Below are 57671 nucleotides of genomic sequence, written 5' to 3'. Positions count from 1 at the left end.
GCGGTCGCTGAGCGGTTGATGAGCTTCGGGGCGATGATGTCGAGGAGACGCGCGAACTGGCTCTTCGGGATGTCGTAACGCAGCAGGGCAGAGACATCTGGCCCAGTCGCCACGAGAAGCGCACCTGCCGCTTCGTTCGGCGTCATTCGGCGGAGGAGACGCTCGTATATTGGGTCGGCCGCGTACGCAAGGCCCGACGACCTCCCAAGGAAAGCGTCGACGATGACCTGTGCAAACTTGTCACTGACGCCAGCTGGCAGCGCCAACGTGCCGACGTAGGTCTCAAGCTCGTGCGCGACGGGCGGTTCGTTGTAGAAGTTGTCGAAGCCGTGGTGGGCGCCGCGCAGTCGGTCGAGGAGTGCGTCTATCTGTCCCGATCGGATGTCCTCAGGGAGATAAGACGTACCGCCGACCGCGACGAGGAACTCGTGTGCAAGTTCAGCCTGAGCCAGGTCAAGATTGGCCTGGAACCTCGCGTATCGGACGCCGAAGTTCGCTTTCACCGACTCCGTCACGTGCGGCCACAGGAGCGGAAGCAGCAATCGGATGTTGTCGCGGATGACCGAGGTCGATTCCGGTGATACGTAGAGGCCGAACAGTCCGTTCGCCAACGTCTCGGTCTGGTCGCGGCGTAGGCCTTCGAAGAGCGGCGCGAAGCTCTCGGCGTGAGCAGCGGTGACTGTTTCCCGCTTGATGTTCGCCAACAGTCGCGACGTGGCAACCATCGTGGGTGAGTCCGGAAGCGTGATCACTTCCTTGATGCACGTTTCCATGTACCCGAGCAGCGCGAACGGCTGCAGCTCGTGCTGGTTCGGATGAGCAGCGCTCGCGTGGTTTCGCATGAAACGTACGAGATCGAGCTGCTGCTGTCCGACAGAGGAGACGAAACCGATCTTCGCCGCGGCACGGATCAACTCGTCGTCCGTGACCTTGAGGAGGTCGTCGGGGCCCGACAGGTCCTTGCGCTTCTCCGGCGAGGAGACGGCATTGTCGAAGAAGTAGTCGAGGTCGTACGCGATGATCCGCTTCCGGAGTTCGCCGATCGTTTCGTCCCACAGGTAGTTCAGCGCGGCGTCGAAGAGCCCGGCGGACACCGCCATGATGAACTTGGACAGGTACATGGCCGTCGCGCGCTTCTCCTGCGGAAGGTTCGCCATGGCGCCGTCGAGGTTCGAGAGAACCTGCACGCGCTGCTGCACCCCAACGAGAACCCCCTCGGACGGAAGGTGCAGGGCGTCGACCCGGGCGAGAAGCGCCTGCTCGAACTCTTGGATCGTGGACGATATTCCGCCCTGTGATCCTGTGCTGGCGACTTCGAGATCCATATCAGCCATCGTTCGGCTTCCCCCTTTTGTTAGACTAGAAAGCGTAGCCGTCGGTGCCGTCACGCCGCTGACCCCCGTCCACGGCACAGGCTGTTGCAATAGTTGCCTCAACCGTCCTCAAACAGGCAGGAGCGACTCCCGGGTACTCACTCGTCCCCAACGTCCCCGTCGCGGTCGCGGTCGCGAAGGATGGCGACGATATTGTCGCGATAGCGCGGCTTAACACGGTGCCTGATCCCCGTCGCCATCTCCTGAACGATTTTCTGCAACGCGGGCGCGTGCTTGAAGCCCCCACCTACGGCAAAGTACGCGCGCAGCCAAGATGTAGGGTCAACGGGATATCCCTCGACTGCGAAAGCTCTGACGAGTTGCACAACGGCGTCTTTGCCCTTACCAAAGCTAAGCCCGTTGTAGTCCTCGCTCTTGATCATCCCGGCCGCGGCGAGCAAAAGGGAGTCCTCGACGCCCGCGGTCTTCCGCGTGTGCAGGTTCAACGCTCCCATGCCATCGAGCCACGTACGCACGATGTCGTCGCCTGACCACACGAGGATGAACAGCTTGCGCAAGCTGTTCGCATCAGCCACCTTGCGGATCGCTTCGAGGTCGCTCTCCTCGAATGGATGTAGGACGACCACCGTCTGAAGCGTGACGTCAGCACTTGTGGAAAATCGCGGAAGCCGCCGGGTACTCAGGACGCTTCGATTGACCGCATCCGCATCGAGGTACCCTGCCGCTTCGGCATCCGCATCCTGATCATCCACACCGAAAGCGTCCGCGTCCGACACTGCGAAGACGTAGGGTCCCGGACCGAGCCAGTCCCGGATGACCACACTCTGGGCAGTCATCCCCGTCCCCTGTTGACCCCAGTCGGCCCGAACCATGTACGCGAGTTCTGTCATGCACACAGTGTCCTAGTACCAGCCGACACGGGCAACGCAGCCGCTGATGCGACGTCCTCCTTCGAAAGACACGTGTTGCACGACAAAGGTAACCAACGACATTCTCGCCGAGGCAGGACGGCCGCGCAGCTCGTGAGTGAGAACCGCCCACCGACGAACGCTCCGACCATTCGACTCCACGGAGGTTATGCCACAATGATGAGCAACCTCCCCTCCCATGAAAGGCATTCCAGTGGCACAGCGAGTGACTACACACCTCATCGATGACCTCACCGGCGACACGATCACCGAAGGCAAGGGCCGCACCCTGCGCTTCGCTTTTGACGGCAGCGAATACGAGATCGATCTCAGTGACCAGAACGTGGAGGCGCTCCGCGGGGCCCTCTCCGACTACGTTGCGGCCGCCCGAAAGATGGGCGATAGAGCCGCTCGCCGGCGAAGCGGCTCCGCCTCGAAACGAGGCAACGCAGGCGAACTGGCCAAGATCCGAGAGTGGGCGAACGCGAACGGTCACGACGTGTCGGCGCGCGGGCGCATCAGCCAGGTTGTCCGCGACGCGTACAACGCTGCGCACTGACACCGCGTCCCGTGCCGACGCTGCACCGCTTCGTCGGCGCGGGAACCGGAGTGTTGCAGGTGTCCGCCTCGTTGGACGGCGATCCCGCGGCGCGGCAAGATGAACCCGTGCCAGCCGCTCTGGAACATCACGAGATATCGACGTCGTACCGACCACCGCGCGTGGCGGTTCTGACGTATGCCGGGTCCTCCTGGCAGGCGTGGGCACGCGAAGCTCTCTCCGCGGTGTCAGCTATCTGGGGTGGCGAAGGCTTCGTCTTGATTCCGTACGGACGGGAGGGCGAGGTAGAGCCCGGCCTGCTCGCGCAGCTACACCATTACGATCCCGATTACCTTGCCGTGTATGCCCCCGGAGAGCTGACTTGGTCCGCGTTGTCTCCGGAAGCTTTGAGCGACCGATTGAGCAATGACGGAGACGTCGCTGACTGCGACTCGATGGCTCCGGCCGCGGCGGCGATCGCTGCTGCGACCGTGGGCGCGGAATGCGAGCTGCTTCGTGGATTCACCGACGGATTGCCGATCCCGCAGTACCTTCGACTCCGAGCTGTCGGCGAGAGGCTCCCCCCGCAACTGCTGGCTGCTACAGCGCTCACATCCCCGGTGGCAGCGCAAGTAGCGAGGACCCACTGGGAGTCCAGCGCCGCACTGTTCGCGGCCTTTATCACCGGGAAGCCGCCAATGGGGCCCGCCGAGGGCTCGGAGCCGGCTGCTCCGCCAAGCGACCTCATCCGGTGGATCGCCTCACGGGACAATTCGCACGCTCCAGACGCCTTGACCTGGTTTGCGAACATGGTCCTCTCGTCACGCAGCAGCGACCTGCAACCATGGTTCGATGCAATCGATGACGGCCTGACCTGGTGGGGCAACGAGACACAGCCGGCAACCGTCACCGCGTCAGTCGGGGACACCGCGGACGATTTCGCGCTTGCCGTACTGCTCGACCGGCTGCATGGACAGGCGGTGTGGGTCACCACCCCGATGCTCGAGCAGCCGGCTGAGAGCACCGCTCTTGCCGCGGGGCTCGCCGGCCGGATGGCTACCGATCCATTCGAGCGTCCCGCTTATCTCGCGTCAGCTTCCATGTCCGCCGACGAACTAAAAGCGGCGGTACGTGTACTCGGGTCACTCGTCCGAGACGCGGGACTGGAAGACGCCGAGGAGCGTCTGCACGGAAGCGGCCTCCCCATCCCGGCGCCACCGCGGCGTTTGCTCGTCGCCGCTCACGCCGATCGTCGGACCACGTTCCCGTTCCTCATCGAGCGCGATGGGACGGCGGTACTGGCCCACGAACCGACCCTCCCGCTGCCGTCTACTGCGTGGCCCCTCCTGGCCGGCGCCAAACGGCCGGGGTGGTTGGTCGATGCTGAGATCGACCATCCGCAGTCTCCGCGCGGGCGAGGAACAGTCCCAGGGAGCCTGCAGGCGGATGGCCGCGCGGCTTGGGTAAACCTTCGCGACGCGAAGGACGGCATCACCTTCGATGCTGCCTTCACCGGGTACCTTCCGCCCGAGACTCCGCTGGAGCAACGGATGGCCCGGCCCCGATTGCAGTTCCTGGGACTAATGCCTTGGGTGCAGCAGACGGCTATCCGCGGAAACATGAGGGCCACCCTGTCCCGCCCGGGGCAACTCGCCGACCTCGTCGCGGATCGGCTCGGCGGGCGTAGCGCCCTTCGCCAGCTTGTCGTCTCCTCACGCGGTCAGATGCTCCGCGCCTTCCAGGCCGAGGAATCGTCCGAAAGAGGTCGCGTCCGACTTCGGCGAGACGCCGCCTACGAGTCATTTCTCACTTTCGATGCACTCCTCGCCCAAAGGTCGACCCCCGATGCGGCGGAGCTGCGGGACGACCTCGACGAGCTTCTGCGATCGGAGCTACTCACGCGCGGCTTCATGCTCAACTGCGGAGAGTGCAGAACCGTGCAGTTCACGCCCATTGAACGGGTCGGAAGGACCTACCCGTGCACTCGTTGCGGCGCGCTCAATGCCCTCACGGGTGACCGATGGCATCGGGCAGGAAGCGAGCCCGAGTTCTACTACGACTTGCACCCCGCGATGCGGACCATTCTGAAGGACAGCGGCGATCTCACACTCCTACTTGGCAATCGTCTCGCTCGCCTCGCCGAAGAGTACAGCGACCTAGCGGAGATTGAGTTCGCCGAAGAAGGCGCCGGTAAACCATCCTTCGAGATCGACCTCATCGCGCACCGAGACGGGGACCTCATCATCGGCGAATGTAAGGAAGGCGACCTTGGCGGCGGCCAGACACGTCAGCAGCTGATAGCGAAGCGCCTCGACGCCGCGGAGCTGTTGCGAGCGGATCAAATCGTCTTCGGCACCGGCCTTCAGAAGTGGCCGAAGGGCGATCAAGACGCAGTCCACGCCCTCGCATCATCGCGAGGGATCAAAGCGCAGATCGAATTCATCGCAGACCTCCGACGACACTGATCGCCAGGTCGGCGCTCTAACCACCGGCGTTGCCTATCGCGCCCTGTGTAGATCGATCGCGGTACAGCGGTCACCTTCAAAATCAGTCGACAACATCCCCACCGTGCCGCGGGCCGCCGCGCAGGCAGTTGCGGGGCGAGTCGAGCAACGATCGGACTTGCTACCGACTTCGACGACCGCTGCGAGCTTCTCCACTTCGGCGTGCAGGAGCGTCAGGCACGAACAAGTTGCCTTCGTCGCGGAATGGGTTCGGGAACCGGTGTTTGCAGCATTCGAGCGAGCCCAAGCCACGTCGAGAGAGATCGAGTCGCGAACGGGGTACATGCTGGAGCAACACGTCCGGGAAGGCGCGGAGTACCCGGCCGCTCTGTGGATGCTGCCGCCGCATTTGGTTCTGCGGAGCACTGGGACTCAGCTACTCGGTCAGCGGCACACGGCGTGGCGTTTCTAACGCACCAAAGCGCTCTCGATGTCCCCTAGGATTTCCGCCGTCATCACCGTGAGGGCCAGCTTGAAACTACCGATACAGTCCGGTACAGGGCTCGGGCAATACATGATGCCCCTCGCCGATGGTTCCGTTTGCTCCGATCAGTTCGTGCAACACGGACGACGCCCCCGCCATGGAACTGGCGAGGGCGTCATCTGTGCCTGTGCTTTGCAGCTAGAACAGAGCCAGAAGCAAAATGGCAAGAACGATCGAAACGCCGATTGCGGCAAAAGCAACGTTGACCGGTGTTCTCAGGCGGCCTGTCGTTGTCCTCACCTTGCCCGTGAATATACCACCCACAAACGCTGCGACAAGAAACGTCAGGGAGCTACAGATAAGAAGAATGAGAAGGAGAGTAGACATCAGCACCTATCTGCAAGGGTTGCGATCGCCAGGATGATGCCGGTGGGTGTGAGTGCGTAACCCAACGTGGCAATAGCTGCCCCGACTAGAGCTAGCGTGCCTCCGCCGGTAGCAACGGCACTGATAATGAGCGATGCGGCTACTAGTGCGCCCCCTCCGATGGTCAGGATCGCGGCGAAAGCAGCGCAGGCGGTGAGCTGGCCAGTGGGGTCTGCGCGGTTGATCGGATCACTTGCTGCGAAAGCGTATCGGTTCCCGTTACTGGGACTGAGGGGGCTGTCGAGGGTGTCTTGCTGGGTCCAGGCGCCGATGTACGGGTTGTACCAGCGCTGCCCGAACTTCACGAGCCCAGTGTGGATGTCGTCGATACCGGCCTTGAAGGTAAAGGGGTTGGTGGGAATGCCGTCGCCGCCGCCGTCGTAGGAGACGGTGGTGGTGCCGTACGGGTCGACGGTCTTGACGAACGCTGCGGAATTGCCCGCAAGAAGGGCGAAGGGGTTGCCGGAGCCGTCGTAGGCGTACTGACCGAGTGCGTCGGATGGGGTAGATAGGGCGATGGGCTGCCCGGTCTTGGCGTCATTGACGACGTTTGCCCGGTTGCCGTTGCGGGTGGCGCTCGTGAGGGTGGGGTTGCCGTTCTGATCTGCACGGCCGTACTGATAGGTCCGCGTATCGCCACCCGGTGTCGAGAGCGACAGAAGCGACTTCTGGTCGGCGCCAGCGTATGCGTAATTGGTGGTCTCTGAGCCGTTGTGGACGGCCTGGGTCATCTGCTCCGCGGCGTTGTAGGTGAACGTGTACTCGGGTGCTGCGGTGAGGTTCCCGGCCCCGTCGTACGTGTACCCGGTGTTGGTGATCTGGTTCGCCGCGTTGTACGTCAGCGCCTGGTTGGTGGTGACTGTGCCGCCAGCGGTGGTGAACTTCGCCGAGGTGCGGTTGCCGCGGATGTCGTAGCCGAACTCCCAAGTCCCGGCTGTCGCGGATCCGCTACCGGTGGTGACGGTCTTCGTGACGCGGCCGCGGGTGTCGTAGGTGTAAGCGGTGCTCTGCCCAGAAACGTTGTCGGTGACCCACTGAATCTTGGAGCGGTCGTTCGCAGCCGTGGTGCCGCAGCTGGGGGAGGTGCTGCCGGCGTTGTAGCAGTAGTACAGGTCGTAGATCCGCTGGTTGTTGCTTGAGGACGGGCCAACCCACCCCTGGACCTCCTGGATACGGCCGCTGCTGTCATAATCGGCGTGCGTGCGGCTGGCCCAGGCGCTGTTGTCCGCGTTCGAATCGACGTAGGTGTCGGTGCGGCGTCCGGTGTCGGGGTCGGTGACGAACCGGATGGTCTCAGTGGTGTTGTTCGGCGCTGGCGTCGTGGTGGAGGTCAGTACACCGGAGTCGTCATAGGTCGAGGTGAGCGTGCCGTCCTGGTCCGCGTACGAGGTCTGGTTGCCCGCCTTGTCGTACGTGTAGGTGATGGCACTCAAACCGACAGTGTTCGCCGTGTTCGTCGTGGTAAGCAAGTTGCCGAGCTGGTCGTACGTGTTCGTGATCGTGCCGCCAGAGGACGCCTGGGTGAGCAGGTGTCCGGCGTTGTCGTACGTGTTCGTCACCGCTGCGGTGCCGTCGGAGAAACTGGTGGTGAGGACCCGGTCATTGCCGTCGTAGGCGTAGTTCGTCGTTCGGCCTGCACCGTCGGAGGCCGAGGCGATCCGGCCGAGTGCGTCGTACGAGTAGGTCCGGGCGGCAAGGCTGGTGCCGGTCACGGGGGTGACGGTCTTGAGCTGCTTGTTCTCGTACGCGTAGGTCGTCTTGTTCGTGCCGTTACCCGGGGCGGTGGCGGTGGCGACCTGTCCGGCCGTGTACGTCAGCGTCGACGTCGCGGCAGTGGCGCCGGCGCCGGCGCTACTCGTCAGCTGGTTACCGACAGGGTCGTAGGTCAGCGCCGAGGTGTTGCCGGCGTCGTCGGTCGTTGACGCCGGCGAGTACGCCGTAGCTGCCGGCGATGCGTTGTAGCTGGTGGACTGCGACGCCCCACCGGAGGAGGCAATCTTCGTTAGGGACTGGCTGCTGTTCGCCCCATATGTCGCGGTCGTCGTTGAAGCAGCGGACCCGGACCCGATGGTCGAGGTCGAGGGCTGCAGGTTCGCGCCGTTGTATGTCTTAGACCGCACGCGGCCGACCGGGTCGGTGACGGTGTTTACGAGCTTCTGCGTCGAGTTGATCGCGTACGTCGTGTGCGGCACCGACGCCACCGCGGTCGCGGTGTCCGTGTTCGGGGACGCGACCAGGGTCGACGTCGCCGACGCATAGCTCAGCCGCGTCGTTGACGCCCCTGCGCTACCGGCGGTGGTGTTGGACTGCAGCACCTGGGACACCTTGTGCGTGGTCCCGGAGTAGCTGATCGTCGTCGTCGCACCCGTCGGGCTCGTGATCCCCGTCAGGTCGTTACCGGAGTACGCGAACGTCGTCGTCTTCCCGGCACCATCGACGTAGGAGGTCAAGTTGCCGTTGGTGTCCTTCACCCACTTCACTGACCGTGCAGTCGAGCCGCTCCCCTGCGTCACCGTGTACGCGCGCGTGGTCGCGTCGTACGCGCCGTTCGCGGTCTTTGCAGCCGCCGTCCCGGCGGTGCTGGTGATGGTCGTGGGCACGCTGGCGATGTTGGACATCGTCACCGTGTTGCCGTTCTTGTCCGCGACCGACACGGGAACACCGTTGGTGTTCGAAGTGATGACCTGCCCCGTGGTGGGGTCCGTCAGTGTGTAGGTCGGGTTCGTCGTGGCGGAGGCGACGAGCTTGCGGAGGAACCCGGCCGGTGCGGTGAAAGTCGTAGCCGTTGCCGAGGGGAAGTTCCACGTCGCGCCATCGGCGTCCGTGTAGACCACCGAACCGGACGCCCCGGACGAGAACGAGCCCGCGCCAGCGATCCCTGTCGTCCATCGGACTGCCTGCGCGGTGTTCGCGTTCGCCGTCTGCCACCCCAACGAGTTGTACGTCTGGGTGATCGCGTTCGTCCCGCTCGCACCCGGCAGCGACAACCCAGCGGTCGTGACCTCGAGGTTCCCCGTTGCAACGTCGACGGTGACGCCGACCTGGTCCGACACTGCGAACGGCAACGTCGTCGCCGACGGCCGCGCACCGGTCAAGCCGGTTGTCGTTGGACCCGTCGGGATCGCAGCGTGAGCGACTTCGGTGACACCGCCCACGAGGGCGACACTGACCGCGCCGACGAGCGCAACCTTCCAACCGAACGATGAATGGACAGCCTTACGGCGTGGAGCAAGAAGCACGGGTTCCCCTAGCGGAAGAGCACGATGACGCGGGTGATGAAACGTGGCCAAGACACCCCAGGGCCACTCGAATGGCGTGAAACGCCCGCACCACCCGTCGACCGCACTGTCAGCTCAGATGAGGGTTGTTCGAAACCTAGCCGCATTGACGATCCTTCCGCACCCCCCAAACGGGGTCATGCGGGAAACCGCAACCTCTCTACGCACGCGTCACCCGTGAGTTGTGGCGGGCCCCAATCCTGCAACGTCAGGCTCCCCATCGACGACGACTCACGAGATGAGCAGTGACGGTTCTAGATCTCGAGGTACCGGTAGCCACCTCTGTTCACGCGCACGTCGAAGTACAGGCCGACGTTCGCTCCGGCATCCTGCGCCGCGACGAAGCCCTCGAAGACGGATTGCGGAACCTCGAAGTAGAGCCGGACCGCACCCCCGACGAACTCCACCTCGAGCGCGCTCTCCTGCTCGTCGTAACCAACCGACACGAGGTTGCCGCCTTGAACAGGGACGCGCCTCACTGATCTACCGCAGACGTATGCGCGCTTGCGTCGCAGAGCAGGGCTTTCGGCTTAGCCTGCATCGGCCCACCCCGATGGGTGTTCGTCGTGTCCACGTCGTGAGCCTATTGGCTGTTCTCTCGCCAACGCAGCGATCGCTGACTGGAGACGCGTCCTGGACTGGCTACCGCCGGCTCCCCAGAACACTGGAGGCGACCGACGCAGCGAGCAAGCGCACGACCACCTTGGCGAAAGGTCGACAGGAAGAACCACCCTGAGGATGTGCCGAAAGCTTCAAGCGAGGGTTCCTTCAGCAGCGGTTCGCGGAAGGATGATGCTCCTGTCCCCGAACGAACCGCTGACGCTGACGCTGACGCTGACGCTGAAAGGTACGGCACCATGGTGCCCTCAGGGCTAGAAGCGGGCATCTCTGTCGAGCTGGCGCCCTATGGGGCTACGTTCACCCCGACTGCAGCGCAGGTGCGTATCCCCGCGGTGCTCGCGTCCCTCTTTGGGCTGATTGATGGGCACCCACTGAGGTTCGACTTTCACGGACCGGAGAGGGGCACAGGCGACGCCTACGTTGTCTTGATGTTCGACCTGCGCACGAAGAGCGAAATTGGAAGCGCGTCTAGCTCGGTGGGCTTCAGGCAGGCTCTTGAGCACGTCGACTGGCCCAACGCGCTCGGCGCGCTCACGCACTGACCGCTGCCATTGCCGCTGCCGCTGCCGCTGCCGTCCGACGGAGCCCTCACTCGACTCGACGAGGCCGCGCGCTGTCGAGCCACCTCACTCGCATCGAGTCGAGGTCGATTGAGGCGAGATTGCCTGGTTGCTGGTTCTGGTTGAGCGCGTACACCGAGCGACCGTCGTCGTGGTGTCCTTCTGCCTGCAGGTGGTGATGGCCGTGGATCAGAAGCTGAGGTGCGACGCCGTGCCAAATCCGGGTGACTCGGTCCCTGCCGAGCGCGGTGTACGAACGGTCAGCGATGTTCTTCAGCGGGAACCTAGCGAGTTTCCTGTCGACGCGAGCTGTGCCTCCACGTGGCGCCTCATGGGTTATAACGACGTGCGGGTGCCCACGGCTGATACTCGTCTCCACCTCGGTGTCGGACGGCATCTCCTGTCGCCACCAGGTTGTTCCCTCCTTGCTGGTCGGCCGGGACATCGATCCAGCGCCGCCGAAGGAAAGGAACGATTTCCCGCCGATACGGAACCGATAGCCGCGTGGCAGCGCCCAGACGTCGCCATGGAGCCGGGTCGGCTCGCCTCGCGTGAAGTCGGCGCGCAACGCGAGGCGCGCCCAGCTGTCGTGGCTGCCGGGTGTGATGAGGATCCGCATCTGTCGTTTGGCCGCGAGTTCCGCCGCGCGAAGCAGGAACTGCTTGTTGGCGCGGGAGCCGTTCGTGAGGTTGAAGTCGCCAACGTGCAGCAGGGTTGTGGGCTGGGATGATCCTGCCGGGAAGCCTCCGTCGATCAGCCGCGGGATGTTGTCGGTGAGGTGTACGAGGTCGGAGTGCCAGTCCCCGGCGACCACGATCACGTGCTCGTCGGAGTTAGCGTCGAAACCTCGGTGCCGCCGAAGATCCCGCCCTTCCGGTTCGCTCGTCATGGCCGCTCCTCTCGACTGAAGGAGAGCCATGATAGGCACGTCCTAGGTATGAACGAAAGACCGAGCATTCAATTTTGCAGAGATCGCGAACAAAGTACGCATATGTCGCAATGAAAATACGCCGAGGCTAACTCGCAGCGTCATCGCGACAAGAGTACGCAATTGCATCGAGTTTTGTATCAAATACACCAGCCGGCATTCCCTACCGGTCGATTCGGACTTATGGTCGTCGCATGCACGATCCCCAAGACAGCGTGCCGCCCCCGCGGCGAGTAACACCAAGGCTGCGCCTTCGCTCGCCGTCGCTCTCGCTCGGAGGGCGCAGTCCGGGCGAGGAGCGCCGCCAAGCAGCCGCAAGGGTTCGGCCGCGTGTGGTATCCCTTGCTGCCACCCAGGGCGGGCTAGTCACGCTTGAACAGGTTGCTCGTATCTATGGGCGGGGAGCCGCCAAGCTTGGGCTCCGACGGCTGACGGACCTCGGGGAACTTCTCAGGGTGCGTTCGAACGTATGGGTGCATACAGCGGTTGACCGGCTACCGATCGGTGATCAGACGCTCGAGGCCGAGGCATGCTGGCTCGCACTTGAGCCGAATCTGACGCTGAGTCAGCGGACGGTTCGCGACAGAGGATCCGAGGACGTAATTGCTGTCATTGGCGGCGGCGCGGCGCTCGCTCGGTGGGAACTCGATGAACTCAGTTGGAGGGCTGAGCTGCTCGTCCCGGTCGCAGTCGATGGCGTGTTTTCAGACGGCGACGTCAAGGTGATCCCGTGCGAAGTCGACCGTGCCGACGTCCGCTGGGTTGGCGGTTACCCGTACCTCTGCCCGGAGGCCACCCTCGCCTGGGCGTACGACGCGACGGGCGATCTCGACAACGTTGCCGTGGCGCTGCGTGACGCAATGTGGCGGCTCTACCCTCTCCGCTCAGAACTGCTGACGTACCACCTGAGGGTAGTGGCGGAGAAGAACGGCTGGATGGACGACCGCTGGAACGCGGATCTCATCTACGAACGCCTGCTTCTGATTGCGGGAGATTGGCCCACGCCTTCGCGCGGACGGTATGGCGACGGATGGTGGAGTAACGCTGACCACGTGAGACGCGTACGGGAGCGCCATCCTGACTGGGTGGACATCAATGTGCTTCGCGAGTGGGACGACGAGTACAGGAGCGAGAAGGATGACTGACCCGCCGTGCATTCCCGCCAGCGGGGCGTGCGTACCGTCGGATGGTCGGCCAGCGGTGGCCTGTAGGCACCATCTGAACCCAGCGGAACGATCGTCCTGGGCAAACGCCTACGCATCTGCGAGCGTGTCGAACGCAGTCAAATGGTCAGTGGTGCAGCTGATCGCGGCTTCGCAGGAGACATCTGAGGTGTGCGAGGTGTTGGCGATAAACCGAGGTGAACTTGAGCGACTGGTTCGCGAGAACGACGTCCACTCATTCACCGTCGATGGTTTCCGGCTCTTTCCAGCATGGCAGTTCACGGAAGACGAAATGATCTCGTTCGTCCCCGAGATATGCAAGCGGACTGCCGGCATGTCCGCAGCGGTGCTGAGCGGCTTCATGAGCACAGTGCAGGGAGCCCTGTTGCACAGCGGGCAAGCGCTCAGCCCCCGTGACTGGCTCCGAACAGGGCAGGACCCCAATCGGGTCCTGCGCCAGCTGGACAGCCGACGGGATCGCTGAATAGCGCCTCGTACGTCCGTGCGCCTCGAAACTTCGGCCGTACTGGCCTACTGCGCGGACGTCTCATGCTGCGGAAGCTCGTGCTTCACGGAGTGCCGGGCGAGATGGCCAATCGAGGCGTCTGGTGTGGAGGGCTCACTGCACGTGCCGCCGTCGCGTGAATCGACGCCCGACTTCGCGCTTGCGCGTGACTTACGCCACCTACCTCTCGCGCGCCATCGGGCGAAGGGCTACCCGCCCTTCGGCGCAATACCTCCACACGTCCCACGCTTCTACCCAGGTAGCTCGCATGGCAGTAACGGGCCACTTTCCAACTCCGTATCGGAGCATCACTCTCAAGTGAAGTTGTAACTCCCACGCGGTGGCGGAAGGGTCACCCCTCACCGTGTGGCCAAGCGTGCTCACCCTCGCCGGTTCAGAACAGCACGGTGCTGCGTGAGCGCGACCGTGACGCTCGCGAGCGATGGCAGACCGGCTTTGCGGCCGCCAGCTACAAGCATCAAGCGCGGGCTGGGACCGGCCGCTGGGGCCGCCGACATCCGCTCCTGCGACGTCGCAGAAAAACGCACCCTCTCCGCAGAGCAACGCCGATCATAGGTCGCCCCTCCGCCGTTCGGCACCAGGCGGCGTATTCGTGCGGGTTCGCCTCTATCTCGCGCGTGAGCCCCTGTCTTCACGGGCAGCTCCCACCGGAGCAACAGGCCGCTTTCCACCGCATACGCGAGTATCTACTCCGGTAGCGAGATGGAGATCCGGCGCGGGAACAGATCGGTCACATAGGCTGCCGTCGTCAGGGCCTCCGGGCCCGCGTCCGCTCGCCGCGAATCCTCAGCCTTCCGCGACCGAGCGCACCTAGGCTGAGAGGACTCATATCTCCTAGGAAGAGGACACCATGGCCTTCAAGCCCGGTTTCGACCAGTCCCCCGCCTTCAACGCCCAGGGAGCCAACACCTGGGGTGGGCGTGGCGCTGGTCAGCAGCAGGCCGGCTGGGGACAGACCCCGCAGCAGGCACAGGGCGGGATGACCCCCGAGCAGCTGCAGTACATGTACGACCGCCCGGCGGCATCGACGGTCGACACCGACCGCATGTCGTACGAAGACACCATCGTCAAGACGCTGCTCGCCTTCGGCGTGCTCGTCGTCGGTGCAGTGGCCGGTTGGAACCTGCCCCCGATCGTCTGGATCATCGGCGCCGTCGTCGGGTTCGTCCTGGCGCTCGTGAACATGTTCAAGAAGAAGCCCTCTCCGGGCCTCGTCCTGGCGTACTCGTTCGCCCAGGGTCTGTTCGTGGGTGGCATCTCCGGCGCGTACAACTCGATGTGGGGCGGCATCGTCACCCAGGCGGTGTTCGGGACGCTCGGTGTCTTCGCCGTGACGCTCGCGCTGTTCGCATCGGGCAAGGTCCGCGCCACGCCGAAGGCCACGCGCTTCTTCCTCGTCGCGATGGTCGGGTACATGGTGTTCTCGCTCATCAACCTGGTCCTGATGTGGACCGGGGTGACGAACACCGCGTTCGGTGCCCTCGGGATCACCGTCTTCGGCATCCCGCTCGGCGTGATCATCGGCATCCTCGTCGTGGTCATGGCGGCGTACTCGCTGATCCTCGACTTCGACCAGATCCAGACCGGTGTCCGTCGTGGAGCTCCCCGCATCTACGCCTGGACCGCGGCATTCGGCCTGATCATGACGATCGTGTGGCTGTACCTCGAGATCCTGCGCATCCTCGCCATCGTCGCGAGCAGCGCGCGCAACTAGTACCACCGCGTACACGAAGGGCCCCGGCGCTGCCGGGGCCCTTCGTCGTTCCCCGGGGTGCTGTGGGGCTGTGGGTGCGTGGGGCTTGTGGGTGCGTGGGGCTTTTGGGTGCGTGGGGCTGTGAGTGCGTGGGGCTGTGGGTGCGTGGGGCTGTAGGGCTGTAGGGACTCGCCGTGCCCGCGGCGCCGAGGTTCCACGACATGCCGCGGGTGTGACGCCGAGGTTCCACAGGTGCCCCGGCGGACGCTCGAGATGCCGAGATCTCGGAACCTCGGGGACGCCCGACGCCCGACGCCCGACCCGACGCACGCCCGCCCCCCCCCCCCCCGGCCCCGGACGCGCGGAGGCCCGGCACGCAGGGCGTGCCGGGCCTCCGGTCGTTCAGGGGAGCGTCACTCCCACTCGATCGTCCCCGGCGGCTTCGACGTGACGTCGAGCACGACCCGGTTGACGTCGGGCACCTCGTTCGTGATGCGGTTCGAGATCTTCGCGAGCACGTCGTACGGCAGGCGCGTCCAGTCCGCGGTCATGGCGTCCTCGGACGAGACCGGACGGAGCACGATCGGGTGCCCGTACGTGCGGCCGTCACCCTGGACACCCACGGAGCGGACGTCGGCGAGCAGGACGACCGGGCACTGCCAGATCTCCCCGTCGAGGCCCGCTGCGGAGAGTTCCTCGCGCGCGATCTTGTCGGCGGCGCGGAGCAGCTCGAGCCGCTGCTTGTCGACCGAACCCACGATGCGGATGCCGAGCCCCGGTCCGGGGAACGGCTGGCGGCCGACGATGACCTCGGGCAGACCGAGCTCGCGACCGACGGCACGGACCTCGTCCTTGAAGAGCGCACGGAGCGGCTCGACGAGCTCGAAGGTCATGTCCTCGGGCAGGCCGCCCACGTTGTGGTGCGACTTGATGTTCGCGGTACCCGCTCCGCCGCCGGACTCGACGACGTCGGGGTAGAGGGTGCCCTGCACGAGGAACTTGACCTCGCCGTCGTCACCGTCCCCACGCGCCTCGAGCACGAGTGCCTCGGCCGCGGCCTCGAACGTCCGGATGAACTCGCGCCCGATGATCTTGCGCTTCTGCTCGGGGTCGCTCACGCCGGCGAGGGCGTCGAGGAACTGCTGCTCGGCGTCGATCGTGATGAGCCGGACGCCGGTGGAGGCGACGTAGTCCTCTTCCACCTGCTTGCGCTCGTCGGCGCGGAGGAGCCCGTGGTCGACGAAGACGCAGGTGAGCTGGTCACCGACGGCCTTGTGCACGATGGCTGCGGCGACGGCGGAGTCGACACCGCCGGAAAGGCCGGCGATCACGCGGTTCGACCCGACCTGGGCCTGGATCCGGGCGACCTGCTCGTCGATGACGTTGCTCGAGTTCCAGTCGCCGGGCAGACCGGCGGCGCGGTGCAGGAAGTTCTCGAGGACGGCCTGGCCGTGCTCGGAGTGCTTCACCTCGGGGTGCCACTGCACGCCGTAGAGCTTGCGCTCGTCGGACGCGAAGGCCGCGACGGGGGTCGACGCGCTCGACGCGAGGACCTCGAAGCCTTCGGGGGCCTTCGCCACGGAGTCGCCGTGCGACATCCACGTGACCTGGGACCCGGGCTGCCCGCCGAGCAGGACACTGTCGGTGCCGCTGACGTCGACGGACGTCGCGCCGTACTCACGCAGGCCGGTGTTCGCGACCTCGCCACCGAGGGCGGTCGCCATGGCCTGGAAGCCGTAGCAGATGCCGAGCACGGGGACGCCGAGGTCGAGGATGTCGCCGTCGAGGGACGGCGCGCCTTCTTCGTACACGGACGACGGACCACCGGACAGCACGATGGCCGCGGGGTCCTTCGCGCGGATCTCCTCCGCCGTGATGGAGTGCGGGACGATCTCGCTGTAGACGTTCGCTTCACGGACCCGACGCGCGATGAGCTGCGCGTACTGGGCCCCGAAGTCGACGACGAGGACGGGACGCTGTTCGGTCTCGCTCACCGAGCGGCCTCCTTCTCACGCTGCTGGGCAGCGATCAGCTCGTGGTAGGTGTCCATGGCCTTCTGCTGCATGCGGTGTTCGACCACGAAGGACATGAACGGGATGATGCCACCGAGGGCGATGAGCAGGAAGCGGGAGGGCTTCCAGCGCATGATGCTCCACAGACGGAAGTCCGTGAAGAGGTAGAGGACGTACAGCCAGCCGTGCGCGATGAGGATCGCGATCGACAGGTTGAACGTGCCGGGTGCTTCACCGGCCGTGCCGTTCGGCACGAAGAACGGGCCGTTGCCGAGCTGCATCTCGAGCTGGAGCGGCGTGTACTTGATGATGACCTCGATCACGAGGGCCAGCAGCAGCACACCGGTGATGTACGCGGAGACGCGGTACCACTTCACCGCACCCGGGATCTTCGGGATGTCGCGGGTTCGGACGGTCAAGGCCATGACGACCAGCCTACCGTCGGTCCGCGAGGGCCCCGTCGACGCTGAGGGCAGCCTCACGCCGCTCCTCTTCCTCGCGCTCCCAGGCGTCCTTCACGAACCGGTACCAGAGGAACACCGCGAAGCCGGCGAAGACGACCCACTCGATCGCGTAGAACAGGTTCAGCCAGTCGAACTGGACCTCGCGCGACGGCGCCCGGTCGGCGATGGTGCCGAGGTCGGCGGCCTGCGCGGTGGCACCGTCGGCGACGACGTACCCGAGGTACATCCGGTCGTCGAACGCCTTCCACGTGTTCACGAAGCGCGCGGGTGCCACGGCGGAGTACTCCGCCTGCTTGTAGGTGTCCTGGTCGGGCGACTCGGCGGGGTAGTACCGGCCCTGCACCGTGAGCGTCTGCCCGTCCGTCAGGCGGTCACCACCGGCGACGGCGGCCGACCGTTGGTCGGACCACCCGATGACGACCGGGAGGCTCGCCCCACCATCCGAGTCCACCAAGTGCCCCACGGTCTGGTACGTCCCACCCCCGGTGCGGCCGGTCAGGATCGTGGTGTCGCCGGCGACGAACGTGCCGGTGACGGTGACCTTCTGGCCGGCGATGGTCTCGCTCGCGGGTTCTTCCGGGGCGGTGACCGCGTCGAGCGTCTTGCGGGTCTCGGTGGTCGCCGGCAGCGGCTTGCCGTTGGCGATGCTCCGCTCGAGCTGCCACTTGCCCAGCCCGGCGAACACCGCCGCGAGCACGAGCGCCAGCAACAGCAGCGCGATCCACCTCGGTCGTCGGGCAACGGCCCACATCTGTATCAGTACTCCGGATCGCGCTGTCGGACCGGACGCTCAGGGCGCTCGGTGGGGATCTCGACGGGCGACGTGACGGGTTCGTCGGTCGCCTCCGGTGACCCATTCTCCTGCTCGTCCCTGCCAGCGGCCTCCACGAGCGCGAACTCCTCTGCGAACTGGCGGTCCCGCTCGGCACGGCGGACCGCGGCGGCGGACGCTGCTTCGGCTTCCTCGGCCTCTGCTGCCTCGGCGGCGGCAGCCGCTGCGACCGCGCGGCGGCCACCGAGTCGTCCGCGCAGGCGGGCGAGGCGGGCGGGGCGCACCACGAGGCGGCCGATCCGCTCCGAGTTCACCGCGAGCAGCGGCCCGAGGATCGCCATGACGAGGACGTAGAGTCCCGCGAACGCGGTGATCCGGGATTCCAGTCCGGCGGCAGCCGAGAGCGTCGCGAGGATCAGCGCGAACTCGCCACGGTTCACCAGGATGACGGCGGTGTTGATCCCCTGCTGGACGTTGAAGCCGTTCATGCGCGCGACGATCTGCCCGGCGACCGCGTTGAGCACGACCGTCATGCCGATCGCACCGAGGACCGGCCAGAGCACCTCGCCGAAGGTCGACAGGTCGAGGCCGAGGCCGAAGTTCACGAAGAAGAACGCGGCGAAGACGTCGCGCATCGGCAGGGCGAGCTGTTCGATGCGGTCGCGGTACCGGGTGGCACCGCAGAGCAGACCGATGACGAACGCGCCGATGGCGTCGGTCACGCCGAGCAGGTCGCCGATGCCGCCGAACATCACGGCGAGCCCGAAGAACAGCACCGTGAACAGTTCGTCGTCCCGCGTCGCGAAGATCTTCGACACCCACTTGCCGGCGAACCGGGCGAGCGTGAACATCACGATGAGGAAGCCGAACGCGAGCGCGAGCTTGCCGACGACGGCCCAGGCATTGGTGTCGCCGGACAGCACGACCGAGACGATCGCCAGGTAGACGGCGATGAAGACGTCCTCGATGACCGTGACGCCCAGGATCATCGGGGTCTCGTCGTTCGCGAGTCGCCGCAGCTCGATGAGGAGCTTCGTGACGATCGCGCTCGACGAGGTGGCCGTCATGCCGGCGATGATCAGGGCTTCCCGGGTGCCCCAGCCGAGCGAGAACCCGAACGCGAACCCGACGCCCATGTTGATGACGACGTAGGTGCCGCCGGACACCAGGAGCTTGCCGGCGTTGCCGTAGAACTCCTCTTGGTCGAACTCCAACCCGAGGTTGAACAGCAGCAGGATGAGCCCGAACGTCGCGATGAGCTCGATCGTGTGCGACTCGACGTTCAGGCCGATCCACGGCGTGTGCGGGCTCGCGATGAGCCCGACGATCATGTAGATCGGGATCGCCGGCAGACCGATGGTCTTGCCGAGCCGCCCGAGCACGTAGGCGATGACGAACAGCACACCGATGGTGAGCAGTTCACCGCCCAGGTGCATGCGCTAGCTCTTCCGCGGGGCCTCGGCCGATGCGGCCGCAAGCTCTCCGCTGCGGTAGAAGGAGAAGGCCTTGGCGACCTTCTCGGGGGAACCGGCGACGACGATGGTGTCACCGGGGAAGACGACGAAGTCGGGCGAGGGTGCCGGGTTGGCGCTGTCGCCACGGACGACGGCCACGACGGTCAGGCCGATGAAGCCGGAGTCGTGCAGGTCGCCGAGCGGCTTGCCGGCGATCGCGTCGTCGTAGTCGACCGAGAACCAGTCGATGGACAGCCCGGGGATCTCGTCGAGCTTGTCGAGGCCCTCGGTGATCCGGGTGCCGCCCAGCAGTTCGGCGAGGGTGTGCGCCTCGTCCTCGCTGAGGCGCAGCGAGACCTTCTCGGACTTGTCCGCGCCGTCGGAGACGTCGGCGAACGAGATGAGGTCGGAGTGACCCGACCGGTGCGTGATGACACCGCACTTGCCACCGTCGTCGGTGTAGAAGCTGTGCAGCACGCCGACTCCGGGGAGTTTGACGCGATGGACGTCGACCATGATGGCTCCCTTTTCGAGTACGCCCATGCTAACCACCGCACGGCCCCGCGCATTCCGGTCGCTACTGTTCTGTGGATGGGGAGAACTCGGATCGTCGTCGGGGTCGTCGGGACGCTGGTCGTCACGCTGTACGCGGGGTTGCTGGCGCTCAACGCGCTCGTGCTCGATCCGCTCAGTGCGGTGCCGGGGCAGTCGCTCGGTGCGATCTACGGCCACCTCGACGCGCAGGGGTTCCAGGTGCGGACCGACGTCGTGGCCGTGCTCGTCATCGCGGCGGTCGGCACCGCGTTGGCGGTCACGGTCCTGATCGTGACACTGGTCCGGCGGACGACGGCGCACGTCACCGCTGCCTGGCTGCTGGCGATCGTGGCCGCCGGCGCCGTCCAGGTGTTCGGTTCCGGTTTCCAACTCGGGATGGACGTGGCCGACGGCTACGGCACCGGCGGCGAGGACCACACCATCTGGGCCGGTGTCCTCTACGTCGCCAGCCTCGTCGCGCTGCTCGCGATCCCGGTCGTGCTCGTCGTCGGCGAGCGACGCCGTGGCCGCACCGTGTCGGGGACGCTGGCCGTCTGACGGACGCGCCACGGGCCTCCCGTCCGCTCCGCCGTCTGCCTGGAGGCGCGGGTTGCGCCCGCAACACGCCGGCGTCTCGTCGAGACGCCCCGTCCACCGCGAGACGCCGCCGAATCCGGCGGCGTTTCGCCGACCAGGCGGCGCCGGAGCAACACGACGGCGTCTTGCGCCACCAGCGGACGCCGTCGTCTCGGTGACACGACGGCGTCTGCTGGCCGCGCTACTCCGGCTCGCTCGTCTTCTCCCCCACCACCTGCTCGTCGGACGCCTTCGCGCCCTCGGCGCCGCTGCTGCGGCCACCACCCACGACGACGTCGTCCTCGTCGAAACCGAACGCGATGTCCGGTGCCTCGAGCCGCACACGGTCAGCGCTCTCGTCGTCGGGCTGCAGCTGCGACTCGCGTTCCGCAGCCACACGCTTCAGGTAGTTCGACACCTCGTGCTCGGTGGTCTCCTGGTCCCAGCCGAGCACGTCGGCCATGAGCTTCGCGGCGACCGGGGCCGCCGACTCACCGCGGTCCCAGGCCTCGATCGAGATGCGGGTGCGGCGGGCGAGGACGTCCTCCAGGTGCAGGGCCCCCTCGTGCGAGGCGGCGTACACGACCTCGGCGCCGATGTAGTCGTCGGCTCCCGGCAGCGGCTCGGCCAGGGCGGGGTCCTGCTCGACGAGCTGCAGCACCTCGGTGGCCAGGGTGCCGTAGCGGTTCAGCAGGTGCTCGATGCGGACCTTGTGCACGTTGAAGCTGCGGGCGGTCCGTGCGCGACGGTTCCACGCGGCCGGGTAGCCCTCGGCCCCGAGCAGCGGGATGTCCTCGGTCGTCGACGCCGGGATCTTGCCGTCCATCGCGGCGACGGCCTCGTCGATGGCGTCCTTGCCCATCACCCGGTAGGTCGTCCACTTGCCGCCGGCGACCACGACGAGTCCGGGCACCGTGTGCGCCACCACGTGCTCGCGGCTCAGCTTCGAGGTCTGGTCGGACTCCCCCGCCAGCAGGGGACGGAGTCCGGCGTAGACGCCCTCGACGTCCTCACGGGTGAGCGGGACACGCAGCACCTTGTTGACGTGCTCGAGGATGTAGTCGATGTCGGCCGCGGTCGCCGCCGGGTGCGCCTTGTCGAGGTACCAGTCGGTGTCGGTCGTGCCGACCAGCCAGTGCCGGCCCCACGGGATCACGAACAGCACGCTCTTCTCGGTGCGCAGGATCATGCCCATGTTCGACTGGAACCGGTCGCGCGGGATGACCAGGTGCACGCCCTTCGACGCCCGCACCTTGAACTGCCCGCGGGTGCCGATCATCGCCTGGGTGTCGTCCGTCCAGACGCCCGTGGCGTTCACGACCTGCTTCGCGCGGATCTCGAACCGCTCACCGGTCTGGATGTCGTGGGCCTGCGCGCCGACCACGCGCTCCCCGACCTTGATGAAGCCCTCGATCCGGATCCGGCTCGCGGCGTGCGCACCGTAGGACGCCGCCGTGCGGACGAGCGAGGCCACGTAGCGGGCGTCGTCGACCTGGGCGTCGTAGTAGGTCATGCCGCCGACGAAGGCGTCCTTCTTGAGCGACGGCATCGAGCGGAGCACCTGCGTGCGGCTGAGGTGCCGGTGGTGCGGGACCCCGGGCGGACGACCGCCGGACCAACTGAAGGCGTCGTACATCGCCATGCCGATGCCGATGTAGAACCGCTCCCACACGCGGTGGTTGAGCGGGTAGAGGAAGCGCACCGGCTTCACCAGGTGCGGGGCGATCCGCTGCAGCAGCAGGCCGCGTTCGATGAGGGCCTCGCGCACGAGCCCGAAGTTCAACTGCTCCAGGTAGCGGATGCCACCGTGCACGAGCTTCGACGAACGGCTCGACGTGCCGGAACCCCAGTCACGAGCCTCGACGATGCCGACGGTCAGGCCACGGGTGACGGCGTCGAGCGCACTGCCCGCACCGACGATGCCGCCGCCCACGACCAGGACGTCGAGCTCCTTCGTCTTGAGGGTCTCGATCGCCGCCGCGCGTTCGTCGGGGCCGAGCTTGGCCGCGGGGTCGAACCCCGCCCCCGGCACGACGTCGCCAGGACGTCCGGCCGAACTGGTCTGCTTCGTGGTGCTGGACTTCGCCATCGTCGCCTCCGGGTCACGGTCGGCGCCGAAGCGTCACCCGCGTCGGTGCGCGGGTGCCACCAGGATCACTGGTGGTACGGCGCCACGACCACTTCTACTCGCTGGAACTCCTTGACGTCGGAGTATCCGGTCGTCGCCATCGAGCGGCGCAGCGCACCGACGAGGTTGGCGCGGCCGTCGAACGTCGGGGTCGGACCGTTCAGCACGTTCTCGAGCGGGGCGATCGTGCCCACCTCGACCCGGCGGCCGCGGGGCAGCTCCGGGTGGTGCGCCTCGGCACCCCAGTGGAAGCCGCCACCCGGTGCCTCGGTGGCACGGGCGAGCGCGGTGCCGAGCATGACGGCGTCCGCACCGACCGCGATCGCCTTGACGATGTCGCCGGCGGTGTCGAGACCGCCGTCGGCGATGACGTGCACGTAGCGGCCACCCGACTCGTCGAGGTAGTCACGACGCGCACCCGCGACGTCGGCGACCGCGGTGGCCATCGGCGCGTGGATGCCCAGCGCGGCACGCGTGGTGGACGCAGCGCCGCCGCCGAAGCCGACGAGGACACCGGCAGCACCCGTGCGCATGAGGTGCAGCGCCGACGTGTACGTCGAGGCACCGCCCACGATCACCGGGACGTCGAGCTCGTAGATGAACTTCTTGAGGTTGAGGGGCTCTTCGTTCTGCGACACGTGCTCGGCCGAGACCGTCGTGCCGCGGATGACGAACAGGTCGACACCGGCGTCGACGACCGTCTTCGAGAACTCCTGCGTGCGCTGCGGGCTGAGCGAGCCGGCGACCGGCACCCCGGCGGCGCGGATCTCGGCCAGGCGCGCGGTGATCAGCTCTGGCTTGATCGGCTCGGAGTAGATCTCCTGCATGCGCTTCGTGACGTTGCCGTCGGTGAGCGACTTGATCTCGTCGTAGTAGGGCGTCGGGTCCTCGTAGCGGGTCCACAGCCCCTCGAGGTCGAGCACGCCCAGGATGCCGAGCTTGCCCATCTGGATGACCGTGGCCGGCGAGGACACGGAGTCCATCGGCGCGGAGAGGATCGGCGACGCGAAGGTGAACGCGTCGATCGACCACTGCACGCTGACGTCGCGCGGATCACGCGTGCGCCTGGAGGGGACCACTGCGATGTCGTCGAACGCGTACGCCCGACGTCCGCGCTTGCCTGCACCGATCTCGACTTCGCTCACCCGGCAAGCCTACCGGGCAGGTCCGGGGGCGTGCACGGACCGGACGGTGCGGACCGCGGCGGGGGCCGCGGTCAGCGCGGGCGGCGCGGGGTCCGGCGTCGCTTGCGGAGCACCCGCAGCACGAAGCCGAGCAGAAGCGCGAGCACCACGAGGACGACGAGGAGCGCAGCCGCCACCTTCACGAGCAGCGCCGCACCGACGAACAGCGCGATGAAGACCACCCACACCAGGGCGTCCATCGCGCCCGCCGACAGTCTCTGCACCTGCGGAACGATACCGACCCGGCGGACGCGGGGCGGGCCTCCCGGCAGAACCGGAGCCGGCCACGCACCGTCGCGAGCCGACGGGGCCCCACGTGCAGGAGCGGGGCCGTGCGGCGCGAAGCGACCACGCACGGCCCCACCCGTCGCGGATACCACCCCCACAGCGGTACCCGCAGTCGACACAGTGCGCTAGCGCCCCGCGTCGACGTCCTTGGCGAGCGTCCCGAGGTACAGCTCGATGACCTTCGGGTCGTCCGCGAGTTCCTTCCCCGTGCCCGAGTACGCGTTCCTCCCCTGGTCGAGCACGTACCCACGATCGCAGATCTGCAGACAGCGTCGCGCGTTCTGCTCCACCATGACGATCGACACACCGGCCTTGTTGATCCGGCGGGTCCGCAGGAACGTCTCGTCCTGCCGCACCGGGGACAGTCCGGCGCTCGGCTCGTCGAGCAGCAGCACCTTCGGGTCCATCATGAGCGCACGTGCCATGGCGACCGACTGCCGCTCGCCGCCGGACAGGGACCCCGCCCGCTGACCGCGGCGCTGCGCGAGCACCGGGAACAGGTCGTAGATGACCTCGAGGCGCTCGGCGAACTTGCGGGGCCGCAGGTACAGCCCCATCTGCAGGTTCTCCTCGATGGACAGCGACGGGAACACGTTGTTCGTCTGCGGGACGAAGCCGACGCCGGCCTGCACGAGCTTGTTCGCCTTGAGGTTCGTGATGTCCTCACCCTGCAGCGTGACCGACCCCTCGCGGATCGACACGAGACCGAACAGGGCCTTGAGCAGCGTGGACTTGCCCGCGCCGTTCGGCCCGATGATCCCGATCAGCTCGCCGGGGTAGCAGTCCAGGTCGCAGCCGTTCAGGATGTTCACCCCCGGCAGGTAGCCGGCGACGAGGTTCTTCGCGCTCAGCACCGGCTCGCGTTGCAGCGTGGCGGTGCTCGCCTTCGGCGCTTCCGGACTGGAGGCGCTGCTCGCGTTCGTGGGGTCGACTGCGTCCGTCATCGGGTCTTCTCCTCTGCTGCTGCGTCCGCCGCGTCTTCTTCCGCGACTTCCTCCGCCAGTTCCTCGAAGGTCTCCTCGGTGAGGAGCGAGTCGTCACCCAGGTCGGTGTCGTGGTGCGCACCCAGGTACGCGTCGATGACCGCCTGGTCGTCCATCACGGTGTCCGCCGGCCCCTCGGCGACGACCTTGCCCTCGGCCATCACGACCACCCAGTCCGAGATGTGCCGGACCATGTGCATGTCGTGCTCGACGAACAGCACGGTCATGCCGTCGTCGCGCAGGGACTGGATGTGCCCGAGCAGCGACTGCGTCAGCGCGGGGTTCACGCCCGCCATCGGCTCGTCGAGCATGATCATCGTCGGGTCGGACATCAGTGCCCTGGCCATCTCGAGGAGCTTCCGCTGGCCGCCGGACAGCGACCCGGCGTAGTCGTCCGCCTTGTCGTCGAGCTTGAAGCGGGCGAGGAGGTCCTCGGCCTTCGCGGTGATCTCCCGCTCGCGCTTCGCCCACACCGGCTTGATCAGCGCGGCGAAGAAGTTCTCGCCGGGCTGGTCGCGGGCGCCGAGCAGCATGTTCTGCATCACGGTGAGCCGCGACAACGCCTTCGTCAGCTGGAAGGTACGGACCATGCCGCGGTTGGCGATGTGGGTCGCGCTGGTCTTCTGCAGCGTGGCACCGTTGAACTGCGTCCTGGCACCGGGGCTGGGCTTGTCGAAGCCGGTCAGCAGGTTGAAGAAGGTGGTCTTGCCGGCGCCGTTCGGGCCGATCAGGGCCGTGATGGAGCCGCGCTGGACCTCGAGGTGGTCGACGTCCACGGCGGTCATGCCGCCGAAGTGCCGGGTGACGCCGTCGACCGTCAGGATCGGGTCGGCCTTCGTGTAGCCGTAGGTCTCAGACACTGAACGTCAGCTCCTTCTTGTTGCCGAGCAGGCCCTGTGGTCGGAACACGATCAGGAGCATGAGCGCGACGCCGACGAGCACGTACGAGAACTGCTCGGCCTGCTGGGCGTTCATGATCGAGTCGGGGATGAAGTCGCCGGCCAGGGTGCGGATGAAGAGCCGGACGACGAAGAACAGCACCGCGCCGAGCACCGGTCCGAACACCGTCGCGGCACCACCGAGGATGAGCGCCGTCCAGATGAAGAACGTCATCGAGCGGCCCATGGCGTCCGGTTGCACCGAACTCGGCAGGACGTAGATGATCCCCGCCAGCGCTCCGAGCGCACCACCGAAGACGAGCGCCTGCATCTTGTACGAGTACACGTTCTTGCCGAGGGAGCGGACGGCGTCCTCGTCCTCGCGGATCGCCTTCAGGACACGGCCCCAGGGGCTGCGCATGAGCAGGAAGAGCACGAAGGTGAACAGCGCGACGAGGGCCCAGGCGGCGATGCGGATCCACCAGCCGTTGACGCCGTTGTTCGCGTAGGTGAACCAGAGGATGGTCGTGGTGCCGTCCGGCAGCGGGCTCAGGGCGGTGAACGGGTCGCGGTAGCTCGACCCGGTGATGCCGTTGGAGCCACCCGTCGTCGTGGTCAGCAGGCTGGAGCGGCCGACCATGCGGATGATCTCGGCGCCGGAGATCGTCACGATCGCCAGGTAGTCGCCGCGGAGCCGCAACGTCGGGACGCCGAGGATGATCGCGAACACGATGGCGACGAGCAGGGCGATGAGCACGGCCATCACGAACGGCAGCCCGTTCGTGATCGAGATCGCGAAGCCGTAGGCGCCGAGCAGCAGGAACGCCGCCTGCCCCATGTTCACGAGCCCGGTCAGGCCGAAGTGCACGTTCAGTCCGATGGCCGCCAGGGCGAACGCCGCCGTGGTCGGGGCGAGGGCCTCCTGGGTGAGCGAGGACAGCAGGTTGAGGATGTAGTCCATGCGCGTGCTCCCTTAGCCGACCCGCTCGGCGCGGCCGAAGATGCCCTGCGGCCGGAACAGCAGGATGAGGATGAGGATGACGAGGGCGGTGGCGTACTTGAAGTCACCGGGGAGCACGAGGTTCGTGAGCTCGACGACGACGCCGATGATCATCGACCCCACCAGCGCGCCGTACGCCGTGCCGAGACCGCCGAGGGTCACCGAGGCGAACATGAGCAGGAGCAGCTGCAGGCCGGTCTGCCAGTTCACGCCGTTCAGCACCAGGCCGAGCATCACGCCGGACAGGCCGGCGAGACCGGCGGCGAGCGTCCACACGAAGCGGATGACCCGGTCGACGTCGATGCCGGACGCCGCGGCGAGCGCCGGGTTGTCCGACACCGCCCGGGTGGCCCGGCCGAAGCGGGTCTTCGCCAGGAACAGGCCGGTGGCGATCAGGACGACCAGCGCGATGCCCATCGCCACGTAGGACTGCACCGTGAGCGTGACCCCGGCGAACCGGACGGTCTCGGGGTTGCCCTGCTGGATCCGGACGGTCGCGGCGCCGAAGAAGTACTGGAACGCGTACTGGGCGGCGATCGACAGTCCGATCGTCACGATCATGAGCTGCGTGAGGCTGATCCGCTTGCGCCGCAGTGGCCGCCAGATCCCGGCGTCCTGCAGGTACCCGGTCGCCGCGCACAGCAGCGTGACGACGATGCCGGTCACCCAGATGTTCCAGCCGAGCTGGTTCGCGAACACGTAGGCCAGCAGCCCGCCGAGGGTGACCTGCTCACCGTGCGAGAAGCTCGACAGCCCCGTCGTGCCGTAGATGAGCGAGAGGCCGATCGACGCCAGCGCGATGAGCAGGCCGAGACGGATCCCCGAGGCGAACTGCTGCCAGGCCCGCTGCGGGCTGACGCTCGACGAGTCGGTCGTGGTCGTGGCGCCCTTCTGGTCGGACAGCTGGAAGATCTGCCCGACGTTGGCGTTCAGGGTCGCCTGGACCTTGCGCTCCGCGTCCGCCGCGTTCGTCAGGTACTGGCCCTTCGGCAGGGTGTCCTGGTCGACGCTCACCGTGTACTCGCCGGCCGTGTCGACCGTGACGGACCAGCGGCCGTCGGCGTTCGTGGTGGCGGTCTCGTCGAAGCCGCTCGGTCCGGTCACGTCGACGTCGACGCCCTCGGCCGGTTCACGTTCGGAGTCGGTGATCGTGCCCTGGATGCACCCGTTGTCGGGGCTGACGGTGCACGCCTGGCTGGTGGCAGGCGCCGAGGTGGCGCTGAACGCCGGCAGGGTGACCGCCCAGTCGATCAGGAAGGTCGCCAGGAACGCGGCGACGAGCACGGCCGCGAGGACCGGTCGTCGCCGGGCCTGGCGGAGGCGGAACAGGCGCGGCTGCGCCCGTCCCGGAGGAGTGATGGATCCCACGGAAGAGCCTCTCGTTCGGATGTCGAGTGACGCTATGGGGATTGTGTGACACCCGTGTTTCCAACTCGTTCCCGCTGTGAGTCGTCGCGCAACCGTGACCTGTGTGGAGGAGAGCCGCGATCCGTTCTCCCAGGCGGAACGCGGAATAGCAGGACGGCCCACGCGCGTTACCATGTCCTATCCGGAACCCGCCGTTGCGTTCTCGGTGTCTCGACCACTTCACTCGCCCACGAAGGGGACCCATGGACCAGCCGGATCCGTTCGGATTCATCGGACTCACGTACGACGACGTCATGCTCCTGCCGGGGCACACCGACGTCATCCCGAGCGAGGCGTCCACCGCGTCCCGGCTCACCAGGCGGATCTCCGTCAACGTCCCGCTGCTCTCCGCAGCGATGGACACCGTCACCGAAGCCCGCATGGCCATCGCCATGGCGCGGCAGGGTGGCATCGGGATCCTGCACCGCAACCTCTCCATCGAGGACCAGGCCGCCTACGTCGACAAGGTCAAGCGCTCCGAGTCGGGCATGATCACCAACCCGGTGACCACCACCCCGGACGCCACCGTGGCCGAGGTCGACGCGATCTGCGGACAGTTCCGTGTCTCCGGCCTGCCCGTGGTCGAAGCGGACGGCACCCTCGTCGGCATCATCACCAACCGCGACATGCGGTTCGTGGCGACGTTCGAGCAGTCGACCACCTTCGTGCGCGACGTCATGACCAAGGCGCCGCTGATCACCGCGATGGAGGGCATCGACCCCGAAGAAGCCATCGCGATCTTCGCGCAGCACAAGATTGAGAAGCTCCCGCTGGTGGACGCCGAGGGCAAGCTCCGCGGCCTCATCACCGTCAAGGACTTCGACAAGAGCGAGCAGTACCCGGACGCCACCAAGGACGACGAGGGCCGACTGCGCGTCGGTGCCGCGATCGGCTTCTTCGGGGACGCCTGGCAGCGTGCCGAGGCCCTGCGTGACGCGGGCGTCGACGTGCTCGTGGTCGACACCGCCAACGGCGAGAGCGAAGGCGTGCTGGACATGGTGCGCCGCCTCAAGGCCGACCCGTCCTTCGCGGACATCGACGTCATCGGCGGCAACGTCGCGACGCGTGCCGGTGCGCAGGCGCTCATCGACGCCGGTGTCGACGCCGTCAAGGTCGGTGTCGGACCCGGCTCGATCTGCACCACCCGCGTCGTCGCCGGCGTCGGCGTCCCGCAGGTCACCGCCGTGTACGAGGCGTCCCTCGCTGCGCGCGAGGCCGGCGTGCCGATCATCGCCGACGGCGGTCTGCAGTACTCGGGCGACATCGCCAAGGCCCTGGTGGCCGGTGCCGACACCGTCATGCTCGGTTCGCTGCTGGCCGGCACGGACGAGTCCCCCGGCGACCTGGTCTTCGTGGGCGGCAAGCAGTTCAAGGCGTACCGCGGGATGGGCTCCCTGGGCGCACTGCAGACCCGCGGCAAGAAGACCTCGTACTCGAAGGACCGCTACTTCCAGGCCGACGTCCCCAACGACGACAAGCTGATCCCCGAGGGCATCGAGGGCCAGGTGCCCTACCGCGGCTCGGTCGGCAACGTCGTGTACCAGCTCACCGGTGGACTCCGGCAGTCGATGTTCTACGTCGGCGGCCGCACGATCCCGGAGCTCAAGGCCCGCGGCAAGTTCGTCCGCATCACGGCTGCCGGGCTCAAGGAGTCGCACCCGCACGACGTCCAGATGGTCGTCGAGGCGCCGAACTACCGCAGCTGAGCCGACTGCACCCCGAACGCCCCGCTCCCCACCGGAGCGGGGCGTTCGTCGTCTGCCGGCAGTAGTGTCACGGCATGGTCAGCGCCGTCTCCCACACCACGATCGACTGCCGTGACGCCTTCGCTCTGTCGGAGTGGTGGAAGCAGGTCCTCGGCTACGTCGACATCGCCGACGACCCGAACGGCCCCGGGCACGAGGAGTGCATGATCACCGCACCCGACGGCTCGCACCAGGTGCTGTTCATCCAGGTCCCCGAGGTGAAGTCCGTGAAGAACCGGATCCACTTCGACCTGCGTCCCGCCGACCGCACGCGTGATGCCGAAGTCGAGCGGCTGCGGGGCATCGGCGCGACCGAACTCGCGGACCTGCGACACGACGACGGTGGGTGGGTCGTGTTCGCCGATCCGGAGGGCAACGAGTTCTGCGTGCTGCGTTCCGCGGCTGAACTCGACGCCTGACACACGGGCTGCGCGGCTCGCCGATCCCTGATCCTCCGCACAGAAACGATCACGGCTCGGTAACGAAACACTTTCCGTACCGCCCCGTCACACGGGCGAAACACCGGGACCCTACGTTTCTCGACATCCAGTGGAGGCGCCGCGTTCGACCCGAAGCGGCACGGCCTCCGCGCAGAGAAAGGGCTCCACGGATGATCAGAACCACCCGTGCCACCACGGCACTGGCGTTGGCAGGCGCAGTAGCCGTCCTGCTCGCCGCGTGTTCCACCACCAGCAGCGGCGACTCCCCGTCCAGCTCGGCGTCGAGCGGTGCGAAGAAGGACCCCGCCGCCAGTTGCAAGGCCCCCGACACCCCCAGCACCGACGCACTGAAGATCGGCACGATCCTGCCGCTCACCGGTTCGCTGGCGTACCTGAACCCGCCCGCCGAGTCCGGTGTCGGCCTCGCGGTCAAGGACATCAACGCCGCGGGCGGCGTCCTCGACAAGGACGTCACCATCGACCCGGCGACGGACTCGGGCGACAGCAACGACATGACCGTGTCGAGCTCGGCCGCGACGAAGCTCGTGAACGCGAAGGTCCCGGTCGCGATCGGCGCGGAGTCCTCGTCGGTCACGCTCAACGTCATCGACCAGCTCACCAGCAACTGCATCGTCGAGATCTCGCCCGCGAACACCGCGAGCGACCTCTCCGGCTACTCGTCGTACTACTACCGGACCGCTCCGCCGGACTCGGTGCAGGGTTCGGCGCTCGGTCAGCTCGTGACCGGTGACGGCAACGCCAAGGTCGCATTCCTCGTCTTCAACGACACCTACGGCACGGGCCTCCGCAACTCGGTGCAGTCCGCGGTCGAGGCCTCCGGTGGCCAGGTCGTCTACGGCGGCAAGGGCGAGGGCCAGGAGTTCCCGCCCGGTCAGACCACGTTCTCGTCCGAGGTGACGGCCGCACTCGCAGCCAAGCCGGACGCGATCGTCGTCCTGGCCTTCGACGAGACGAAGTCGATCATCCCGGAGCTCGTCTCGCAGGGCAACACGGCGAAGATCTACATGTCGGACGGCAACACGGCGGACTACTCGAAGGACTTCGACAAGGGCACCCTGACCGGCGCCCAGGGCACCATCCCCGGTGCTTCGCCGAAGGACGACTTCAAGAAGCAGCTGTCCGACTTCTACAAGGAGTCGTCGAACAAGACGCTCGCCGACTACTCGTACGCGGCGGAGTCCTACGACGCCACCGTCCTCGCCGCCCTCGCTGCGGTGAAGGGCAAGGGCACCGACTCGGGCACGATCCAGGCCAACATGGCCGCGGTCTCCGGAGCGGACGGCGGCACCGAGTGCGCCACGTTCAAGGAGTGCGTCGCGCTGCTCGACGACGGCAAGGACATCCACTACACCGGCCCGTCGGGCATCGGTCCGTTCGACGACAACAACGACCCGTCGAGCGCCTACATCGGCATCTACAAGTTCGACGGCGACAACAAGCCCGTCTACCAGAGCGCCATCCAGGGCGCGGTCAAGAAGTAGGGCACCGGCTCCACCTCACGAAAGCGACAGTCCCCTGCGGATCATCCGCAGGGGACTGTCGCTTTCGCGTTGGGGACGGGCAGCGGCAGCGCAGGAGCGTCGCTTTCGCGTGTGGGACGGGCGGACGGGAGGCCCGGGGTGCGTCCGTCAGGCAGGCTCGGCCGGAGCAGGTGCAAGCGCTCGGCGACGGGACGCCCGCGCGGCGGCGAACGAGTCCGCCGTCAGCACCACGAGCGCCAACCACACGATCCCGAAGCCGAACCAGCGCGCGGGCGGCATCGCCTCGTGCTGCACCACCACACCGACGAGCAGCTGCATCACGGGCGCGAGGTACTGCGTCAGCCCGAGGGTCGACAGGCTCACCCGCCGCGCCGAGGACGCGAAGAGCAGGAGTGGGACAGCCGTCGCCGGGCCGGTGAGCACCGTCACCAGGACGTGCACCCAACCCTCGCTCGTGAACGTCACGCCCCCGCCGAGGCCCGTCGCACCGAGCACGACCAGCGCCACGACCGCGATCGGCAGCAGCCACACGGTCTCGATCGTCAGGCCACTCAGCGCGTCGACGGTGCCACCGACCCGCTTCTTCACCAGGCCGTACAGGCCGAAGGAACACGCGAGCACCAGCGAGATCCACGGCACCTGGCCGTAGCCGACGGCGATCACGACGACCGCCACGACGCTGATGCCGACCGCGGCCCACTGCGCCGGCCGCAGGCGTTCGCGGAGCACGACGACGCCGAGCGCGATCGTGACCAGGGGGTTGATGAAGTACCCGAGCGCGGCCTCGACGGTGTGGCCGGTCGTGGTCGCCAGGACGTACACGGTCCAGTTCACCAGGATGAGGACCGCGGCGAGCCCCATCACCGCCATCACCCGGCGCTGCGCCATCAGGGTGCGGGTGCGGAGCCACGAGCGGGTGACGGCGATCGCGACCGCGCAGAACACCAGCCCGAAGACGATGCGCCAGGCGACGATCTCGAACGCGCCGGCCGGGGCCATCGCCGCGAAGAGCAGGGGCATGAGGCCCCAGAGCCCGTACGCGATGATCGCCTGCACCACGCCGACGGATGCCTCGCTGCGGACGGGTCGCGCGGGACTCGGTTCACTCACGGAACCATCCTAGGAACGGCCGCCGACGGGCCGGGCGTGCCACGGGCCTCCCGGTCGGAGCACGTGCACGCGACGGACCCGCCGGGAGCCCGCAGACGCACGAACGCCCCGCCGGCCGACAGGCCGAACGGGGCGTTCGCGTGGAGTACTGAACTCAGTTGACGACGACCGCGAGGACGTCGCGGGCCGACAGGACCAGCAGGTCCTCGCCCGAGTACTTGACCTCGGTTCCGCCGTACTTGGAGTAGATGACCTTGTCACCCACGGCGACGTCCAGCGGGACGCGGTTGCCGTTGTCGTCGATGCGACCCGGACCCACGGCGACGACCTCGCCCTCCTGGGGCTTCTCCTTCGCGGTGTCGGGGATGACCAGACCGGATGCAGTGGTCTGCTCCGCCTCGACCTGGCGGATGACGATGCGATCCTCGAGCGGCTTGATGCTGACGGCCACGGTGACCTCTTCTTTCTCGGTACGGACTCGGTACAGATGAAAACCGGGTTGGCACTACGCACAGGAGAGTGCCAACGCCAACTCTAGGGGGACACTGGCACTCGGTCAATCCGAGTGCCAGCACATCAGGGGAACATCCAGCACCTGGGAGGATCGGGACATGGAAGCCGCCGAACTCGCCGCACTGCTGACCCCCGACGGGATGGCCCTGCTCGACCGTACCCCCGGCGTCTCGGACGGCGGCGAGATCGTCCGGGTGGTGTCGCGGCTCCGGGCCGAGGGCCACGACCCGCAGCTCGTCGCGGCGGTCCTCACCCAGGCCAAGCTCCGGCTCAAGGCCCGTGGCAAGTTCGGCGACTTCGCCGCGCGCATGCTCTTCACCGAGGCCGGACTCGAGCAGGCCACTCGGCTGCAGGTCGCCGCGCAGCACGCCGGACGCTTCGCCGCTGCCGGCCTGACCCGGGTCGCCGACCTCGGGTGCGGGATCGGCGGCGACGCGATGGCCATGGCGGCGCTCGACCTCGACGTCACTGCGGTCGACCGCGACGAGGTCACCGCAGCGGTCGCGACGCACAACCTGGCGGTGTGGCCGAACGCGCGGGTCGAACTCGGTGACGCAGCGGCCTTCGACCTCGGTTCGGTGGACGGCGTCTGGATGGACCCGGCCCGCCGGACGAGCGGCCACTCCGACACCCGCCGACTGGCCGACCCGGACGACTGGTCGCCGTCGCTCGACACCGTGTTCGCGGCCGCGACGCACACCCCAACGGGCGTGAAGCTCGGTCCCGGGATCGACCGCGACCTGATCCCGGACACGGCCGAAGCACAGTGGACGTCCGTCGACCGCGAGGTCGTCGAGCTCGCGCTGTGGTTCGGGCCCCTCGCCCGGCCGGGCATCCGCCGCGCCGCCACGGTGATCGGTGCGCACGGCATCGCCGAGATGACCGGCCCGGCGGACGCCGAGGACGCCGGGGTGGGGCCGCTCGGTGCCCACCTGTACGAGCCGGACGGCGCCGTCATCCGCGCGCGACTCATCGGGGACCTGGCACGCGACCTGGACGGCCACATGCTGTCCGACGGGATCGCGTACGTGACCTCGGACCGTGCCGTGTCGACGCCCTTCGCCCAGGGCTTCCGGGTGCTCGACACCATGCCGCTCGACGTGAAGCGGCTGTCAGCGCGACTCGCCGCCGACGACATCGGCACCGTCGAGATCAAGAAGCGCGGCGTCGACGTCGACCCGGCGCAGTTCCGCAAGCGGCTGCGGCTGCGCGGGACCGGCCGGGTCACGCTCGTCCTCACCCGGCTGGAGGGTCGGCACACCGCGATCCTGTGCGAACGGCTCAGCTGAGGAACGCGCCGGTGCCCGAGTCGTAGCCGTAGTCGGAGTAGCCGCTCTGGCCGACCGCCGCGATGAAGATGATGAAGGCGATCCAGATCAGCCAGACGCCGGTCATCACCCAGCCGGCGATGATGCCGGTCAGGGCGAGCCCTCGGCCGGCCTCACCGTTCTGCTTGATCTTGCCGAGTGCGACGTGGCCGAGGATCGCGCCGGCCGGGCCGAGCAGGATCGCGATGAACCACATCGGGACGGCGGCGAGGCCGAACACGATCGACAGGATCGCCAGCGTGTTCGTCTTCGGGCGCTGCGCGTAGGGCTGGTACCCCGTCGCACCGTAGGCACCCGCCGGCGCGTACGGCTGCTGCTGCGGCTGCGCGTAGGGGTTCTGACCGCCCTGCTGCGCGTACGGGTTCTGCTGGCCGTACGGGTTCTGGGCGGCGCCGTACGGGTCCTGCGGCGCCTGCGGTGCCGAGTACGGGTTCTGCGGCTGCTGCGGCTGCTGCGGCTGCTGCGGAGCCGCGTACGGGTTCGACGGCTGCGGCTGGCCGTACGGGTTGGACTGCTGCGGCTGACCGTAGGGGTTCGGCTGCTGCGGTGCCGCGTACGGGTTCGACGGCTGCTGCTGCCCGTACGGGTTCTGCGGCTGCTCGGGAGCCGACGGGGCCTGGGGTGCGTCGGGGGCCTGCGGTGCATCCGGAGCGGGCGTCCCCTCGGGCTGCCCGCCGGTCGTACCGCCCGGCGTCGTCTCGCCCGGCTTCGGCCACTCGTTCTGATCGGACACCGTCCACCCCTCTCGGCGCCCGGTCTCTCCGACGCCACGTGAATCCTCCCACAGGCACCCGAGGGCCGACCGGTCGGGGCCCGGACGGTTCAGACCGGGTCGGGGCCCGGACGGTTCAGACCTGGACGGTCGTCACCGGCAACGTCGAGTCGGCCGCGATCCCGAGGTCGCTCGGCGAGTGCCCCTCGGCGACCAGGCGTGCACCGACGGCCGCGATCATGGCGCCGTTGTCCGTGCACAGGTCGAACGGCGGGATCCGCAGCTGCACGCCCGCGGCGGCGCACCGTTCCTCGGCGACCTGCCGCAGTCGGGCGTTCGCGACCACACCGCCACCGAGCAGGAGCCGGTCCACGCCGGTGTCGCGGCACGCGTTCAGGGCCTTGGTCAGCAGGACGTCCACGACCGCTTCGCGGAAGCTCGCCGCGACGTCGGCCACGGGCACCTCGCGCCCTTCGTCGCGGCAGCGCTCGACCCAACGGGCGACGGCGGTCTTCAGCCCGGAGAACGAGAAGTCGTACCGGTGCGCGGCCAGGTCCTTCGGCAGCGTCAGGCCGCGGGGGAACCGGATGGCCTTCGGGTCGCCGTCCGCCGCGGCCCGGTCGATCTGCGGCCCGCCGGGGTACGGCAGCCCGAGCAGCCGCGCGACCTTGTCGAACGCTTCACCCGCGGCGTCGTCGATGGTCTCGCCGAGCAGTTCGACGTCGCCGACCAGGTCCTTCACGAGCAGCAGCGAGGTGTGCCCGCCGGACACCAGCAGTGCGATCGTCGGCAGCTCGATGTCGCTGCCGTCCGTGCGCAGGACGTCGGCGCCGACGTGCCCGACCAGGTGGTTCACGCCGTACAGGGGCTTGCCGGTGGCAACGGCGAGCGCCTTCGCGGCACCCACACCGACCATGAGCGCGCCCGCCAGACCCGGCCCGGCGGTGACCGCGACGGCGTCGAGTTCGTCGAGGGTGACCCCGGCCCGCTCGAGTGCCTCGTGCAGCGTCGGGGTCATCGCCTCGAGGTGCGCCCGCGCGGCGACCTCGGGCACGACGCCGCCGTACCGGGCGTGCTCGTCCATGCTCGACGCGATGACGTTCGCGAGCAGGGTGCTCCCCCGCACGATCCCGACACCCGTCTCGTCGCAGCTCGTCTCGATGCCGAGCACCAGTGGTTCAGCCACGCTCATCGAGCGCCTCCTGTCCGATCGGGCCGACGGTCGACGCCGTCGGCGTCGGCGTCGGCGTCGGCGCCGCGTCTGCTGCGACCGGCAGCTCCGCCCGCATCACCCACGCGTCGACGCCGTCCGGCTGGTAGTAGCGGGGCCGGGTCGCGATGTGCTCGAACCCGAACGCCCTGTACATCGACTGCGCGACGGGGTTGTCGGCGCGCACCTCGAGGAACACCTCGCGCACACCGCGGCGACGAGCCTCGTCGAGGAGTTCCGTGAACAGCACCCGCCCGAGTCCCTTGCCGCGCTGCTCGGCTGCGACCGCGATTGTCTGCACGTCGGCGACCGGGTTGCCCGCCAGCGAGGACAGTCCGGCGTACCCGACGACCGACGGCGCGGCCGAGTCGTCGACGGTCTCGATCACGACGTAGTACCCGTGCGGCGAGTACAGCTCGCCCGACATCTGCGACGCCGACCACGCGTCCGTCGGGAACGAGACGTGCTCGAGCCACATGATGTCGTCGAGGTCCTGCGGGTGCGCCCGCCGCAGGCGGAGCCCGTCCGGCACCGTCACTGCTTCACCCGTTTCGGCGCACCCGGCACCGTGACGTCGGGTTCCCGCAGGTAGAGCGGGGCGTCCTGGTCGAACCCCGCGCCGGACCGCAGGCGGTCCGCGGCGAGTGATCCGAGCCTCCAGGCAGGGATGGACAGGGCCGTCACGCGGTCCCAGCCCACCGCTTCGGGCCGGGAGGCACGGATCGCCTCGTCGAGATCGGCGGGCTTGGCGAGACCCGGACCCGCAACGCGCGTGCCGGTCTGGTCGTACGCGCTCCAGTAGACCTCGCGGCGGCGGGCGTCCGTCAGGACGACGAACGGTCCGTCTCGTCGGCCGTCGCGCTCGTCGGCCGCGACCGCGTCGTGGCTCACGAGCGGCAGGACGGGCACGCCGACCGCGGCGGCGAAGGTGCGGGCGGCGGCGATGCCGACGCGCAGACCGGTGAACGGGCCGGGGCCCATGCCGGCGACGACGCCCGTGACGTCCGCGCCGGTGATGCCGGCCTCGGCGAGCGCCTCGGCCAGGAACGGGCCGATCACCTCGGCGTGCCGGCGGCTGTCCTCGGTGTCGCGGGTGGCGAGGGGATTGCCGGTGGCCGGGTCGACGACGGCCACGGACGTTCCGGCGGAGGTGTCGATGGCGAGGAGCACCCGTCCATCGTAGGCGGGGTGGGGCGACGTCGACGGCGGCGCTGCTGTCGTGCCGCACGCACGCGCCACCGGGGTCAGAGCGAGACGCCGTCCCAGCGTGGGCCGGTCGCGGTGACGACGACGCGGCGGGGCTCATCGGGGACGTCGTCGGGGTCGTCGGCCTCGGTGGTGCCCGAGGCGTCGGCACCGGTGGCCCGGGCGATCTCGACGTCGAGCACGCTGTCGCTGATGCCGTCGACCATGCCCCGGCCCCACTCGACCACGACGATCGATGCGTCCCAGTCGAGGTCGAGGTCGTCCAGCTCGACGGGGTCGGACAGCCGGTAGGCGTCGACGTGCACCAGGTCCGGTCCGGCGGTGGTGGGGTGCGTCCGGGCGAGGACGAAGGTCGGGCTCGACACCTGGCCACGCGCGCCGAGGGCAGCGCCGAGGCCACGGGTCAGCGTCGTCTTGCCGGCGCCGAGCGGCCCGGTCAGCACGACCAGGTCCCCAGCACGCAGGACCGCGGCCAACCGCGCCCCGAGCTGGCCCATCGCATCGGTGCCGTCGACGGCGGTGTCCAGCAGGACCCGAGCGGCGCCGGTCACGACTGGTCGCCCCGCAGGTACTCCCCGACGCGTCCCTCGATGTCGTGGCCCTCGTAGAACCGTGGCACGCGGGTCCCGATGCGGCAGACGATCTCCTCGCCGATGGTGCCGAGCGAACGGCCCCAGTCGAGGACGGTCATCTCGTCGTGCTCGCCGGTGCCGAACAGGGTCACGGTGTCGCCGGTGCGGACGTCGTCGTCGCCGACGTCGACCAGGAACTGGTCCATGGCCACACGGCCGGCGATCGGGTAGCGCTTGCCGCCGATCGCCACCTCGATGCGGCCCTGCGCCAGACGGGGGACGCCGTCCGCGTACCCGACGGGCACGAGCGCGAGGGTGGTCTCCGAGGCGGTGCGGTACGTGTAGTCGTACGAGACGCCGGTGTCGACGGGGACCCGCTTGGTCTTCGCGACCGACGCCGTCAGGGTCATCACGGGTTCGAGCCCGAGGTCCGCCGCCGAGACACCGTCGGCGCCCGGGATGCCGAACAGGTTGGCGCCCATCCGGACCATGTCCTTGCGGAACTCCTTGCGCTCCAACCCGGCGAGCGAAGCGGCGACGTGTTCCATCGGGAGGTCGAGCCCGAGATCGTCGGCCTGCTCCACGGCGGCGTCGAAGAGCGCCACGGCATCGGCGTCGTCCTGGTCCGAGGACTCCGCCAGGTGCGTGTAGGCCGCGACGACCTCGATGCGGCCGGCACGCTGGGCGTCCAGCGCGAGCGACACGAGCGCCGGCCAGGCCGCCGGCGTCGCTCCGTCGCGGTGCAGCCCGGAGTCGAAGCCGAGGTGCACGCGCGCGGGTCGCTGGTCGACGGCGTCGATGACGCGGTGCAGCTCCGGCACGTTCGAGACACCGAGGTCGACGGCGGAGTCGATGGCGTCGCGGAAGTCGAGTGCGGGGTCGTGCTGCCAGGTGAAGAGGTGGACGTCCTCGCCGACGCCGATCGACCGCAGACGCAGGGCCGCGGGGACCGTGAGCACCCCGATCCACCGGATGCCGGCGTCCACCGCGGCGAGCGCGATCGGCTCCAGACCGTGGCCGTAGGCGTCGGCCTTCATGATCGCCATGACCGCGACGGGGTCCATCCACTCGCGGACCAGGTCGAGGTTCGCGCGGTAGGCGTCCAGGTCGATCCGTGCCTGGCGCAGGGGTGCGGAGCTCACGTCGTCCTCCGGTGCACGCTGTGGCCGACCCGGGCGACCACCTCGTAGTTGATGGTGCCGATCGCGTCGGCCCAGTCCTCGACCGCGGGATCGCCGTTCGCCGGGTCGCCCCAGAGCACGGCTTCGTCGCCGATGCTGACGTCGGCGTCGCCGATGTCCACGTGCATGGCGTTCATCGCGACCCGGCCGACCACCGGGAACGTGCGGTCGCCGATGCGGACCGAGACCCGGTTGCCGAAGTCGCGGTCGAAGCCGTCGGCGTACCCGAGACCGATGACCGCGAGGCGGGTGTCGGTCGACGCCCGCCAGGTGTAGCCGTAGGACACGCCCTCGCCGGCGCGGACGTCGACGGTGCGGAGCACGGCAGCGGTCACACGCATCGCGGGGCGGAGGCCGAGGTCGGCCGACGTGCGGTCGGTGAACGGGCTCAGGCCGTACAGGGCGAGTCCGACGCGGGACAGGTCGCGGCGCGTCTCCGGCACGGCGATGCTCGCGGCGCTCGCGGCGAGGTGCACCAGGTCGGGCACGATGCCGTTGGCGGCGAGGCCGTCGAGTGCGCGCTGCAGTGCGGCGTCCTGGTCGAGGTCGTCCGTGCGCGACGCGTTCGACAGGTGCGACATCAGCCCCTCGACACGGGTGCGGTTGCCACCACGGGCGAGGGCCCCGGCGGTCGCGAAGAGTTCGGCCCACTCGGACTCGACCGCACCGTTACGGCTCAGGCCGGTGTCGACGCAGATGTGCACGGCGCCGACCTCGGAGTCGGCAGCGGCGGACAACTGCTCGACGCTCGACACCGCCGGGGTGATGCCGTACTGCGCTGCCCGGCGGAAGTCCTCGTCGGGGGCGTGCAACCACGCGAGGATCCGGACGTCCTCGTCGATGCCGCCCTGACGGAGCGCGACGGCCTCGTCGATGTCCGCGACGCCGAGCCACTCGGCACCGGCGTCGACGAAGGCCCGTGCGGCGTCGAGCGCGCCGTGGCCGTAGGCGTTGGCCTTCACGACCGCGATGACGCCGGCCGGTGCGACCTGCTCGGCGATCGTCGCGTAGTTCTCGATCAGCGCTTCACGATCGACCGTGATGCCGGTGAACGCACTCACTTCGTTGTTCCCTCCAGGACCACGAACGCGGTCGCGATCCCTCCATCATGCGAGAGCGACAGGTGCACGCTCGTCACGCCACGCGCATCCGCCACCTGTCGCGCCTGTTGGTGCAGCGTCAGCGACGGGTTGCGCTGGTCGTCCGACACGACCTCGAGGTCCTGCCAGCTGAGCCCGGCACTGGAGCCGAACGCCTTGATCAGGGCTTCCTTGGCCGCGAACCGCGCAGCGAGCGACGCGATCGGCCGTTGCTCGCCGTCGCGGACCTGCTCGGCCGGGGTGAACAACCGCGCACGCATCGCCGGCGTGCGCGACAGCACCCGTTCGAACCGCTCCAGGTCCACCACGTCGACCCCGATGCCGATGATCATCGTGCGACTACTCGACGGTGACCGACTTCGCGAGGTTGCGCGGCTGGTCGACGTCGAGGCCCTTGGCCGCGGCGAGCTCCATGCCGAACATGTGCAGCGGCGCCACGGCGAGCAGCGGCTCGAACAGCGGGGTCGCGAGCGGGATGCGCAGGACCTCGTCGGCGAAGGGCAGCACGGCGGCGTCGCCCTCTTCCGCGATGGCGATCACGCGAGCGCCACGGGCGCGGATCTCCTGGATGTTCGACACGACCTTCGGGTGCAGCGACCGCGGGTCACGCGGCGACGGCACGATGACGAACACGATCTGCCCGGGCTCGATGAGCGCGATCGGGCCGTGCTTGAGCTCACCGGCGGCGAAGCCCTCGGCGTGGATGTACGCGAGCTCCTTGAGCTTGAGCGCACCCTCGAGCGCGATCGGGTAGCCGACGTGGCGACCGAGGAACAGCACGCTGCGGGTGTCCGCCATCCAGCGCGCCAGGTCCTTGATGCCGGCGGCGTCGTCGATGGTCTGCTGCAGCTTCGGGGCGAGGCCCTCGAGCTCGGCGACCTGCTCGGCGATCTGCTCCGCCGTCATGGTGCCGCGCAGGGTGGCCAGGTGCAGGCCCAGCAGGTACAGCGCGACGCCCTGGGCGATGAAGGCCTTCGTCGACGCGACGGCGACCTCGGGCCCGGCGTGCGTGTAGATCACGGCGTCGGACTCGCGCGGGATCGTCGCACCCTGGGTGTTGCAGATCGACAGCACCTGCGCGCCCTGCTCGCGGGCGTACTTGACCGCCATCAGCGTGTCCATGGTCTCGCCGGACTGGCTGATCGAGACGACGAGGGTGCGCTCGTTCAGCACCGGGTCGCGGTAGCGGAACTCGTGGGCGAGCTCGACCTCGACCGGGATCCGAGCCCACTGCTCGATGGCGTACTTGCCGAGGATGCCGGCGTACGCAGCGGTGCCGCAGGCGATCACGATGACGCGGTCGACCGTTGCCAGGCGCTCGGCGATCGGGTCGAGGTCGGTCAGGGTGACGGCACCGTCGTGCACGCGGCCGAGGATCGTCTTGGCGACGGCCTCGGGCTCCTCGCTGATCTCCTTCGCCATGAACGAGGACCAGCCGCCCTTGTCGGCCGCGGAGGCGTCCCAGTTCACCTCGAACTCGCTCGGGGTGGCCGGGGTGCCGTCGAAGTGGATGACGTCGACGCGGTCGGGTCGGATCGTGGCGATCTCGTCCTGCCCGATCGCGAGGGCACGCTGCGTGTAGGCGACGAACGCGGCGACGTCCGAGCCCATGAAGTTCTCGCCGTCGCCCAGGCCCACCACGAGCGGGGAGTTGCGACGGGCACCGACGACGACGCCGGGCTGGTCGGCGTGCACGACGAGGAGCGTGAACGCCCCGTCCAGTCGCTGCACGGCCTGCTGCATGGCGGAGGTCAGGTCACCGGTCTCGCGGAACGCCCGACCGACCAGGTGCGCGGCGACCTCGGAGTCGGTCTCGCTGCGGAACTCGATGCCCTCGGCCTGCAGCTCGGCGCGCAGCTCGGAGAAGTTCTCGATGATGCCGTTGTGGATGAGGGCGAGCTTGTCGCCGTCGGCCAGGTGCGGGTGGGCGTTGCCGTCCGTCGGGCCGCCGTGGGTCGCCCAGCGGGTGTGCCCGATGCCCGTGGTGCCGTCCGGGATCGGCGACGACTCGAGCTCGTCGACGAGGGCCTGGAGCTTGCCCGCCTTCTTGGCGGAGACGAGGTCCCCCGCAGGGTCGACCACGGCGATGCCCGCCGAGTCGTAGCCGCGGTACTCGAGGCGACGGAGGCCACCGAGGAGGACGTCCTGGCTGCTGTTGCTGCCGACGTAGCCGACGATTCCACACATGGAAGCGATCCTACGGTCTGCCTGAGCGCGGACCCTGCGAAGCAGCAGGGCTGGGGATAACGTTTCGGCCATGGGACGCTTCGACGACATCGCCATCACCACGCTGCACGGCGAGGACACCACCTTCGGTTCGTTCGCGGACAAGGCGGTGCTGGTCGTGAACGTCGCGTCGCGGTGCGGCCTCGCTCCGCAGTACGAGCAGCTCGAGGCCCTCCAGAAGCAGTACGGGCCGCGCGGCTTCACGGTCCTCGGGTTCCCGAGCAACCAGTTCCTGCAGGAGCTCGGCTCGTCCGAGGCCATCGACGAGTACTGCTCCACCACGTGGGGCGTCACCTTCCCGATGTCCGAGAAGGTCAAGGTGAACGGCAAGAGCGCGCACCCGCTCTACCAGGCGCTCAAGGAGACCCCGGACGCAGACGGCAAGGCCGGTCGGGTCAGCTGGAACTTCGAGAAGTTCCTCGTCGCCCCCGACGGCACCGTCTCGCGCTTCCGTCCGACTACGAAGCCAGACGCCCCCGAGGTGATCGCGGCCATCGAGGCCGCCCTGCCCGCCTGACGCACCGCGTCCTGCGGACGCAGACCGTGCACTGGACGGGAGGCCCGGTGCAGGTGAGCCGGTCAGCTCACCTGCACCGGGCCTCCCGTCTGTACGCTCGTCCCCATGCCGATCCCGGAGACCGCCGTCGCGCACCCGACCCCGTTCGTGGAGATCCCGCGGCACGAGTGGTCGCAGCTCGCACCCAAGGAGCACCTGTCGCTCACCGAGACCGAGATCGTGCAGCTGCGCGGGCTCGGCGACCGGTTGGACATGCAGGAGGTGCAGGAGGTCTACCTCCCGCTGTCGCGGCTGCTGACGCTCTACGCCGCGGGGGCCCGGAACCTGCACGCGTCGACATCGGCGTTCCTGGGTGACCGAGCCGGACGCACGCCGTTCGTGATCGGCGTCGCCGGGTCCGTCGCCGTCGGCAAGTCGACCGTCGCGCGACTGCTCCGCGAGCTGACGAAGCGCTGGCCGGACACCCCGCGGGTCGAGCTGGTGACCACCGACGGCTTCCTGTACCCGAACGCCGAGCTCGAGCGTCGCGGGATCATGGACCGGAAGGGCTTCCCGGAGTCCTACGACCGTCGCTCCCTGCTGCGGTTCGTCAGCCAGGTGAAGAGCGGCGCGACCGAGGTCCGGGCGCCGTACTACTCGCACCTGGTCTACGACATCGTGCCGGACGCCGAGATCGTCGTCCGCCAGCCGGACATCCTGATCGTCGAGGGCCTGAACGTGCTCGCCCCGCCGGTGCACGGGCGGCTCGCGCTGTCCGACCTGTTCGACTTCACGATCTACGTCGACGCCAAGACCAAGGACATCGAGGCCTGGTACGTCGACCGGTTCCTGGCACTGCAGGAGGAGGCGTTCTCGAGCCCGGACTCGTTCTTCCACCGGTTCGCCTCACTGTCGCGCGACGACGCGGTGCGGACGGCGACCGAGGTCTGGCGGGCGATCAACGAGCCGAACCTGCTCGAGAACGTCCTGCCCACGCGCTCCCGCGCGACCCTGGTGCTGAAGAAGGCCGCGGACCACAAGGTGAACTCGGTCCTGCTCCGCAAGATCTAGCGCGGGTGCGCGCGGGTGCGCGCGGGTGCGCGCGGGTGCGCGCGGGTGCGCGCGAGTGCGCACGGGTGCGCGCGGGTGCGCGCGGGTGCGCGCGGGTGCGCGCGGGTGCGCGCGGGTGCGCGCGGAGTTGCACCCCGGTACGGTCATCGCGCCCCGAAGAGTCGGGGCGCAACGACTGCAGTCGGGCGCGCGACGCGAGCGCGCGCGACGCGGTCGCGACGCGGTAGCGTGCGCGGGTGCGCGCAGGCTTGCACCCCCGTACGGTCGTCGCGCCCCGAAGAGTCGGGGCGCAACGACCGCAGCGGGGCGCGAGCGCGCGCGGCGCGAAGTCGCGCCCGGCACTCCGGCCTACGCGGCGTCGAGCGCCAGGCGCTCCTGCACGACGGCGGCGAGCTCCTCGGCGATGCGCTGCGCATCGTCCTGCGAGGCGGCCTCGACCATCACGCGCACGACCGGCTCGGTGCCCGACGGACGGAGCAGCACACGGCCGCTGTCCCCGAGCGCCTCGCTGGCGGCGGCGATGGCGTCCTGCACACCCTGGTCGGCCAGCCCGTGCCGGTCGACGCCGCGGACGTTGAGCAGCACCTGCGGGAACACGGTCATGCACGATGCGAGCTCCTGCAGCGACTTCCCGGTGCGCGCCATCTCGGCGACCAGGTGCAGCCCGGTCAGGATGCCGTCGCCCGTGGTGGCGTACTCGTTGAAGATGATGTGGCCGGACTGCTCGCCACCGATGGAGTAGTCCCCCTCGTTCATCTTCTCGAGCACGTAGCGGTCGCCGACGCCGGCCTCGATCACGGTGATGCCCGCATCCGCCATGGCACGCTTCAGCCCGAGGTTGGACATGACCGTCGCGACGAGGGTGTCGTCCTTCAGCCGGCCGCGCTCCTGCAGCGACAGCGCCAGGATCGCCATGATCTGGTCACCGTCGATGGCGTTGCCCGCGGCGTCCACCGCCAGGCAGCGGTCGGCATCGCCGTCGTGCGCGATGCCGACGTCCGCGCCGGCGGCCAGGACGGCGCGGGACAGGTTGTCGATGTGGGTCGAGCCGACGCCGTCGTTGATGTTCCACCCGTCGGGCTCGGCGCCGATGAGCGTCACGCGGGCCCCGGCGTTCACGAACACCTCGGGCGAGACGCCGGCGGCGGCACCGTTGGCGCAGTCGAGCACGACGTGGATGCCGTCGAGCCGGTGCGGCAGCGTGCCGAGCAGGTGGACGACGTAGCGGTCCTCGGCGTCGGCGAACCGGGTGATCCGGCCGACGTCGATGCCGGTGGGGGTCGGTGCGGAGTGGTCGTGCATGGCCGCTTCGATGCGGTCCTCGACCTCGTCCGGCAGCTTGCGACCACCCGTGGCGAAGAACTTGATCCCGTTGTCCGGGGCGGGGTTGTGCGACGCGGAGATCATCACGCCGAAGTCGGCGTCGATGTCCGCGACGAGGAACGCCGCAGCGGGGGTGGGGATGACCCCGGCGTCGAGCACGTCGACGCCGGCGGAGGCGAGCCCGGCCGCGACAGCGGACCCGAGGAACTCACCGGAGACGCGCGGGTCGCGCGCCAGGACCGCGCGCGGGCGCGGTCGACCGGACGCCCGGCGGGCGTCGGCATGGTGTCCGTGTGTGAGGACGGCCGCGCTCGCCTGGGCAAGACCCAGTGCGAGCGCGGCCGTCAGCTCGCCGTTGGCGAGACCACGAACCCCGTCGGTACCGAACAGACGCGGCATTGCGATCTTCAGCCGGTGACGACTAGCGCTTCGAGAACTGCGAAGCCTTGCGGGCCTTCTTGAGACCGGCCTTCTTGCGCTCGATGACGCGGGCGTCACGGGTGAGGAAGCCGGCCTTCTTGAGGGTCGCGCGGTTGTTCTCGCGGTCGATCTCGTTCAGGGTGCGGGCGATGGCGAGGCGGAGTGCGCCGGCCTGACCCGAGGGGCCGCCACCGGTGATGCGGGCGACGACGTCGTACGAGCCGAGGAGCTCGAGGACCTTGAACGGGTCGTTGATGAGCTGCTGGTGCAGCTTGTTCGGGAAGTAGTCCTCGAGCGAGCGACCGTTCACGACGAACGTGCCGGAGCCCGGAACGAGGCGAACGCGCGCGATGGCCTCCTTGCGGCGCCCGACGGCACCGCCGGAGACGTTGAGGATCTGACGGGGAGCAGCCTCGGCAGCGGCGGGTGCGCTCTCCGTGGTGAAGCTCTCCGGGGTCTGGTCGAGGGAATCAGCGATCTGAGCCATGAGTTTTTTCGTGTCCTTGAAGTCGTCGTGGCCGGAACTACTGTGCGACCTGGTCGAAGATGTACGCCTTGGGCTGCTGCGCGGAGTGCGGGTGCTCCGCGCCGGCGTAGACCTTCAGCTTCTTGAGCTGCTCGCGACCGAGGGTGTTCTTCGGCAGCATGCCGCGGATCGCCTTCTCGACGGCGCGGGTGGGGTGCTTCTCGAGCATCTCCGGGTAGGAGGTCGCCGTCAGGCCGCCCGGGTAACCGGAGTGGCGGTAGTAGACCTTCTTCGCGAGCTTCGAACCGGTCAGGGCGACCTTGTCGGCGTTCACGATGATGACGTAGTCACCCATGTCCATGTGCTGGGCGAAGGTGGCCTTGTGCTTGCCGCGCAGGAGCGCCGCGGCGTGGGTGGCGAGACGGCCGAGGACGACGTCGGTCGCGTCGATGACGATCCAGTCGTGCTGGACGTCTGCCGGCTTCGGTGAGAACGTGCGAGTCACAGGAGTGCTGCTTTCGTGTCGAGGTGAGGAGTCCGTGAATCCCACTCCGGTCGGGGTTCCCCGCGGCAGAAGCCGGCGGAACGCCCGGATGGAGGGCTCATCTGACTGTCCGGCGCGCGTGGCGCACAGACCAAGGTGAGAGCCTAGCCGACGCGGGTCGCGTCGGTCAAACGCAGGTACTGCCGGACGGGAGGCCCGTGGCGGCCTGGCCACGGGCCTCCCGTCCGTCCGTGGGTCGCTTTCACCCCGCATCGTGAGCAGGAATGGTCGAGTCGCGCACGGCGAACCCGACCATTCCTGCTCACGAAGTGCCGCCGTGGGGCCTGGGGACTACTCCGCGGCGGCCGCGGTCCTCCGGCGGCGGACGATCAGGACGCCGGCACCCGCCGCGAGCAGCAGGAAGGCGACCAGCGCACCGGCACCGAGGCCCTCGGCGCCCGTGAACGCGAGCTGCCCGTCAGCGGTGATCGTGATCGGGGTCCAGCCGATCAGGCTCCCGTCCGCGGCCGTCACCGCGAGGCGGTGTGCACCAGCGGGGGTGTCCGACGGGATCGTGACGCGCACCGTGCCGTCAGCGCCGACCGTCACGGTGCCGAGCAGCGTCGGCGTCGAGTACAGCCACACGTTCACGACGTCACCCGCGTACTGCGTGCCGACGGTCACAGTGATGGTCTCCCCCGCACGAGCCGACGACGGCGCCGAGACGCTCCCGCGGTTCGCGTCGGTCAGACCGGTCTCCGAGGGAGCCACCGGGGCGATCGGAGCGGTCGGCGACGGGGTCGGCGTGGGGGTCGGGGTCGTGCCGCCGTCACCCGGCGTCGGGGTCGGGTCGGTGCCGGGGTCCGTGCCCGGGTCCGTGCCCGCAGCATCGAGGTCGAAGCCCACCAGGATCGGGTCGTGGTCGCTCGCGCGGAACACGTCGTCGGTGTACAGGTCCGACGCGTTGTAGTTGTAGCGGCTGTACTCCAGGCCCACCGACTCGACCGAGTTGATGTTCCAGATGTCCACGCCCGTGACCGTCTCGGTGGCGGCCGGGGACGCGAACACGTGGTCGAGCGACCCGCTCAGGCCGGAGAACACGTACGAGTACTCGGTGGCGTCGAGCGCCGGACCGAGGTCGGTGTAGCCGGCGTCGTCGAGGACGACCACCGGGTCCTCCTTGCTGTAGGCGTTGAAGTCGCCGAGCATGAACACCTTGTCGGTGCCGTACTGCGCCTGCATGTCGGTGGAGAAGGTCACGAGGGCCTTGGCCTGCCGCACCCGGTCGGCGTTCGAGGCGCCCTGGCCGTCGCCCTGGTCGGCGTTCTCGCCGGTGCCGGAGCCCTTCGACTTGAAGTGGTTCGCGATCACCAGGAAGTCGTCGTCGGCGGTGCCGCCGAGGGGGCGGAACGCGTCCGCGACGGGCTGCCGGGCGTTGGTGAACGCGGCGTCGAGCAGGATCGTCGAGTCGCCGACGGGTTCGACGCGGTCCTGCTTGTAGATGAGCGCGAGGCGGATGACGTCCTCGCTCGCCGGAACGGTCGCGGGGGACTTCGCGAAGGCCCAGGTGTCCTCGCCGGTGGCGGCGTTGAGGGCGTCGACGAGCGTGGCGACCGCCGCGTCGCGGTCCTGGCCGAAGCGCGCCGAGTTCTCGATCTCCTCGAGCGAGACGACGTCCGCGCCGAGGCCGTTGATCGCCTTGACGATCTTGACCTGCTGGCGCAGGAAGTCCTCCTGCTCAGCAGCCCCGCGGGCGTCGCAGCCGGAGTTCACCGTGACGGGGTCGCCCGCGCGGTCGGTGTAGTACGAGCACCCGGTGAGCTGGTCACCCGTGGTGGGGAAGTAGTTGAGCACGTTGAACCCGGCGAGCTTCAGGTCGCCGCCGACGTCCTGCGGCTCGGCCTGCCGCACGTTCGAGAACGACGCGGGCAGGTCCGCCGCCGGGGTCGCACCGGTGATCGGCGCGGTCGGCTGGAACTTCCACCCGCTGTTGCGGTAGTCGAGGACGACCGGACCCTCGAACGTGGCGGTCGCACCGACGGTGACCGGGCCCTGGGTCAGCCACGACACCGGGATGCCCTGGTTCGCCTTCGTCAGGAAGTTGGTGCTGGCACCGTCGTCGAGCGTGACCTTGCGCGCGGCGTTGGACGCCTCGACGGCCTTCGCTTCGGCGCTGCCGGGGCGACCGACCTCGGTCGGCTGGACGAGCCGGCCGGCGCCGCTGGCGAGCACGACTTCGCCGTACTGGTTCGTCGTGTAGTTGTCGGCGACCGTGAAGGAGCCCTGCGGGGCGATGAGCATGCTCTCGAGCGACTCGCGCTGCGCGTCCGACGACGGGAACGCGACCGCGGCGGGCTGCGGGGCGACGACGGTGTCGGTGAGCTTCTGGAACGACGCTGTGTTCGACACGGTGAGCTCGGTCAGGCCGAAGTACTCGGAGACCGCACCGGTGACCCGCACGTGGTCGCCCTCGGCCACCAGCCCGGCGGTCGCGGACGAGAAGACGAACACGGCGTCGGACGCCGTGTGGGTGCCGAAGTCGACCGCGCCGCCGGTCCCCGGGGTCTGGATCGTGTAGCCGTTGAAGCCGCCGGACGCGTAGACCGCGGTGACGACGCCGTCGGTGGTGACGGTCTTGCTGGCGTAGGGCGAGGTGTCCGTGGTGCCCTGCAGCTGGGCGATGGTGACGGCCTCGGCGGGGGCGCCGGGGTCCGTCGGCTCCGTCGGGTCGGTCGGGTCGGTCGGGTCGGTGGGCTCGGTCGGGTCGGTCGGCGCAGCGGTCTCACCCGCGGCGTTCCGCGGGGTCAGGGTCGTCGTCACCGAGAAGTCCGCGCCGTTGTCGTCGGTGTCCGTCGCGCCCTGGCGGACCAGGCCGTTCGGCACGGCGTTCGCGCCCTCGACGGTGCGCACGGTGCCCTCGAAGGTGTTCGAGGCGCCGTAGCCGAGCAGGTCGACGACACCAGCGGTGCCGGTCATCACCGGTCCCGCGGCGAGCGCCACCGGCGTGGTGGCGTCGGACAGCACGAGCGTGCCCGTGGTGCCGGACGGGTTCAGCGAGGCGGTGTCGTCCGCCGTCGGCAGGTCCGCTCCGACCGGGGTGGCACCGCCGTTGCCGGCCATCGACACCAGGAACGTGCCCTCGGCCGGCACCGTCCCCTCGAGCGCGCTCGTCGAGAAGGCGCCGGTGCTCGTCGCCGAGCGGTACTGCAGCGACCAGCCGTCGAGCGACACCGGGGCGTCGGTCGGGTTGCCGATCTCGATGAACTTCTGGTTGTAGAAGGCGCCGTTGCTGCCGGCCTTCAGGTAGGCCTCCTCGATGAGGAGGCCACTCCCCTCGGGGTTCGCGGTCGCTGCGGTGACGGTGACGAGCGGGGCCGCGAGGAGTGTCGCGGCAGCCGTGGCGCACAGCAGAGTGCGCCCGAGGAGGTTGGGCATGCACGCACGCTACCGACCTGCGGAGTCCCTCAGGTTGCGTCGAGGTAAATGATTGCGTTCGGCAACATCAGGACCGGGCGTTCACTCCCGCCGTGCCCGCGTCTGCTCCGCCCGCCCCGCGAGCTCCGCGTCGGCCGGGTACCCCACCTCGGTCAGGGTCAGCCCCTTCGCCGGCGCCGTCTTGAACGCGCTCGTCCGCGTCTCGGCGACGCGGAGCTCCTCGAGCCGTTCCGGCCCGAACCGCCCCTCGCCGACGGCGATGGTCGCTCCCACCATCGCGCGCACCATGGAGTGGCAGAACGCATCGGCCTGGAGGCGCGCCACCAGCACGCCGTCCGGCTCGCGGTCCCAGCGGAACTCCTGCAACGTCCGAATGGTCGTCGCGCCCTCGCGCGGCTTGCAGAACGTCGCGAAGTCGTGCAGCCCCAACAGCGTCAGCGCACCGCGCTCCATCGCTGCCGGGTCGAGGCTCGCTCCGTGCCAGACCGTGTACCCGCGCCGACGTGGATCGCGCGGGGCGTCGGCGTCCGCGATCCGGTACTCGTACCGTCGCCAGAGCGGCGAGAACCGGGCGTCGAACCCGTCCGGCGCGACCGACGCCCGGGTGACGACGACGTCGCCCTCTGGTGCCGCGATGCCGTTCACGCGTTTGACGAGTCCGTCCAGCGGCGAGCGCCCCGTGCCGCGCTTGGCGCTGAGCGCGTCCCACTGCTCGGTGGAGAGGTCGAGGTGAGCGACCTGCCCGGTGGCGTGCACGCCGGCGTCGGTGCGTCCGGCGACGGTGAGCAGTGGCGGCTCGCCCCACCGGGTGAAGACGGTGGCGAGGGCGGCCTCGAGCGCGCCCTGCACGGTCCGCAGCCCGGGCTGCCGGGCCCACCCGGAGAACGCGGCGCCGTCGTACGCGATGTCCAGCCGCAGCCGGATCCCGGCAACCTCGCCGCCGCTCTGCGGGCCCGCCGTCTCGTCCACGCGACCACCGTACCGGGGCCGCACCGCGCCTCCCGGCAGTCCGCGGACACCCGTCTGCGCAACCGAAGGCCGCTGCGCCGCTGACGCGCGCTGTCCACCGGTGTCAGCGCCACGTCAGTGCCGCGTGAGCGCCCCGCGGCACCATCGTCCTCGACATCGACGAAAGGACATTTCGATGACCACGACACCGCTCGCGGTGGAGGCCTCCGGCCTCGTGAAGACCTTCGGGACGAACCGCGCAGTGGACGGTGTCGACCTCCGTGTGGAGGCCGGCACGGTCTACGGCGTGCTCGGTCCCAACGGCGCCGGCAAGACCACCACCATCTCCATGCTCGCGACCCTGCTCAAGGCGGACGGCGGCGAGGCCCGGATCTTCGGGCACGACGTCCGACGTGAGGCGCAGACGGTCCGCACCCTGATCGGGGTGACCGGTCAGTACGCCAGCGTCGACGAGACGCTCAGCGCGACCGAGAACCTGGTGATCTTCGCGCGCCTGCTCGGGCTGTCCCGCGCGGATGCGAAGCGGAAGGCCGTGGAGCTGCTCGAACGCTTCGGGCTGACCGAAGCCGCGTCACGCCCGCTCAAGGCCTTCTCCGGTGGCATGCGTCGCCGGCTCGACCTGGCTGCGAGCCTCATCGCGCAGCCGCCGCTGATCTTCCTCGACGAGCCGACCACGGGGCTCGACCCCCGGACCCGAGCGCAGATGTGGGACACCATCCGCGAGCTCGTGGCGACGGGCTCGACGGTGCTGCTGACGACGCAGTACCTGGACGAGGCGGACCAGCTCGCCGACCGCATCGCGGTCATCGACCACGGCAAGGTGGTCGCCGAGGGCACGAGCGACGAGCTGAAGGCCTCGATCGGCAGTTCGTCGCTGCAGCTCCGCCTGACCGATGCGCTCCGGCTCGACGCCGCGCGCACGATCGTCCGGAACACCCTCGGTGTCGACGCGGTGGCCAGCCCCGAGGGCTCGCGTCTCACCGCGCCGATGTCGGATCCCGACCGCGTGACGGACCTGCTGGTGTCGTTCCGCGAGGCCGGCATCACCCTCGCCGAGATGAGCGTGCAGAAGCCCACCCTCGACGAGGTCTTCCTGACGATCACCGGCGCACCGGCGACCACCGACGACGACGGCACCGACGACGACAACGACAGCACCGACCGCGAACTCGCAGGGAGCATCGCATGACCACCATCACCACCACCACGGGCACCGCTGCGCCCCGGATCACCCCGCGCCCCGGCGTCGGTGCGACCGGCCTCGGCGCCACCGTCCGGCAGTCGCTCACGATGGCGTACCGCGGGCTGATCAAGGTCCGGCGCACCCCGGAGCAGCTGTTCGACGTCACCCTGATGCCGATCATCTTCACCGTGATGTTCACCTACATCTTCGGTGGTGCGATCGCGGGTGACGTCGCGAGCTACCTGCCGATCATCATCCCCGGCATCCTGGTGCAGACGAACATCACGTCGTCGATCGTCACGGGCGTGCAGCTGCGCGAGGACATGGACAAGGGCGTCTTCGACCGCTTCAAGTCCCTGCCCATCGCCCGGATCGCCCCGCTCGCGGGTGCGCTGCTCGCCGACACCGTCCGGTACGCGATCGCCACGACGATCACCTTCACGGTCGGCATCATCATGGGGCTGCGTCCGGCCGGCGGCTTCGGCGCGGTCGTCCTGGCCGGGTTGCTGGTCATCGTCGTCGCGTGGGCGATCAGCTGGATCTTCGCCTACTTCGGCGTCGTCGCGCGGACGGCGTCGAGCGTCTCCGGCATCTCCAACATGGTGCTGTTCCCGCTGACGTTCCTGTCGAACGCGTTCGTGCCGGCGGACACCCTGCCGGACTGGCTGCGCTGGTTCTCCGAGGTCAACCCGATCTCGCACCTGATCACGGCGGTCCGCGAGCTCGTGAACCACGGCACGGTGGGCGTCGACCTCTGGATCAGCCTGCTCGGCGCAGCGGTCGTGGTCGCGGTGTTCGCGCCGCTGACGGTCCGCGCGTACATGCGCAAGGCCTGACGGGCGCCGATCACCGCACGCGGAACCGCAGCTCCTCGAGCAGGAGCCGCGCCTGCGAGACGGCCTCGGTCCGGTTCGATCCGGCCGAGGCCGTCTCGGCGTCGGCCAGCACCGCGTCGCCGAGGGCGTCGGCCAGCACCGACCGCATCCGTGGGTGCGCGAGCACGCCGAAGTCCTGCCGCGAACCGAGTCGGGTCGCCAGCCCCCAGCAGCGCGCGGCGTGCTCCGGCTGTCCGTCACGGGCGGCGGCGAGCGCCAGGCCGAGCAGGGCGGTCCCGATCACGGGCAGGTCCAGCCACCACGGGTGGACGCGCAGCATCACGAGCGCACCGACGCGCAGGCGTCTCGCGACCGCCACGTCGTCGACCGGGAGGCCCGGCGCGGCTCCGTCGGACCGGTGCACCGCCGCCTCGTCCCGCGCCGCGATCCGCGCCGAGCCCGCCATGAGCGTCCAGTGCGGCGTCTGCTTCCGCATGGGCAGCACGGAGTCCCAGGCGCGGGCGTACTCCGCCGCAGCGTCGTCGAGGGCTGCTTCCCAGCGCGAGCACTCCGCACCGATGGCCATCGCGAGCACGCCGATCTGCACCCGGTCCTCGTCGAACCCGCCGCGGGCCTCGACCGGACGGTGCTGCAGGTCGTCGGCGACCTGCCGGGCGCGCACGACGTCGCCGGTGCTCGCGGCGCAGAGGCCGACGGTCCAGCCGATCTCGTACAGGTCGTCGTCGGCCCCGAACCGTTCGAGTTGCTCGCGGGCGACCTCGGCGGACCGCAGGGCGTCGGCGTGCCGACCGGTCTGCGCCAGGAGCTGGGTCATGGTGACGGCGATCGACCCGGTGGTCCAGGCGTCGTCGCTCGACCGTGAGAGCGTCTCGGCGCGGGTCGCGTACCGCAGGGCGACAGCGGACTCCCCGTCGTTCTCGGCGAGCGGCGCGCTGAGCATGTTCGCCAGGCAGGCGACACCGGGCTCCGGGTCGTCGCGGTAGCGGGCGAGCAGGGCGTACCCGTCGGCCGGTCGCCCCAGGGTGAGCAGCAGCGCTGCCTGGGCGTCGAGCACCGCGAACCCGGTGGTGCCGTCGCGCATCACGCGGCGCAGGGTCGACACGGCCAGGGCTGCGGTGCGCTTGTCGCTGAACGCGGACGACCCGCCGGTGACGACGAGTCCGAGCACGGTCGCGGCACGGTCCTCGGTCGCCGGTCCGGTACGGCGCAGGACCGGGACGACCTCGGGGCCGAGTGCGACGACCTCACCGTGGGCCCCGCGCAGCGACCAGTAGCCGCCGAGGGCCGCGAACAGGTGCGCGACCGCCGCGGTGTCGTCGGCAGCCAGGCTCCAGCGGAGCAGCGTGACGAGGTTGTCGGATTCGCGGGCGACCTCGCGGAACCGCTCGAGCTGTGCGGAACCCGTGATCGTGAGCAGGTTGCGCTCGGCCGCGAACCCCCGGCCCCAGCCGATCATGGCCGCACGGACGGCCTCGGTGGCGCCGCGGTCCCCCAGCCCGGCCGCACCGAACTCCCGCACCGTCTCGAGCAGCCGGTACCGCACGGGCTCGCCCTCGTGCTCGACGAGCTGCACGAGCGACTGCTCCACGAGCTCGGCGAGGTCGTCGAGCGCGTCGGCCGTGCGGTCCGGGGCGGCGACAGCCTCGACGGCGTCGACCGCGAGTCCGTCCGGGAAGAGCGCCAGCCGGGTCAGCAGGTCCTGGGCCCCGTCGTCGAGCAGGCGCCAGCTCCACTCGATCACGGCGAGCAGGGTGCGGTGCCGCTCCGGGGCGCTCCGGTCACCGCCGCGCAGCAGCGCGAACCGGTCGTCCAACCGGCGCTCGATCTCGTCGGCGCTCATCCCCCGGATGCGTGCGGCCGCGAGCTCGATGGCCAGCGGTGACCCGTCGAGCCGCGTGCAGATCCGGCGCACCGTGTCCACCGGCAGCACGGCTCCGGGTCGCGCGGCCCGCGCCCGCTCGGTGAAGAGCCGGACGGCCGCCCCGTCGGCCTCGACGGGCAGGGGCGCGAGGGGAGCCACGACCTCGCCGGCGATGGCGAGCGGCGCGCGCGACGTCGTCAGGATCCGCAGGGCGGGCACGGTCGCGAGCAGGTCCGCGGCGAAGGCGGCGACCTCGGCCACCAGGTGCTCGCAGTTGTCCAGGACGAGCACGGTCGGCCCGTCGGCGAGCGCCCGCACGACCCGGGTGCGCAGGTCGGCCGCGACGGCGTCCCGGAGCGATCGGGTGGAGCGGAACTCGGCGATCCCGAGCAGCGCGCCGAGGGCCGGCACGATGTCGTCGGCCGTGGCGAGCGGCGCGAGCTCGAACACGACGACGCCCTGTGTCGGCGGCAGGCCGGCGGCGACCGCCTGCGCGAGGCGGGTCTTCCCCAGCCCACCCGCACCGAGGATCGTGACCAGCCGTCCGGAGGACAGCAGGTCCGAGACGGCGGTGAGGTCGGCCTCCCTCCCGACCAACGTGTTCGGCGCAGCACGCAGGCCGACGCGGCGGACGCTGCCCGTGGCGGGGCCGGACCGGCGCAGCAACTCGGCGTTGAGGCGGACCAGGTCGGCCGAGGGGTCGGCGCCGAGTTCGTCGGCGAGGCGGTCACGGTGCGCCGCGAAGGCGGCCAGGGCCTCGCTCGTGCGGCCGGCTGCGGCAAGGGCGCGCATCGAACCGGCGACCGCGACCTCGTCGTAGGGGTTGGCGACGGCCTCTGCCGCCCAGAGTGCGGCGGCCTCGTCGGCGTCGCCCTCGTCGAGCAGTGCACCGCCGAGCGCGCGCCGGAGCGTCCGCCGGAGCGCTGCCGCACGGTCCGCGAGTGCCGCGCCCAGGTCGCCGTCGACGTCGGCGCCCGGGTCACCACGCCAGAGGTCGAGGGCCGCACGGACCGCTGCCGGCTCCGTTTCGCCCACCGCATGCTCGGCACGGGCGAGGTCGACGTCCTCGGGGTCGCCGCCCAGCGCGTACCCGGTGCTCGTCGACACCACGAGGCCGTCCGCCACGCTCCGGCGCAGTCGGGACACGAGCGTCTGCAGCGCTGCACGGGCACCCCGCGACTGCGCGTCCGGCCAGAGGTCGTCGATCAGGGACTCGGTGGTCAGGGCGTGGCCGCGCGCGAGCACCAGCGCCGTCAGGAACGCCCGAGCGAGCGCACCGGGCACCGGCGACTGCCGGCCGTCCGCACCAATCACCGTGACCGGTCCGAGGACGTTGATTCGGGGCGGGACGGTCACGGTGCGAGTCTACGGAGCGCCGGTGTCACGGGGTCCTCGCGTCAGCCGCGCGGACGGTGGAACGCCGACGGCCCCGTGCGGGTGTCGAGGTTGTCCGTCGCACGGCGCTCGGACTCCACGATGCCGCGGAGCGCCACGAGCGCGGACGCCGTCACCGCGACGTGCGAGGGGTTCTCGCGCGAAGCGTCGAGCGCCTGCTCGAGTCGCTCGATCGCCTTGTCGCCTTCGTCCTCGGGGCACTCCCCGCGGATCATGCACGCGAGCTGACGGAGCGCCTCCGTGAGGGGCTCGGTGAACGCCGGATCCGGACGCCCGATGTTCGCCGACACCGGACCCGACCGGG

Annotated in this window: 49 protein-coding genes (2 of these 49 only partly in view); 14 read left to right on the top strand and 35 right to left on the bottom strand. The window is 69.1% G+C overall.

Features of this window, described 5'->3' with window-relative positions; genetic code table 11:
- Together EDF40_RS10880 and EDF40_RS10875 are read right to left on the bottom strand one after the other, a co-directional pair.
- Nucleotides 1-1325 carry the 5' portion of a hypothetical protein gene (locus EDF40_RS10880; RefSeq protein ID WP_123339505.1) on the bottom strand. 100 nt of this gene lie to the left of the window's left edge, so 1325 of the gene's 1425 nt are visible here — the first part of the coding sequence; it begins with the start codon at nt 1323-1325; its stop codon lies off the left edge, out of view.
- A 146-nt stretch (nt 1326-1471) separates the two neighbouring features.
- Nucleotides 1472-2224 (bottom strand): hypothetical protein, encoded by a 753-nt coding sequence (locus EDF40_RS10875; protein ID WP_123339504.1) that lies wholly within the window; start codon nt 2222-2224, stop codon nt 1472-1474.
- A 232-nt stretch (nt 2225-2456) separates the two neighbouring features.
- On the opposite strand from EDF40_RS10875, the gene EDF40_RS10870 reads away from it, so the two are divergent.
- Nucleotides 2457-2801, top strand: coding sequence for an Lsr2 family protein (locus EDF40_RS10870; protein ID WP_123339503.1), 345 nt, complete (start codon nt 2457-2459; stop codon nt 2799-2801).
- An 11-nt stretch (nt 2802-2812) separates the two neighbouring features.
- Nucleotides 2813-5245 (top strand): hypothetical protein, encoded by a 2433-nt coding sequence (locus EDF40_RS10865; protein ID WP_131921091.1) that lies wholly within the window; start codon nt 2813-2815, stop codon nt 5243-5245.
- Between the two features lie 849 nt (nt 5246-6094).
- Here EDF40_RS10865 and EDF40_RS10860 read toward each other — a convergent pair.
- The 3 genes from EDF40_RS10860 to EDF40_RS10845 all read right to left on the bottom strand — a co-directional run bounded on the left by EDF40_RS10860 (nt 6095) and on the right by EDF40_RS10845 (nt 11482).
- Nucleotides 6095-9229, bottom strand: a complete 3135-nt coding sequence (locus EDF40_RS10860; protein ID WP_123339501.1) for an RHS repeat domain-containing protein — start codon at nt 9227-9229, stop codon at nt 6095-6097.
- 437 nt (nt 9230-9666) lie between these two features.
- Nucleotides 9667-9858, bottom strand: a complete 192-nt coding sequence (locus EDF40_RS10855) for a KTSC domain-containing protein (RefSeq protein ID WP_165901024.1) — start codon at nt 9856-9858, stop codon at nt 9667-9669.
- 763 nt (nt 9859-10621) lie between these two features.
- Nucleotides 10622-11482: a metallophosphoesterase gene (locus tag EDF40_RS10845; protein WP_131921088.1), complete on the bottom strand. Its 861-nt coding sequence runs from the start codon at nt 11480-11482 to the stop codon at nt 10622-10624.
- Between the two features lie 233 nt (nt 11483-11715).
- Between EDF40_RS10845 and EDF40_RS10840 the strand changes: the two genes are divergently transcribed.
- From EDF40_RS10840 to EDF40_RS10830, 3 genes are all read left to right on the top strand, one after another.
- Nucleotides 11716-12666, top strand: a complete 951-nt coding sequence (locus tag EDF40_RS10840) for a type IV toxin-antitoxin system AbiEi family antitoxin domain-containing protein (RefSeq protein WP_123339497.1) — start codon at nt 11716-11718, stop codon at nt 12664-12666.
- A gap of 124 nt (nt 12667-12790) precedes the next feature.
- Nucleotides 12791-13168, top strand: a complete 378-nt coding sequence (locus tag EDF40_RS10835; protein WP_131921087.1) for a hypothetical protein — start codon at nt 12791-12793, stop codon at nt 13166-13168.
- Between the two features lie 892 nt (nt 13169-14060).
- Nucleotides 14061-14924, top strand: coding sequence for a Bax inhibitor-1/YccA family protein (locus tag EDF40_RS10830; protein WP_123339495.1), 864 nt, complete (start codon nt 14061-14063; stop codon nt 14922-14924).
- Nucleotides 14925-15316: 392 nt separating this feature from the next.
- On the opposite strand, the gene guaA is transcribed toward EDF40_RS10830, so the two are convergent.
- The 5 genes from guaA to EDF40_RS10805 are packed head-to-tail and all read right to left on the bottom strand — an operon-like array spanning nt 15317 to nt 20121.
- On the bottom strand, nt 15317-16897 hold the full coding sequence (gene guaA, locus EDF40_RS10825) for a glutamine-hydrolyzing GMP synthase (protein WP_111083415.1): 1581 nt from the start codon (nt 16895-16897) through the stop codon (nt 15317-15319).
- Entirely contained in the window at nt 16894-17340 is a 447-nt protein-coding gene (locus EDF40_RS10820; RefSeq protein WP_111083416.1) for a DUF3817 domain-containing protein, read from the bottom strand. The genes guaA and EDF40_RS10820 overlap by 4 nt, the downstream gene beginning before the upstream one ends.
- Nucleotides 17341-17350: 10 nt before the next feature.
- The gene (locus tag EDF40_RS10815; protein WP_123339494.1) at nt 17351-18130 is read right to left on the bottom strand and encodes an SURF1 family cytochrome oxidase biogenesis protein; all 780 of its coding nucleotides are present in this window, start codon (nt 18128-18130) and stop codon (nt 17351-17353) included.
- A 5-nt stretch (nt 18131-18135) separates the two neighbouring features.
- Nucleotides 18136-19587: a cation:proton antiporter gene (locus EDF40_RS10810; RefSeq protein ID WP_123339493.1), complete on the bottom strand. Its 1452-nt coding sequence runs from the start codon at nt 19585-19587 to the stop codon at nt 18136-18138.
- A 3-nt stretch (nt 19588-19590) separates the two neighbouring features.
- Nucleotides 19591-20121, bottom strand: a complete 531-nt coding sequence (locus tag EDF40_RS10805) for a cation:proton antiporter regulatory subunit (RefSeq protein WP_071260110.1) — start codon at nt 20119-20121, stop codon at nt 19591-19593.
- A gap of 75 nt (nt 20122-20196) precedes the next feature.
- On the opposite strand from EDF40_RS10805, the gene EDF40_RS10800 reads away from it, so the two are divergent.
- The gene (locus EDF40_RS10800; protein WP_123339492.1) at nt 20197-20697 is read left to right on the top strand and encodes a hypothetical protein; all 501 of its coding nucleotides are present in this window, start codon (nt 20197-20199) and stop codon (nt 20695-20697) included.
- A 220-nt stretch (nt 20698-20917) separates the two neighbouring features.
- Here EDF40_RS10800 and EDF40_RS10795 read toward each other — a convergent pair whose 3' ends face one another.
- The 7 genes from EDF40_RS10795 to EDF40_RS10770 all read right to left on the bottom strand — a co-directional run bounded on the left by EDF40_RS10795 (nt 20918) and on the right by EDF40_RS10770 (nt 28544).
- Nucleotides 20918-22804, bottom strand: a complete 1887-nt coding sequence (locus EDF40_RS10795; protein WP_123293182.1) for a glycerol-3-phosphate dehydrogenase/oxidase — start codon at nt 22802-22804, stop codon at nt 20918-20920.
- Between the two features lie 65 nt (nt 22805-22869).
- Nucleotides 22870-23988 (bottom strand): GuaB3 family IMP dehydrogenase-related protein, encoded by a 1119-nt coding sequence (locus EDF40_RS10790; protein ID WP_123339491.1) that lies wholly within the window; start codon nt 23986-23988, stop codon nt 22870-22872.
- A 71-nt stretch (nt 23989-24059) separates the two neighbouring features.
- Complete coding sequence (locus EDF40_RS18885; RefSeq protein WP_123936942.1) at nt 24060-24251, bottom strand: hypothetical protein; 192 nt, start codon at nt 24249-24251, stop codon at nt 24060-24062.
- Nucleotides 24252-24440: 189 nt separating this feature from the next.
- Complete coding sequence (locus tag EDF40_RS10785; RefSeq protein WP_123339490.1) at nt 24441-25259, bottom strand: ABC transporter ATP-binding protein; 819 nt, start codon at nt 25257-25259, stop codon at nt 24441-24443.
- Nucleotides 25256-26158 carry an ABC transporter ATP-binding protein gene (locus EDF40_RS10780; protein WP_123293178.1) on the bottom strand — a complete coding sequence of 301 codons (903 nt, stop codon included), beginning with the start codon at nt 26156-26158 and terminating at the stop codon, nt 25256-25258. Before EDF40_RS10780 ends, EDF40_RS10785 begins: the two co-directional genes overlap by 4 nt.
- On the bottom strand, nt 26151-27137 hold the full coding sequence (locus EDF40_RS10775) for a branched-chain amino acid ABC transporter permease (protein ID WP_123293176.1): 987 nt from the start codon (nt 27135-27137) through the stop codon (nt 26151-26153). The genes EDF40_RS10780 and EDF40_RS10775 overlap by 8 nt, the downstream gene beginning before the upstream one ends.
- A 12-nt stretch (nt 27138-27149) precedes the next feature.
- The gene (locus EDF40_RS10770) at nt 27150-28544 is read right to left on the bottom strand and encodes a branched-chain amino acid ABC transporter permease (RefSeq protein WP_260212655.1); all 1395 of its coding nucleotides are present in this window, start codon (nt 28542-28544) and stop codon (nt 27150-27152) included.
- A 242-nt stretch (nt 28545-28786) separates the two neighbouring features.
- Between EDF40_RS10770 and guaB the strand changes: the two genes are divergently transcribed.
- From guaB to EDF40_RS10755, 3 genes are all read left to right on the top strand, one after another.
- A complete protein-coding gene (gene guaB / locus EDF40_RS10765) occupies nt 28787-30289 on the top strand; it encodes an IMP dehydrogenase (RefSeq protein WP_123293173.1) in 1503 nt (500 codons plus the stop codon).
- A 74-nt stretch (nt 30290-30363) separates the two neighbouring features.
- Entirely contained in the window at nt 30364-30747 is a 384-nt protein-coding gene (locus tag EDF40_RS10760; RefSeq protein WP_123339488.1) for a VOC family protein, read from the top strand.
- 191 nt (nt 30748-30938) lie between these two features.
- A complete protein-coding gene (locus EDF40_RS10755; RefSeq protein WP_123339487.1) occupies nt 30939-32270 on the top strand; it encodes an ABC transporter substrate-binding protein in 1332 nt (443 codons plus the stop codon).
- A gap of 147 nt (nt 32271-32417) precedes the next feature.
- On the opposite strand, the gene rarD is transcribed toward EDF40_RS10755, so the two are convergent.
- A complete protein-coding gene (rarD, locus tag EDF40_RS10750) occupies nt 32418-33380 on the bottom strand; it encodes an EamA family transporter RarD (protein ID WP_181437351.1) in 963 nt (320 codons plus the stop codon).
- 154 nt (nt 33381-33534) lie between these two features.
- Nucleotides 33535-33831 carry a co-chaperone GroES gene (gene groES / locus EDF40_RS10745; protein WP_110893972.1) on the bottom strand — a complete coding sequence of 99 codons (297 nt, stop codon included), beginning with the start codon at nt 33829-33831 and terminating at the stop codon, nt 33535-33537.
- A gap of 160 nt (nt 33832-33991) precedes the next feature.
- On the opposite strand from groES, the gene EDF40_RS10740 reads away from it, so the two are divergent.
- The gene (locus EDF40_RS10740) at nt 33992-35182 is read left to right on the top strand and encodes a class I SAM-dependent methyltransferase (protein WP_123339486.1); all 1191 of its coding nucleotides are present in this window, start codon (nt 33992-33994) and stop codon (nt 35180-35182) included.
- On the opposite strand, the gene EDF40_RS10735 is transcribed toward EDF40_RS10740, so the two are convergent.
- From EDF40_RS10735 to glmS, 9 genes are all read right to left on the bottom strand, one after another.
- A complete protein-coding gene (locus EDF40_RS10735; protein ID WP_123339485.1) occupies nt 35175-35954 on the bottom strand; it encodes a DUF4190 domain-containing protein in 780 nt (259 codons plus the stop codon). The two genes, EDF40_RS10740 and EDF40_RS10735, sit on opposite strands and share 8 nt — an antisense overlap.
- Nucleotides 35955-36069: 115 nt before the next feature.
- Entirely contained in the window at nt 36070-37125 is a 1056-nt protein-coding gene (gene tsaD, locus EDF40_RS10730) for a tRNA (adenosine(37)-N6)-threonylcarbamoyltransferase complex transferase subunit TsaD (RefSeq protein WP_123339484.1), read from the bottom strand.
- The gene (rimI, locus tag EDF40_RS10725; RefSeq protein WP_185002969.1) at nt 37112-37681 is read right to left on the bottom strand and encodes a ribosomal protein S18-alanine N-acetyltransferase; all 570 of its coding nucleotides are present in this window, start codon (nt 37679-37681) and stop codon (nt 37112-37114) included. The genes tsaD and rimI overlap by 14 nt, the downstream gene beginning before the upstream one ends.
- A complete protein-coding gene (tsaB, locus tag EDF40_RS10720; RefSeq protein WP_123339483.1) occupies nt 37678-38313 on the bottom strand; it encodes a tRNA (adenosine(37)-N6)-threonylcarbamoyltransferase complex dimerization subunit type 1 TsaB in 636 nt (211 codons plus the stop codon). Before tsaB ends, rimI begins: the two co-directional genes overlap by 4 nt.
- 74 nt (nt 38314-38387) lie before the next feature.
- A complete protein-coding gene (tsaE, locus tag EDF40_RS10715; protein ID WP_260212654.1) occupies nt 38388-38900 on the bottom strand; it encodes a tRNA (adenosine(37)-N6)-threonylcarbamoyltransferase complex ATPase subunit type 1 TsaE in 513 nt (170 codons plus the stop codon).
- Nucleotides 38897-40063, bottom strand: a complete 1167-nt coding sequence (gene alr / locus EDF40_RS10710; RefSeq protein WP_185002966.1) for an alanine racemase — start codon at nt 40061-40063, stop codon at nt 38897-38899. The genes tsaE and alr (EDF40_RS10710) overlap by 4 nt, the downstream gene beginning before the upstream one ends.
- Nucleotides 40060-41163 carry an alanine racemase gene (alr, locus tag EDF40_RS10705; RefSeq protein ID WP_123339482.1) on the bottom strand — a complete coding sequence of 368 codons (1104 nt, stop codon included), beginning with the start codon at nt 41161-41163 and terminating at the stop codon, nt 40060-40062. The genes alr (EDF40_RS10710) and alr (EDF40_RS10705) overlap by 4 nt, the downstream gene beginning before the upstream one ends.
- Nucleotides 41160-41534 carry a holo-ACP synthase gene (locus EDF40_RS10700; protein ID WP_123293157.1) on the bottom strand — a complete coding sequence of 125 codons (375 nt, stop codon included), beginning with the start codon at nt 41532-41534 and terminating at the stop codon, nt 41160-41162. Before EDF40_RS10700 ends, alr (EDF40_RS10705) begins: the two co-directional genes overlap by 4 nt.
- A gap of 7 nt (nt 41535-41541) precedes the next feature.
- Nucleotides 41542-43389 carry a glutamine--fructose-6-phosphate transaminase (isomerizing) gene (gene glmS, locus EDF40_RS10695; protein WP_123339481.1) on the bottom strand — a complete coding sequence of 616 codons (1848 nt, stop codon included), beginning with the start codon at nt 43387-43389 and terminating at the stop codon, nt 41542-41544.
- A gap of 70 nt (nt 43390-43459) precedes the next feature.
- Between glmS and EDF40_RS10690 the strand changes: the two genes are divergently transcribed.
- Nucleotides 43460-43945 (top strand): glutathione peroxidase, encoded by a 486-nt coding sequence (locus EDF40_RS10690; protein WP_111083439.1) that lies wholly within the window; start codon nt 43460-43462, stop codon nt 43943-43945.
- Between the two features lie 105 nt (nt 43946-44050).
- Nucleotides 44051-44995: a type I pantothenate kinase gene (gene coaA / locus EDF40_RS10685; RefSeq protein WP_123339480.1), complete on the top strand. Its 945-nt coding sequence runs from the start codon at nt 44051-44053 to the stop codon at nt 44993-44995.
- A 348-nt stretch (nt 44996-45343) separates the two neighbouring features.
- On the opposite strand, the gene glmM is transcribed toward coaA, so the two are convergent.
- The 5 genes from glmM to truA all read right to left on the bottom strand — a co-directional run bounded on the left by glmM (nt 45344) and on the right by truA (nt 52092).
- Entirely contained in the window at nt 45344-46717 is a 1374-nt protein-coding gene (gene glmM / locus EDF40_RS10680; protein WP_123339479.1) for a phosphoglucosamine mutase, read from the bottom strand.
- A gap of 22 nt (nt 46718-46739) precedes the next feature.
- On the bottom strand, nt 46740-47225 hold the full coding sequence (gene rpsI / locus EDF40_RS10675) for a 30S ribosomal protein S9 (protein WP_111083442.1): 486 nt from the start codon (nt 47223-47225) through the stop codon (nt 46740-46742).
- Nucleotides 47226-47262: 37 nt separating this feature from the next.
- On the bottom strand, nt 47263-47709 hold the full coding sequence (gene rplM, locus EDF40_RS10670) for a 50S ribosomal protein L13 (protein WP_071259898.1): 447 nt from the start codon (nt 47707-47709) through the stop codon (nt 47263-47265).
- Nucleotides 47710-48039: 330 nt separating this feature from the next.
- Nucleotides 48040-51123 carry an ExeM/NucH family extracellular endonuclease gene (locus EDF40_RS10665; RefSeq protein WP_123339478.1) on the bottom strand — a complete coding sequence of 1028 codons (3084 nt, stop codon included), beginning with the start codon at nt 51121-51123 and terminating at the stop codon, nt 48040-48042.
- An 81-nt stretch (nt 51124-51204) separates the two neighbouring features.
- Nucleotides 51205-52092 carry a tRNA pseudouridine(38-40) synthase TruA gene (gene truA / locus EDF40_RS10660; protein ID WP_260212653.1) on the bottom strand — a complete coding sequence of 296 codons (888 nt, stop codon included), beginning with the start codon at nt 52090-52092 and terminating at the stop codon, nt 51205-51207.
- A 175-nt stretch (nt 52093-52267) separates the two neighbouring features.
- Here truA and EDF40_RS10655 point away from each other — a divergent pair, with 175 nt between their 5' ends.
- Nucleotides 52268-53281 carry an ATP-binding cassette domain-containing protein gene (locus EDF40_RS10655; protein ID WP_123339477.1) on the top strand — a complete coding sequence of 338 codons (1014 nt, stop codon included), beginning with the start codon at nt 52268-52270 and terminating at the stop codon, nt 53279-53281.
- Nucleotides 53278-54111 (top strand): ABC transporter permease, encoded by an 834-nt coding sequence (locus EDF40_RS10650; RefSeq protein WP_123339476.1) that lies wholly within the window; start codon nt 53278-53280, stop codon nt 54109-54111. The genes EDF40_RS10655 and EDF40_RS10650 overlap by 4 nt, the downstream gene beginning before the upstream one ends.
- Nucleotides 54112-54121: 10 nt before the next feature.
- On the opposite strand, the gene EDF40_RS10645 is transcribed toward EDF40_RS10650, so the two are convergent.
- Together EDF40_RS10645 and EDF40_RS10640 are read right to left on the bottom strand one after the other, a co-directional pair.
- A complete protein-coding gene (locus tag EDF40_RS10645) occupies nt 54122-57328 on the bottom strand; it encodes a BTAD domain-containing putative transcriptional regulator (RefSeq protein WP_123339475.1) in 3207 nt (1068 codons plus the stop codon).
- 41 nt (nt 57329-57369) lie between these two features.
- On the bottom strand, nt 57370-57671 hold the 3' portion of the coding sequence (locus EDF40_RS10640; protein WP_123339474.1) for a hypothetical protein. Its footprint extends 817 nt past the window's final position; only the last 302 of its 1119 coding nucleotides appear in the window; its start codon lies beyond the right edge, outside the window; the stop codon is at nt 57370-57372.

The organism is Curtobacterium sp. PhB170 (assembly GCF_003752345.1).
GTDB lineage: Bacteria > Actinomycetota > Actinomycetes > Actinomycetales > Microbacteriaceae > Curtobacterium.
Note: the sequence above shows the minus strand (reverse complement) of the source record. Positions and strands in the feature narration are given on the sequence as shown.

Bases quoted from the DNA above. Each gene is read 5' to 3' on its own strand.
- EDF40_RS10775 (WP_123293176.1), bottom strand. From the start codon at position 27,137: ATGGACTACATCCTCAACCTGCTGTCCTCGCTCACCCAGGAGGCCCTC.
- rpsI (WP_111083442.1), bottom strand. From the start codon at position 47,225: ATGGCTCAGATCGCTGATTCCCTCGACCAGACCCCGGAGAGCTTCACC.
- glmS (WP_123339481.1), bottom strand. From the start codon at position 43,389: ATGTGTGGAATCGTCGGCTACGTCGGCAGCAACAGCAGCCAGGACGTC.
- tsaD (WP_123339484.1), bottom strand. From the start codon at position 37,125: ATGAGCGTGGCTGAACCACTGGTGCTCGGCATCGAGACGAGCTGCGAC.
- EDF40_RS10830 (WP_123339495.1), top strand. From the start codon at position 14,061: ATGGCCTTCAAGCCCGGTTTCGACCAGTCCCCCGCCTTCAACGCCCAG.
- EDF40_RS10690 (WP_111083439.1), top strand. From the start codon at position 43,460: ATGGGACGCTTCGACGACATCGCCATCACCACGCTGCACGGCGAGGAC.
- EDF40_RS10665 (WP_123339478.1), bottom strand. From the start codon at position 51,123: ATGCCCAACCTCCTCGGGCGCACTCTGCTGTGCGCCACGGCTGCCGCG.
- EDF40_RS10800 (WP_123339492.1), top strand. From the start codon at position 20,197: ATGGGGAGAACTCGGATCGTCGTCGGGGTCGTCGGGACGCTGGTCGTC.
- glmM (WP_123339479.1), bottom strand. From the start codon at position 46,717: ATGCCGCGTCTGTTCGGTACCGACGGGGTTCGTGGTCTCGCCAACGGC.
- EDF40_RS10805 (WP_071260110.1), bottom strand. From the start codon at position 20,121: ATGGTCGACGTCCATCGCGTCAAACTCCCCGGAGTCGGCGTGCTGCAC.
- EDF40_RS10845 (WP_131921088.1), bottom strand. From the start codon at position 11,482: ATGACGAGCGAACCGGAAGGGCGGGATCTTCGGCGGCACCGAGGTTTC.
- EDF40_RS10820 (WP_111083416.1), bottom strand. From the start codon at position 17,340: ATGGCCTTGACCGTCCGAACCCGCGACATCCCGAAGATCCCGGGTGCG.
- EDF40_RS10785 (WP_123339490.1), bottom strand. From the start codon at position 25,259: ATGACGGACGCAGTCGACCCCACGAACGCGAGCAGCGCCTCCAGTCCG.
- EDF40_RS10650 (WP_123339476.1), top strand. From the start codon at position 53,278: ATGACCACCATCACCACCACCACGGGCACCGCTGCGCCCCGGATCACC.
- EDF40_RS10740 (WP_123339486.1), top strand. From the start codon at position 33,992: ATGGAAGCCGCCGAACTCGCCGCACTGCTGACCCCCGACGGGATGGCC.
- EDF40_RS10700 (WP_123293157.1), bottom strand. From the start codon at position 41,534: ATGATCATCGGCATCGGGGTCGACGTGGTGGACCTGGAGCGGTTCGAA.
- EDF40_RS10655 (WP_123339477.1), top strand. From the start codon at position 52,268: ATGACCACGACACCGCTCGCGGTGGAGGCCTCCGGCCTCGTGAAGACC.
- EDF40_RS10795 (WP_123293182.1), bottom strand. From the start codon at position 22,804: ATGGCGAAGTCCAGCACCACGAAGCAGACCAGTTCGGCCGGACGTCCT.
- EDF40_RS10760 (WP_123339488.1), top strand. From the start codon at position 30,364: ATGGTCAGCGCCGTCTCCCACACCACGATCGACTGCCGTGACGCCTTC.
- guaB (WP_123293173.1), top strand. From the start codon at position 28,787: ATGGACCAGCCGGATCCGTTCGGATTCATCGGACTCACGTACGACGAC.
- coaA (WP_123339480.1), top strand. From the start codon at position 44,051: ATGCCGATCCCGGAGACCGCCGTCGCGCACCCGACCCCGTTCGTGGAG.
- EDF40_RS10815 (WP_123339494.1), bottom strand. From the start codon at position 18,130: ATGTGGGCCGTTGCCCGACGACCGAGGTGGATCGCGCTGCTGTTGCTG.
- EDF40_RS10840 (WP_123339497.1), top strand. From the start codon at position 11,716: ATGCACGATCCCCAAGACAGCGTGCCGCCCCCGCGGCGAGTAACACCA.
- EDF40_RS10810 (WP_123339493.1), bottom strand. From the start codon at position 19,587: ATGCACCTGGGCGGTGAACTGCTCACCATCGGTGTGCTGTTCGTCATC.
- EDF40_RS10755 (WP_123339487.1), top strand. From the start codon at position 30,939: ATGATCAGAACCACCCGTGCCACCACGGCACTGGCGTTGGCAGGCGCA.
- EDF40_RS10875 (WP_123339504.1), bottom strand. From the start codon at position 2,224: ATGACAGAACTCGCGTACATGGTTCGGGCCGACTGGGGTCAACAGGGG.